This is a genomic window from Staphylococcus gallinarum, from assembly GCF_029774255.1.
In the GTDB taxonomy this organism is placed as follows: Bacteria; Bacillota; Bacilli; order Staphylococcales; family Staphylococcaceae; genus Staphylococcus; species Staphylococcus gallinarum.
In genome coordinates, this window is the sequence record NZ_CP069082.1 from 1 (window position 1) to 57,671 (window position 57,671).

Genomic DNA, 57,671 nt, shown 5'->3' on the forward strand with positions numbered 1-57,671 from the left:
ATGTCAGAACATGAAATTTGGGAAAAAGTCCTTACCTTGGCTCAAGAAAAAGTAAGTTATCCTAGCTATCAAACTTTTCTAAAAGATACCAAACTGCATTCATTAGAAAATGATGAGGCGGTCATTGTTATCGATGATCCATTTGTAGCCAATTGGTTAAAATCGCATTATGTTGAGATTATTCAAACCGCATTATATGAGGCAATTGGTCATGAAATTATGCCAGTATTTTATTCAGAAGACGAATTAGCAAATATGCAATCCGGTTCTTCTGAACAAAATTCAAATCAATCGCATCAACCTAAAGACACATATGAATCTGGTGTTGATGAAGCAAGAATTGGCGATGAACAATTTAATATGCATAATACTTTTGAAACATTTGTCATAGGTCCGGGCAATAGATTTCCACACGCTGCAAGTTTGGCTGTTGCAGAAGCACCAGCACAAGCATACAACCCACTATTTATCTATGGTGGCGTAGGATTAGGAAAGACACATCTAATGCATGCCATTGGTCATTATGTGTTAGCCAATAATCCAGATGCGAAGGTCATTTATACATCTAGTGAAAAATTCACGAACGAATTTATTAAATCGATACGTGATAACAAAACAGAGCAATTTAGAGAGAAATACCGTAATATCGATGTTTTGCTAATTGATGATATTCAATTCATACAAAATAAAGAGCAAACACAAGAAGAATTTTTCCATACATTCAATGAATTACATCAAGCGAATAAGCAGATCGTCATTTCTAGTGATAGACCACCTAAAGAAATTGCTAAATTAGAGGATCGCTTGCGTTCACGCTTTGAATGGGGCTTAATCGTTGATATTACACCACCAGATTATGAAACTCGAATGGCGATTTTGCATAAAAAAATCGAAGAAGAAAACTTAAATATTCCATCAGAAGCATTAACTTATATAGCTAATCAAATTCAATCGAATATTCGTGAATTAGAAGGGGCATTAACGCGTGTACTAGCCTTTTCTAAATTACAGGGACAACCGATTACGACTGAATTAACGGCTGCTGCACTAAAAGATATTATTCAAGCACCAAAATCAAAAAAAATTACAATTCAAGATATACAAAAAATCGTTGGCCAATACTATAGTGTGAAAATCGAAGACTTTAGTGCTAAGAAACGTACCAAGTCAATCGCATACCCACGCCAAATTGCAATGTATTTGTCGCGTGAGTTGACTGATTTCTCACTACCGAAAATTGGAGAGGAATTTGGAGGTCGTGATCATACTACGGTAATTCATGCACATGAAAAGATACTCAAAGATATTAATAATGATCCGACGTTTAAACAAGAAGTAGAAAATCTTGAAAAAGAAATTAGAAATCAATAAAAAAGCTGTAATATAACAGATTAATTATGTGAATTTGAGGAATAACGTTAATAACAGACAATTTTTAAAATGTGGATAATGTGCAAAAGTAATACACACTACACACAAGTTATCCACAATAGCTAAACGATGTCACCATTGAAAAAATTTCGGTTATCCACTAATTCACAAGCCCTACTACTATTACTACGGTTTTAAAACCTATATAATTTATTTATAAACGACTGGAAGGAGTTTAAAAATGATGGAATTCACAATTAGAAGAGATTATTTTATTAATCAATTAAATGACACACTTAAAGCCATCTCACCAAGAACTACATTACCTATCTTAACTGGTATAAAAATTGACGCTAAAGATAACGAAGTAATACTTACTGGATCTGATTCAGAAATTTCAATTGAGATTACAATCCCTAAACAAGTTGACGGAGAAGATATTGTTGAAATTTCAGAAACTGGATCTGTTGTACTTCCTGGTCGTTTCTTCGTAGACATTATAAAAAAATTACCAGGTAAGGAAGTTAAACTTTCTACAAATGAACAATTCCAAACATTAATTACATCTGGTCATTCAGAATTTAATTTAAGTGGATTAGATCCTGACCAATATCCATTACTACCACAAGTATCAAGAGATGATGCAATTCAATTATCAGTAAAAGTGCTTAAAAACGTGATAGCACAAACAAATTTCGCAGTGTCCACGTCAGAAACACGCCCAGTACTTACTGGTGTGAACTGGCTTATACAAGAAAATGAATTAATATGCACAGCTACCGATTCACATCGCTTAGCCGTGAGAAAAGTCGCATTGGAAGATAGTTCAGAAAATAAAAATGTCATTATTCCAGGTAAAGCATTATCAGAACTAAATAAAATTATGACTGATAGTGAAGAAGACATTGATATCTTCTTTGCTTCAAACCAAGTATTATTCAAAGTTGGAAATGTAAACTTTATTTCACGTTTATTAGAGGGGCATTATCCAGATACATCACGTTTATTCCCTGAAAACTATGAATTCAAGTTAGGTATTAATAACGGTGACTTCTATCATGCCATTGATCGTGCTTCGTTATTGGCACGTGAAGGCGGCAATAACGTTATTAAATTAAGCACAGGTAATGAACTTGTAGAACTTTCTTCAACTTCACCTGAAATTGGTACAGTTAAAGAAGAAGTAAGTGCAAACAATGTTGAAGGTGGTAATCTGAAGATTTCATTCAACTCTAAGTACATGATGGATGCATTAAAAGCAATCGATAATGACGATGTTGAAATAGAATTCTTTGGGACAATGAAACCATTTATTCTAAAACCAAAAGAAGACGATTCTGTGACACAATTAATTTTACCAATCAGAACGTATTAAATTTGAGCATAAAATTATAAGTATTATCCAAACAGATCTAGACGGAAAATGTCTAGGTCTGTTTTTTGTGTAAATTAGATTTGAAACTGTGAATGATAAAAGAATAAGTTGTTATTTATTGAGAGGATATATTTTAAAAGCAATTTAAAGGGTATGTGAGTTATTTTCAAAATAAAATGGATAAATCATACCTAATTATTAAAATGAAGCTAAAAACATGCTTAAAATGCCTCTATGAATTGGTGAATTATTACAAGTGAATACTCGCTATAAAAACGAGATAATTTTAAATTAAATAATTAGCATTTTGAAATAAATAGTATTTATAAAGAAAATGAATAAACTGACTTAAAATTTGTTATAATATTAAGTGTAAAACAATCGAGATAAGCACATTTCGAAAGCAGATGCTGAAAATAGTTAAAATATATTGAAAGAAAGCGATTTCCAACTGTATTTTGCATGAAATTTAGCGCTAAAAAATGTATAATATATTAATGAGCTTATAAAGAAATGGAGTGGTTGATTTGGTTGAAGAAGTAATTGTTGATGGTGACATCACATTAGGACAATTTCTAAAGACAGAAGGTATTATCGAATCTGGAGGCCAAGCAAAATGGTTCTTACAAGATTTTGAAGTCATGATAAATGGCGAACGTGAAACACGTCGAGGTAAAAAACTAAATCATCGAGATAGCCTAGAGATACCTGAAGTCGGTTCGTTTTTAATCATTCAACAAGGTGAAGAATGAAATTAAAGACGCTTCAGCTAGAGCATTATCGAAACTATGAGTCCATTTCTATAGAATGTCATCCTGAAGTCAATATCTTAATTGGTGAGAATGCGCAGGGCAAGACGAATCTACTAGAATCTATTTATACACTTGCACTAGCTAAGAGTCACCGTACATCAAATGATAAGGAACTTATACGTTTTGACAATGACTATGCTAAAATAGAGGGTGAACTCAGCTATAGATATGGCGATATGCCATTGACGATGTACATCACCAAAAAAGGCAAACAAGTAAAAATCAATCACTTAGAACAAAGTAGACTAACTCAGTATATTGGTCATTTAAACGTTGTATTATTTGCGCCAGAAGACTTAAATATTGTTAAAGGTTCGCCTCAAGTGAGACGTAGATTTATCGATATGGAATTGGGGCAAATTTCTGCAGTGTATCTCAATGATTTGTCGCAATATCAACGTATCTTAAAGCAAAAGAATAACTATCTTAAGCAGTTGCAATATGGACAAAAGACAGACACTACTATGCTAGAGGTCTTAAATCAACAGTTTGCGGAATATGCGCTGAAAGTAACTGAGCGTCGTAAGCATTTTATACGAGAATTAGAATCATTGGCTAAACCGATTCATTCGGGAATCACAGATGAACGTGAAACGTTGTCTTTAAAGTATTTACCTAGTATAAAGTTGGATGATGACGACAGAAGTGATTCGGAACGTCTAGAGGAAGTCTTAACATTGCTTAACGACAACATGGAACGTGAGAAAGATAGAGGTGTCTGTTTATACGGTCCACATCGTGATGACCTTGGCTTTGATGTCAACGGTATGGATGCACAGACATATGGTTCGCAAGGTCAACAAAGAACGACTGCCTTATCGATTAAATTAGCAGAAATAGAGTTGATGAATATCGAAGTAGGTGAGTATCCAATTCTATTGCTAGACGATGTTTTGAGTGAGTTAGATGATTCGCGTCAAACGCACTTATTAAGCACGATACAACATAAGGTTCAAACATTTGTAACGACAACATCAGTTGATGGAATAGATCATGAAATTATGAAGAACGCTAAACTTTATCGCATAAATCAAGGCGAAATTATAAAGTAACAGAAAGTGAAGGTGGAAGCATTGTCAGATGTGAATAACACGGAAGATTATGGTGCTGGACAGATTCAAGTATTAGAAGGACTCGAAGCGGTCCGTAAACGACCTGGTATGTATATCGGTTCTACTTCTGAAAAGGGCCTACACCATTTAGTGTGGGAAATCGTTGATAATAGTATCGATGAGGCGCTTGCCGGATATGCAGACAAGATTGAGGTTATCATCGAAAAGGATAACTGGATAAGAGTTACCGATAATGGTCGTGGTATCCCCGTAGGTATGCACGAAAAGATGGGGCGTCCAGCGGTTGAAGTTATCTTAACAGTACTTCATGCTGGTGGTAAATTTGGTGGAGGCGGATATAAAGTCTCTGGTGGATTACACGGTGTAGGTTCGTCTGTAGTAAACGCATTGTCTGAAGATCTTGAAGTTTATGTACATAAAGACGAAAAGATTTATCATCAAGCATATAAAAAAGGTGCGCCACAATTCGACTTGAAAGTGATTGGCGAAACAGATGAAAATACAGGTACTGAAATACGCTTTAAAGCAGACCCAGAAATCTTCACTGAAACGACGACTTATAATTACGAAACATTACAACAACGTATTAGAGAGCTTGCTTTCTTAAATAAAGGTATTACGATTGTGCTCAGAGATGAGCGTGAAGAAGAAGTAAGAGAAGATAGTTATCACTATGATGGTGGTATTAAATCTTACGTTGAAATGCTAAATGAAAACAAAGAACCACTTCATGAAGAACCTATCTATGTTCATCAATCAAAGGATGATGTAGAAGTAGAAATCGCATTGCAATATAACAGTGGTTTTGCGACTAATTTATTAACTTATGCAAATAACATTCACACATATGAAGGTGGTACACACGAAGAAGGATTTAAACGTGCGTTATCACGTGTGTTAAATAGTTATGGGCTTAATAGCAAAGTGATGAAAGAAGATAAAGAACGTTTATCTGGTGAGGATACACGTGAAGGGTTGACAGCAATTGTATCAATCAAGCACGGTGATCCACAATTTGAAGGGCAAACTAAGACGAAACTTGGTAACTCTGAAGTACGTCAAATTGTAGATAAGCTATTCTCTGAGTTATTCGAAAGATTCTTATATGAGCATCCACAAGTTGGACGTATCATCGTTGAGAAAGGAATTATGGCGTCTCGTGCACGACTTGCTGCTAAAAAAGCACGTGAAGTGACACGTCGTAAATCGGCATTAGAGGTTTCAAGTTTACCAGGTAAACTTGCAGACTGTTCTAGTAAAGATCCGGAGCGCAGTGAAATCTTTATTGTTGAGGGTGACTCTGCCGGGGGGTCTACGAAATCAGGTCGTGACTCAGAAACTCAAGCAATCTTACCTTTACGAGGAAAGATATTAAATGTTGAGAAGGCACGTTTAGATCGTATCTTAAATAACAATGAAATACGCTCTATGATAACTGCATTTGGTACTGGAATTGGTGGAGAATTTGATTTGAGTAAAGCGCGTTATCATAAGATCATCATCATGACGGATGCAGACGTCGATGGGGCCCATATTAGAACGTTATTATTAACATTCTTCTATCGCTTTATGAGACCGTTATTAGAAGCGGGTTATGTTTATATTGCACAACCACCATTGTTTAAATTAACGCAAGGTAAACAAAAATATTATGTGTTTAATGACCGTGAATTAGAAAAACTTAAAGCAGAGTTAGATCCTAATCCAAAATGGTCTATTGCACGTTACAAAGGTCTTGGTGAGATGAACGCGGATCAATTGTGGGAAACTACAATGAATCCAGAAAACCGAGCGATGTTACAAGTATCATTAGAAGATGCGATTGACGCAGACCAAACATTTGAAATGTTAATGGGTGACGTTGTAGAGAATCGCAGACAGTTTATTGAAGATAACGCAGTTTATGCAAACTTAGATTTCTAAACCGATGAACTGAATTTTTGAAGGAGGATATCTTGATGGCTGAATTACCTGAATCAAGAATTAATGAACGGAATATTACGAATGAGATGCGCGAATCGTTTTTAGATTATGCGATGAGTGTTATCGTCTCACGTGCTTTACCAGATGTTAGAGATGGTTTAAAACCAGTACATCGTCGTATTTTATATGGATTGAATGAACAAGGTATGACACCTGACAAGTCATATAAGAAATCAGCACGTATTGTCGGAGATGTAATGGGTAAATATCACCCACATGGTGACTCATCTATTTACGAAGCAATGGTAAGAATGGCACAAGATTTCAGCTATCGATATCCTTTAGTTGATGGTCAAGGTAACTTTGGTTCGATGGATGGTGATGGCGCAGCGGCCATGCGTTATACGGAAGCACGTATGACGAAAATCACGTTAGAATTACTGAAAGATTTGAATAAGGATACAATCGACTTTATCGATAACTATGATGGTAACGAAAGAGAGCCGTCAGTCTTACCTGCTAGATTCCCTAACCTATTGGTCAATGGGGCATCAGGTATTGCGGTTGGTATGGCTACAAATATTCCACCACACAACCTTACAGAGGTTATCAATGGTATTTTAAGTTTAAGTTATAACTCAGATATCACAATTGCAGAATTAATGGAAGATATCCAAGGTCCTGATTTCCCTACTGCCGGTTTAATTATGGGTAAAAGTGGTATCCGCCGTGCATATGAAACAGGTCGTGGTTCAATACAAATGCGTGCACGTGCTGAAATTGAAGAGCGCGGTGGCGGTCGCCAACGCATCGTTGTTACAGAAATTCCTTATCAAGTAAACAAGGCAAGAATGATTGAAAAAATTGCTGAATTAGCACGTGATAAGAAAGTCGAAGGTATAACAGACTTACGTGATGAAACGAGTTTACGTACAGGCGTAAGAGTCGTTATTGATATTCGAAAAGATGCGAATGCGAGTGTTATTTTAAATAACTTATATAAACAAACGCCATTACAAACATCATTTGGTGTAAATATGATTGCGCTTGTAAAGGGTAGACCAAAGCTGATTAATTTGAAAGAAGCTTTAGTAGAGTACTTAGAGCATCAAAAAATCGTCGTTAGAAGACGTACAGAATATAATTTGAAAAAAGCACAAGACCGTGCCCATATCTTAGAAGGCTTACGAATTGCGTTAGATCATATCGACGAAATTATCACGACAATTCGTGAATCTGATACTGATAAAGTAGCTATGGCTAGCTTGCAAGAACGCTTTAAATTAACTGAAAGACAAGCGCAAGCAATACTTGATATGCGTTTGAGACGTTTAACTGGTTTAGAGCGAGACAAGATTGAAGAAGAGTATAATAACTTAATTGCATATATTAAAGAATTGGAAGAAATTCTTGCTGATGAAGAAAAGTTATTACAAATCGTTCGTGATGAACTTATTGAAGTACGTGAGAAATTCGGTGATGATCGTCGTACTGAAATACAATTAGGTGGTTTAGACAATATTGAGGATGAGGATTTAATTCCTGAAGAGCAAATTGTTATCACTTTAAGTCACAATAACTATATTAAACGTTTACCAGTTTCTACGTATAGAGCACAACATCGTGGAGGTAGAGGCGTCCAAGGTATGAATACGTTAGAAGAAGACTTCGTGAGTCAACTTGTGACATTAAGTACACATGATAACGTGTTATTCTTTACCAATAAAGGTCGCGTATACAAACTTAAAGGTTACGAGGTACCAGAGTTATCACGTCAATCTAAAGGTATCCCTGTTGTTAATGCGATAGAATTAGATAACGATGAGGCCATTAGTACAATGATTGCCGTTAAAGATTTAGAAAGTGAAGAAGATTACTTAGTATTTGCGACACGTAAAGGTATCGTTAAACGTTCAGCATTGAGTAATTTCTCTCATATTAACAAAAACGGTAAGATAGCTATCGGCTTCAAAGATGACGATGAACTGATTGCAGTTCGTTTAACTGATGGTGAAGATGATATTCTTATCGGTACATCACATGCGTCATTGATTCGCTTCCCAGAAAGCGCATTGCGTCCATTAGGTCGTACTGCAGCTGGTGTTAAAGGTATTACTTTAAGAGAAGGCGATCGCGTAGTAGGTTTAGATGTAGCGAAATCGGATAGTAATGATGAAATTTTAGTTGTTACGGAAAATGGTTACGGTAAACGTACACCAGTAAATGACTATCGTCTATCCAACCGTGGTGGTAAAGGTATCAAGACTGCAACAATCACAGAACGAAATGGTAATATCGTTTGTATTACAACAGTCAACGGTGAAGAAGACTTGATGGTTGTGACTAATTCAGGTGTAATCATCCGTATTGATGTTCAAGATATTTCTCAAAATGGTCGTGCTGCTCAAGGTGTAAGATTGATTAAATTGAGCGACGAACAATATGTATCAACAGTAGCTAAAGTCAGTGAAGATGACGAAGAACCTGCAGATACAGAAGCAACGACAGCTGAAGGTTCTGATGAAGCAACTGATGTAAGCTCAGAAGCAATGATTGAAGGAGACGCACCAGGTAATACAATTCATACAGAAGTAACAGACAATAGTGATGAATCCGTAGATGGTGAAGATGGCGAGCGTCAAGAATTAAGACAAGACTTTATGGATCGTGTCAATGAAGATATAGAGAACGCTGACAACGACAATAATGACGATACAGAATAACTAATTAAATAAAATAAAGATAGAAGGCAGTTTCCAGATTTGGGAACTGCCTTTTCTGTTGTTTGATGTAACAATAACAATAGCTGGAATATGTGATTAACCAGGTAGCAGATTATATTGGTTACACGAACAGTTTATACATATCTTAGATAAGAATAATTATGTGGAGCTAGGAAAAACATATAATACAATTAACTAATTAGAATGTGAATATGAAATAGCATGATACTGATTAAGTATAGAAAGTGGATTATGATTATAACGTTTTGTTTACAGTAGACAACAGTGTGAAAGGTTGACGACAAAGGTATTAAAAGGCTTTTTATCAACGTTTTTAGAGGTGTTGGATTGTTTGGGTTTACATGTGTAAATATAAAGTGGTAGCACTGATATTAATAAAAAGACCCATCATCATATGTTAGATGATAGGTCCTTGTATGTGGATTATATTAATTTTCTAATGATTTCATAACGCAAGGTATTTCACTGATTAGTCTTGAAGGTGGAACAACATACATCTTTTCTGATAATTGTTCTCCAATTAAACTATGCACATATGCAGCACTTGTTACCGCTTCTTCAATATCATTGAATTGTCCAACAAAGCTAGTAATCATACCTGCTAATGTATCACCCATACCACCAGTTGCCATAGCTGGTGTACCGATTGGTAATTTGTATTCATTTTGTTTAAAGTAAACTTCAGTGCCATGTTTCTTTAAGACGATTGTTGCTCCAATGCGATCAGCCGCTTCTCGATTACGCTCATAAGTTTGTTCTTCAATTGGAATGCCACTTAGACGTTCCCATTCCTTTTGATGCGGCGTGAAAATGACTCTACATGTTGGAATTTCTGGTTTCAATTTACTGAAGATTGTAATGGCATCTCCATCTACAATAAGCGTTTGGTGTGGTTGAATATTTTGTAATAGGAATGTGATAGCATTGTTTCCTTTGAAATCACAACCTAAACCAGGACCGATTAAGATACAATCCGTATTTTCGATCATTTTAGTTAACATCTTAGTATCATTGATATCAATAACCATTGCTTCTGGACAACGAGAATGTAATGCAGCATGATTGGTAGGATGTGTTGCTACCGTGATTAAACCACTGCCGCTATATACACAGGCACGTGCAGCTAACATGATTGCACCACCTAAATTCACATTACCACCTATTAAAAGAATCTTACCATAATCACCTTTATGTGTTTCATCTTTTCTTTTAGGAATGTTTACTGATGATAAAGTTTCCAAATTGAAACCTCCTTTTTGAGTTATATAGTCATTCAGATTATTTAATATAGATAACCCAATTAATTCACTAATTGGAAGGTTGTCATGTAGTTATTTTTTATATTCTTGCTACCCCACTTGTTCTTATAAAAAATATCGTCTAAGACCTAATTTTTAATTCCTTTTTATAAATACAATAGAGTATATTATACCTGCTTTGCCCTTTAGTCAATAGTTAAAATGATAAGAAAATGTTTGTTTACGATAAATTAATATTAAGTAAAACTTTACCCTATTAAATCAGTAATTTAATACCATATTACGGATATTTCAAAAGCTATTGTTTATAGAAAATTGTAAGCGTATACTCGTGTTAATTGTTATAGCACTTAAAATAAAGGAGATGGGAAAATGACATTACAATTAACAGGGGATACATTGACGATTTCGGATATTAAACAATTCTTAAGTGATGAAGATAAAGTTGAAGTGACAGCTGCAGCATATGAACGTGTTAAACAAAGCCGTGCAACTGTTGAAGATATAATCGCTAATAAAGAAACAATATATGGAATTACAACAGGTTTTGGATTGTTTAGTGATGTACGTATCGATGAAGGTGAATACAATCAACTTCAAGTAAATCTCATTCGTTCTCATGCTTGTGGTATTGGTAAACCATTTTCTGAAGAAGTTGCATTAGTGATGATGTTGTTGAGATTAAATACCTTATTAAAGGGGCATTCTGGAGCGACGGTCGATTTAATTGAACAACTCATATTTTATATCAATAATCGAATTATACCTGTCATTCCGCAACAAGGCTCACTTGGTGCTTCAGGAGATTTAGCACCACTATCTCATTTAGCTTTAGCACTTATCGGTGAAGGTAGTGTTTATTTCAATGGAGAGGAAGTAGACAGTCGGTACGTCTTAAATAAATTGAATCATCAATCGTTACAATTACAAGCTAAAGAAGGTTTAGCATTGATTAATGGGACTCAAGCGATGACTGCGCAAGGTGTAATCAGTTATATTGAAGCGGAAAGTTTAGCCTATCAATCTGAATGGATTGCTGCGTTTACACATCAGGCTTTAAACGGCATAGTAGATGCCTATAATGAGCATGTACATAAAGTTAGAAACTTCCAAGAACAAATGGAAGTAGCAGAGCGTATGTTAGACTGGCTAGAAGGCTCTGAATTGACAACACGTCAAGGTGAAATACGCGTGCAGGATGCCTATACTTTACGCTGTATTCCACAAATTCACGGAGCAAGTTTCCAAGTATTGAATTATGTTAAGGAAAAATTAGAATTTGAAATGAATGCTGCTAATGACAACCCACTTATCTTCGATGAAGGTGATGAAACACTTGTGATATCTGGGGGTAATTTTCATGGTCAGCCCGTAGCCTTCGCATTAGACTTCTTAAAGCTCGGAGTGAGCGAATTAGCTAATGTTTCAGAACGTCGTTTAGAACGCCTAGTCAATCCACAATTAAATAACGGATTGCCTGCTTTCTTAAGCCCTAAACCAGGATTGCAAAGTGGTGCTATGATTATGCAATATGCCGCTGCTAGTTTAGTCTCAGAAAATAAAACACTTGCCCATCCTGCTAGTGTTGACTCAATTCCCTCTTCTGCCAATCAAGAAGATCATGTATCTATGGGGACAATTGCTTCACGTCACGGATATCAAATTATTGAAAACGCAAGACGTGTCTTAGCAATTGAAGCAATTATAGGCTTGCAAGCAGTTGAGTATAAAGACATCGATAAACTGTCGCCTAAAACGTATGATAAATATCAAACTTTACGTCATATTTGTCCATCAATTACAGAAGATCGACAATTTCATAAAGATATTGAAGCAGTTGCACAATATTTACGTGATGCTGCATATAATGAATAAAATAAGTTGTTATAAATAAGCTCTCTCTTGAAAATAATAATGTTATTTGCTATATTTAAAACAACTTAATAAGATATTGTTCGTGGGACAAGTAGTATTAATATCGTGATTTCAGAGAGCTTGTGGTTAGTGAGAACAAGTAATCATGTTTAATATGAATCTACCTACTTATATGTGAACAATCGGTTTTAGCCGTTATTTTAGTGAGAGCGCAGTCTATAATGACTGTTAAATAGGGTGGCAACGCGTCAAGACCACGTCCCTTGTAATTAGGGGATGTGGTCTTTTTTTGTTACTATCCAATAGATATAAATTTGATGAGAGGATGAAATCATATGTTAGATATAAAATTATTCCGTAGTGAACCTGATTTTGTTAAAGAAAAAGTTGTAAAACGTGGTATGGAAGAAAGTGTTGTGGATGATGTTTTAGAATTGGATGACAAACGTCGTCAACTTATTGCACAAGCTGAGGAAATGAAAGCTGAGCGTAATAAAGTCAGTGGTGAAATCGCGCAAAAGAAGCGTAATAAAGAAGATGCAGATGATGCCATTGCTGCAATGCGTAAATTAGGTGATGAAATTAAGGTATTGGATGATACTTTAAACCAAGTTGATCAAGAATTAAATGATAAATTGTCACGCATTCCAAATGTAATTCAAGATGATGTACCTGAAGGTGCTTCAGATGAGGATAATGTTGAACTTAAACGTTGGGGAACACCTCGTGAATTTGACTTTGATGCAAAAGCACATTGGGATTTAGTAGAAGATTTAAAAATGGTTAACTTTGAACGCGCTGCAAAAGTTTCAGGTGCACGTTTCGTATTTTTAACAGGTGAAGGTGCGCAACTAGAACGTGCGTTAATGAACTATATGGTCACAAAGCATACAACACAACATGGTTATACTGAAATGATGGTACCACAATTAGTAAATGCTGATTCAATGTATGGTACAGGTCAATTGCCTAAATTTGAAGAAGATTTATTTAAAGTTGAAAAGGAAGGTCTATACACAATTCCAACTGCGGAAGTACCATTGACGAACTACTACCGTAATGAAATTATTGGTCCAGATGAATTACCAGCGAAATTTACTGCACAGTCAGCATGTTACCGTAGTGAAGCAGGATCAGCAGGTAGAGACACACGTGGTTTAATTCGTTTGCATCAATTTGATAAAGTTGAAATGGTTCGCTTTGAAAAGCCAGAAGATTCATTTGATGCATTAGAGGAAATGACAACACATGCTGAAGCAATTCTCGAAGAATTAGGCTTACCATATCGTCGTGTAATCTTATGTACTGGAGACATTGGCTTTGGTTCAAGTAAGACATTTGATTTAGAAGTATGGTTACCAAGCTATAATGATTATAAAGAAATCAGTTCTTGTTCAAACATTACTGACTTCCAAGCAAGACGTGCGAATATTAGATTTAAACGAGATAAAAATGCTAAGCCAGAATTAGTACACACGTTAAATGGTAGTGGTTTAGCAGTAGGTAGAACCTTTGCTGCTATTGTCGAAAACTATCAAAATGAAGATGGTTCAGTAACTGTTCCAGAAGCTCTTGTTCCTTATATGGGTGGCAAGACTGTAATTAGACCAGTTAAATAATTAAAATGAAATAATAAATGAAGCGTCGGAGATGTACAGTTCTCTGACAAATGAAAAGGCAATTTCTTTTGAGATTGCCTTTTTATTTATAACGATTTATACAAATTGTGTTTTTTCAGTATGGTGATTTAGCAATAAGACATATCGACCTAACTATTAATTAGGTGAACCATATTAATACAAAATATTGAACAAATTTTTAGTCTAGTTAATTTTTAAAATACAGGAAGCAAGTAACTATCAAATTATCATAAGAGGGTAGGGGAGGTGTAACGATATAAAAAAGGTTAAAAATCAAATTAATAGTAGAGTTGTTAAACCTTTTTCTGCCAGGTGGTCTAAATTAATCTGAGTCTATAAAATAATTTAAAATCGCTGTAATAGCAACGTTTTTAGACTGTAGTTTGTCTTACGTAACACATACCAAAGTCTAAAAGATATGGTTGTTTTTAAATGTTTGTAATAGAATGTGAATATCAAAATACATCAACAAGGGGTGAGATGATGAAAGAACATATCACATTTAAACAAGGCGTTAAAGAATGTATCCCCACTTTGTTAGGCTATGCTGGTGTTGGATTATCATTTGGAATTGTCGCTGTAGCCTCTGGCTTTAGTATTCTTGAAATTATATTATTGTGCTTAGTGATTTACGCTGGTGCTGCTCAATTTATAATTTGTACATTAGTCATCTCAGGGACACCCATAACGGCTATTGTGCTTACAGCATTCATAGTTAACTCGAGAATGTTTTTATTAAGCATGACATTAGCCCCGAATTATAAAGATTATGGATTGTTAAATCGGTTAGGGCTTTCTTCGCTTATAACTGATGAGACATTTGGTGTAGCTATCACGCCACATTTAAAAGGTGAGAAGATAAATGATCGTTGGCTACACGGTTTAAATATTACAGCGTATTTATTTTGGACAGTGTCATCTGTTGCAGGTGCTATATTTGGCAAATACATACAACATCCGGATGCTTTAGGATTAGATTTTGCAATCACAGCAATGTTTATCTTTCTAGCGGTTTCTCAATTTGAAGCGGTAAAGCGCTCGCATATTAGAATTTACTTTGTCTTAATTATCTGTGTTGTGGCTATGATGTTGTTGTTCAGTTTATTTATGCCGTCATACTTGGCGATTATTTTAGCTTCAGTTGTTGCGGCAATGCTTGGGGTGGTGATGGATAAATGACGATTTCTCTACATATGCTTATTATTATTTTGTTGTGTGGGTTAGTTACATGGTTAACAAGGGTTATCCCTTTTATATTAATCACGAAAATACAGTTGTCTGAAAAGGTCGTCAAATGGCTCTCATTTATTCCAATTACACTATTCACGGCATTAATTATAGATGGCGTTATAGAGCAACATGACAATGGACTTGGCTACACATTAAATTTCCCGTTTATTATAACGATGGTACCTACAATCTTAATTGCAGTTATCACACGTAGTCTAACCTTTACAATTATTGGAGGCATTTTAATAATGGCACTCTTAAGATGGCTATTTTAAATAATTCATTGATGTAAGAGTTAATATCCGTTAGAATGACAATAATTAGAAAATTATGACATCTTTTATATGAGATGCATATAAATAAAATAAAATCTTATTTCGAGAAGCAGAGGGACTTGGCCCGTTGAAGCTTCAGCAACCGGCTATATAAGATGTAGTACGGTGCTAATACCAACGAGATACTCGAATGATAAGTATAGTTAAACTTCTTACTTATTTTTAGAGTGAGAAGTTTTTTTATTTAAGTAGGAGGTAAAAAATGACAAATTATACGGTTGATACATTAGAATTGGGACCATTTACGACTGAATCTGGTGAAACGATAGCAAATTTGAAGTTACGCTATGAGCATGTGGGTTTTCAAGGGCAACCGCTTGTAGTAGTTTGCCATGCATTAACAGGCAATCATCTGACATATGGTACGAATGAAGATCCTGGATGGTGGCGTGAAATTATAGATGGTGGATACATGCCAATTCATGATTATCAGTTCTTAACATTTAATGTTATTGGTAGTCCATATGGTTCAAGTTCTGCACTCAATGATGTAGATTTTCCTAAACAATTAACGTTGAGAGATATTGTCAAAGCCATTGAACTAGGTATCGAAACACTAGGGTATCGAAAGATTAATATATTAATCGGTGGCTCTTTAGGTGGCATGCAGGCGATGGAACTTTTGTATAACCGTAAATTTGAAGTAGAGAAAGCAGTAATCTTAGCTGCTACTGATCGAACGTCATCTTATAGTCGTGCATTCAATGAAATCGCAAGACAGGCTATTCTGCTTGATAACAAAGAAGGAATGAGTATCGCAAGACAGTTAGGATTCTTAACCTATCGTTCATCAAAAAGTTATGACAAACGTTTCACACCTGATCAAGTAGTTGCGTATCAGAAATACCAAGGCGATAAATTTAAACAACATTTCGCGTCTGAGTGTTACTTAACACTGCTCGACGTCTTAGATAGCCATGATTTAGATAGAGGAAGAGATGACGTGGATGCTGTGTTTGGCTCACTTGATACAAAGGTCATGACAATGGGTTTCACCGATGATTTACTCTACCCAGACGATTTAGTTAAGGCAGTAGGAGAACGCTTTAAATACCATAAACATTTCTTTGTTCCTGATAATGTTGGGCACGATGGTTTCTTGCTTAATTTTAATGATTGGGCACCTAATTTATATCATTTCTTAAACTTATCTAAATTTAAACGTAAATAATATTGAGGTTATTGAATATTTATTGAAATATGGGCAGTGCATAATGACATCTGACGCGTTGTGAGTTGTTATTAGGCATTGCCCTTTTTGATTTTAAAAAAGTTGAAATAATAGATTCGAGAAGTATGGAATTTAGAAGGCAAAAAGCAATGATGGAATAATCATTAATCCATGTAATCAGTAATCTAGTTTGATAGAGACGATTTCTGAATTTGCAGTAAATCAAAGGGGATGTTAAACGATGTTATCAGATCATTAATTCTTCTATATAAAATGGGTCGGTAAAATTGTGTAAAAGATTTAAATTGGTTAAAATGGTAGTTATAGTCAAAAATAGTATAGGAGTGGCGAACTTGTTTTCAAAAATATATCCTAAAGCAACTATTCTTAGCATAATTGCTTTCATAGTAGTAGCTTTAGCTTTACATATATTACCACCGCTAGGACTGGTACTCGCATTATTTGCTACGATACCAGGTATCATCTTATGGCACAAATCAAACGAGTCGTTTGGCTTAGCAGCGGTTATATCGGTTGTCTTAACAACATTATTAGGTAATATATTTGTACTAAGTATATTGGTCCTCGTTATTTTCTTGAGCTTTATCGTAGGCCAATTGTTAAAAGAACGTACGTCAAAAGAACGTATTTTATATGTTACAACTACATTTATGAGTATCGTTTCACTTATCGCGATTATGTTATTACAGACTTTTGATAAATTACCAAAAGCCTCTGCAATCATCAATCCAGTGAAACAACAAATGCATCAACTTATAACAGAGTCGGCAGTCTCCGGAGATTCTAAAATGATTCTTGAAGAAGGTTTCCGCCAATTTGCAGTACAATTACCAAGTTATATTGTGATTGCAGTTTTTCTACTTATATTGATTAATCTTATTATTACATTTCCAATCTTACGTAAATTCAAAGTTGCTACACCAATATTCAAACCATTATATGCATGGCAGATGAAACGCTCGATATTAGTCATCTATATTATTGTGCTGTTTTGTGTTATGTTTGCTACCCAATCGGGTACTTTTCAAAGTGTCGTATTAAACTTTGAAATTGTGTTATCATTATGTATGTATATTCAAGGGTTGAGTGTTATTCACTTTTTTGGAAAAGCAAAATCAATGCCGCTTGCACTTACGATTATTTTAATGGTGATTGGGACAATATTAACGCCATTTACACATATCGTGGGACTCATTGGATTGGTAGATTTATGCTTTAACCTGAAAAGCATCATTAAAAAATGATTTGGGGTGGAAAAATGAACCGTCAATCCACTAAAAAAGCGTTGATTTTACCATTTATTATTTTGGCACTAACAGCAATCGCACTCGTTGTTGTTTGGTTTATCTTTAACCAATTAGTCGCAGGAATTGCGACCGTTGTTTTAGTGTTTGTCATCATAGCAACAGCCTGGATGGTAAGACAAGCTTTTCGGAAATTAGACTATTACGTCAATAATCTCAGTGGACATATTTCTGCAGGTAACAATATTGCTATTAAGACGTTACCTATCGGTATGATTATCTTAGATGAAAATGAAAACATAGAGTGGATGAACCAGTTTATGTCGGATCGTTTGAGTCGTAATGTGATTTCGGATCCAGTTAATGAAGTATATCCAAATATTTTAAAGCAATTAGAAAAAACACAAGAAGTAGAAATTGAAGAGAATGAATATCACTATCGTGTGCGTTATTCAGAAAGTGAACATGTATTGTATTTCTTCGATATAACTGAAGAAGTACAGACAAATGATTTATATGAAGAATCTAAACCAATTATTGCGACATTGTTCTTAGATAACTACGATGAAATTACACAGAACATGAATGATACACAGCGTTCTGAAATCAACTCGATGGTGACACGTGTAATCAGTAGATGGGCAGAGGAACATGATGTTTACTTTAAACGTTATAGTTCAGACCAATTTGTCGCTTATTTAAATCAACGTATTTTAAAGGAAATTGAAGATGCTAACTTTAGCATTTTAGGACAGCTCCGTGAGAAGAGTGTGGGTTATCGTGCTCAACTGACATTGAGTATTGGTGTCGGTGAAGGCTCTGAAAATCTTATCGACTTAGGTGAACTATCGCAATCCGGCTTAGATTTAGCACTTGGCCGTGGTGGTGACCAAGTTGCAATTAAAAACATGAACGGTAATGTACGTTTCTACGGTGGTAAGACTGACCCAATGGAAAAACGTACGCGTGTTAGAGCTCGAGTTATCTCACATGCCTTGAAAGATATCTTAATGGAAGGTGACAAAGTAATTATCATGGGTCATACACGACCTGATTTAGATGCAATCGGTGGTGCAATTGGTGTGTCACGCTTTGCAATGATGAATAACTTAGATGCCTACATAGTATTGAATGAATCAGATATCGATCCAACCTTACGACGTGTAATGGAAGCGGTCAATGAAAAGCCTGAACTTAAAGAGCGATTTATTACTTCTGATGAAGCATGGGATATCATGACCTCTAAGACAACGCTTGTTGTAGTCGATACACATAAACCAGAGATGGTACTCGATGAAAACATTCTAAACAAGGCCAATCGTAAAGTGGTTATTGATCACCATAGACGTGGTGAAAGCTTTATCTCTAGCCCGTTACTAGTGTATATGGAACCATATGCAAGTTCTACAGCAGAGTTAGTGACAGAATTATTAGAATATCAACCAACTGAGCAACGTTTAACACGTCTCGAATCGACAATTATGTTTGCCGGTATCATCGTTGACACACGTAACTTTACGTTGCGTACAGGTTCTAGAACCTTTGATGCAGCAAGTTATTTAAGAGCGCATGGTGCGGATACAATTCTGACACAGCATTTCTTGAAAGATGATATCGACACATATATTAATAGAACTGAATTGATTCAAACAGTTAAGTTACAAGACAATGGTGTTGCCATCGCACATGGTTCGGAAGATAAAATTTATCATCCCGTCACGGTTGCACAAGCTGCCGATGAGCTGTTAAGTTTAGATGGCGTAGATGCTTCTTATGTAGTAGCCAAACGTGAAGATGACGTCGTCGGTATGTCTGCCCGTTCTTTAGGCGCAGTTAACGTTCAATTAACGATGGAAGCCTTAGGTGGTGGCGGTCACTTAACAAACGCTGCAACACAAATTAAAGGTGTAACTGTAGAAGAAGCAATCGATCAACTTCAAGAAGCAATAACAGAACAAATGAGTAGGAGTGAGAATACATGAAAGTAATATTCACACAAGACGTTAAAGGTAAAGGTAAAAAAGGCGAAGTTAAAGAAGTACCAGTAGGCTACGCAAATAACTTCTTATTGAAGAAAAATTACGCAATTGAAGCAACACCAGGAAACTTAAAACAATTAGAACAAAAGAATAAAGCAGCAGAAGCTGAACGCCAACAAGAAATTGAAGACGCTAAAAAGCTAAAAGAACAATTAACTGAACTCGAAGTTAAAGTATCAGCTAAAACAGGTGAAGGTGGTAAATTGTTCGGTTCTGTAAGTACAAAGCAAATCGCACAAGCCTTACTAGACCAACACAATATCAAAATTGATAAACGTAAAATGGATCTACCAAGCGGTATCCACGCATTAGGTTATACCAACGTACCTGTGAAGCTAGACAAAGAAGTAGAAGGTACAATTCGTGTGCACACAGTTGAACAATAATAACGAATTGAAATATGAGGTGTAATCGTAATGGATGGAATGTATGAACAAAATCAAATGCCGCACAGCAATGAGGCTGAACAGTCTGTATTAGGTGCCATTATCATAGATCCAGAATTGATTAACACAACTCAGGAAGTCTTACTTCCTGAGTCATTTTATAGAGGCGCACATCAACACATCTTTAGAGCGATGATGAACCTCAACGAAGATAATAAAGATATAGATGTCGTAACAATCATGGATCAATTGTCACAAGAAGGGCGATTGAATGAAGCGGGTGGTCCGCAGTATCTTGCCGAGCTATCCAATAGCGTTCCGACCACTCGAAACATACAATACTATACAGAAATTGTGTTTAAGCATGCTACCAAACGAAAGTTAATACAAACTGCAGATAGTATTGCGAATGATGGTTATAATGACGAACTTGAATTAGATGCAATTTTAAATGATGCAGAAAGAAGAATCTTAGAACTATCATCTTCACGTGAAAGTGATGGCTTTAAAGATATACGTGACGTACTTGGTGAAGTATATGAAAATGCTGAAGTATTAGATCAAAACAGTGGTCAAACACCTGGTGTCCCGACAGGTTATCGTGACCTAGACCAGATGACTGCAGGGTTTAATCGCAGTGATTTAATTATTTTAGCGGCACGTCCATCAGTAGGTAAGACTGCCTTCGCTCTGAATATCGCGCAGAAAGTTGCGACACATGAAGATCATTATTCAGTTGGAATCTTTTCACTCGAGATGGGCGCCGATCAATTGGCCACACGTATGATTTGTAGCTCAGGTAACGTAGACTCGAACCGCTTAAGAACAGGTTCAATGACCGAAGAGGACTGGAATCGATTTACGATTGCCGTTGGTAAACTATCAAGAACGAAGATATTTATCGATGATACACCAGGGATTCGTATTACCGATATACGTTCAAAATGTCGCCGTCTCAAACAAGAACACGGCTTAGATATGATTGTAATTGACTATTTACAATTAATTTCCGGTAGTGGTTCACGATTTTCAGATAATCGTCAACAAGAAGTATCTGAAATATCACGTACATTAAAGGCGATTGCCAGAGAACTTGAATGTCCAGTTATTGCGTTGAGTCAGTTATCACGTGGTGTTGAACAACGACAAGATAAACGTCCAATGATGAGTGATATTCGTGAATCTGGTTCGATAGAGCAAGATGCCGATATCGTAGCCTTTTTATATCGTGATGATTACTATAATCGTGGCGAGGATGAAGACGACGATGACGATGCAAACTTTGAACCACAGACAAATGATGAAAACGGTGAAATAGAAATTATAATTGCCAAGCAACGTAATGGCCCAACGGGTACCGTGAAATTACACTTTATGAAGCAATATAATAAATTTACCGACATCGATTACGCCCATGCAGAAATGGGCTAACAAAATTTTATAAAAAATATTTTCCGTACGATAAATTGGTTTTGTGCTTAATCGTACGGTTTTTGTTTGTATTTACTTATATTAAAGTTATGGAAGTATGTGTCGTAAAATATTAAAAATGATAGTTAAAACCTTGGTATTAATATGATTAAGCTATATAGAAATAAAATCACTTGCAACAAAGAATTTTGAAAATTACAAAAAATCAATGTTCGATTTTTGTTTGCATTATAACTATGCTATTGGTAGAATACTTAGTGGTTAATTGAGAAAAACTTGGAGGTGCTCATATGTCATCAATCGTAGTCGTTGGGACACAATGGGGAGACGAAGGTAAAGGTAAAATCACAGATTTCTTAGCAGAACAAGCAGACGTTATTGCACGTTTTTCAGGCGGTAATAACGCAGGCCACACAATTAAATTTGGTGGAGAAACGTACAAATTGCACTTAGTACCATCTGGTATTTTCTATAAAGAAAAACTTGCAGTCATCGGTAACGGTGTTGTAGTAGATCCAGTTGCTTTATTAAAAGAGTTAGACGGTTTAAATGAAAGAGGTATTTCTACAGATAATTTACGTATTTCTAATCGTGCTCAAGTTATTTTACCTTATCACTTAAAACAAGATGAATATGAAGAAGAACGCCGCGGAGATAATAAAATCGGCACAACTAAAAAAGGTATCGGTCCTGCTTATGTAGACAAAGCACAACGTATCGGTATTCGTGTTGCTGATTTATTAGATAAAGAAACATTTGAAAAATTATTAAAAGAGAATATTGAATACAAAGATGCATATTTCAAAGGTATGTTTGGTAAATCATGTCCTTCATTTGATGAAATTTTCGAAGCATATTATGCTGCGGGACAACGTTTAGCACCATTCGTAACAGATACAGCAAAAGTATTAGATGATGCATTTGTCGCAGACGAAAAGGTATTATTCGAAGGCGCACAAGGCGTTATGTTAGATATCGACCATGGTACATACCCATTTGTTACTTCTAGTAATCCAGTTGCAGGTAACGTAACTGTAGGTGGCGGTGTTGGTCCAACATTCGTATCAAAAGTAATTGGCGTATGTAAAGCCTATACATCACGTGTTGGTGACGGCCCATTCCCAACTGAATTATTTGATGAAGATGGACATCATATCCGTGAAGTTGGCCGCGAATATGGTACAACAACAGGACGTCCACGTCGTGTGGGTTGGTTTGACTCTGTTGTATTACGTCATTCACGCCGTGCAAGTGGTATCACAGATTTATCTATCAACTCTATTGACGTATTAACAGGTCTTGAAAATGTTAAGATTTGTACTGCTTACGAATTAGATGGAGAAGAAATCACTGAATACCCAGCAAACTTAAAGGACTTACAACGTTGTAAACCAATCTTTGAAACATTACCAGGTTGGACAGAAGATGTCACAAGCTGTCGTTCACTAGATGAATTACCAGATAATGCACGCAGATATTTAGAGCGCATTTCTGAACTATGTAACGTGAAGATTTCAATCTTCTCAGTAGGTCCAGACCGTAATCAAACAAACTTATTAGAAGATTTATGGGAAGCATAAATCATTAAATAATAAAGAAAACACCTTGTAGTATCCAGTCACTTGATAAAGTAAAGTGCCTATGGAAATTACAAGGTGTTTTTAGTTTTTAATAATTAAACTTGGGGACAAAACTCATTGCGAAATTCAAAAATACGATCAGCAGCCAAGACATAACCTGGTTTATCACTGTGTTGATCATCCTTAATGTTAGCGATATTTGCTTTATATTGTTCTAGGTGTTCTAACATGGCTTGTACCGTTTGCTGTAATTCAGCAGGTGTCATTGTTTCAGCATCTAAACGTTGTCCTAATCCTAAATCTTCAATTTGCTTAGAAACGACGGGTTGGTCAGCACTTTGAGGAAATGCTAACATCGGCACACCCATTTTCATGGCTTCATTTGTACTATTCATACCCGCATGTGTTAAGAATAATGAGGTATGCTGTAAGAGCTCTACTTGAGGCACTGTTGGCTTGATAATAAAATTGGATGGTACTTCATTGAAATCATCCAAACTGTTCTCATTCCCTATTGAAACGACTACAGTAGCGTCAATATCCTTTAAAGCTGTAAAACATTTATTAAAGAATGGAATATTTTGATTAAAAATTGTACCTAATGAAATATAAATGACTGGACGACTTGTATCAAGTTCATCCATAAATCCTGAATCTGTAGGTTCTAAGACAGAAGGACCAGCAAAGTAAAATTGAGAATTATCAAATGATTGATAGTCGAGTTGGAATTTTTTCATAATATAAGATAAGTGTAAATCTCCTGGATTATACATGACTTCAAAACGATTCGGTACAGAAACATCATATTTAGCTTCAATTTGCTTTCTTAAAGTTTCAAAGTGTGCATCAGATTTCGCGATATCTTCTGAATCGATTGTAGCTGCAATTGCATTTAAAAATTGGTCGAAACTTTCTTTATTATGTGCGAATGATGTCACTGATGAAATTGCAGGAATATTTAACTTCTGAGCTAATAATCTACCACAACCAAACATCGAGTCATAAATCATATAATCATAATGCTCATCTTTAGTTTCTTCAATAAGGCGAGGTAACATCATATCAACAGTATTTAATAAACCATTCACTACTTGGTATAAATTATCCTTGCCAAATTCTCTAAACGCTTCAATCATTTCATCCGTATTAAATGTACGTATCTCTACACCAGTGTCATTCAATTTATCTTGAAATTGATCACTCGCATAATATACAATTTCTTCACCACGTGTCACCAATTCCTTACATAACGCAGCAGTTGGATTAATATGTCCAGAAGGACCAGGATTAATAAATAATACTCGTGCCATTTAATTTCCTCCTAAAAAGCTTTAATTTGTTACCGTATTAATTCTAGATGAAATAAATTTTATTTTCTAATAATTTATATTCATTTAGTAATTTTAATTTTAAAAAATAAATTATTAAGCATCGTATATGCATTGATGATAGATGACGGCACAATTTGATGTATTGTATGTTATATCATATGTAAGAGATATGTAATCAGTACATACTTGATTGTTAATAAGTTAGAAAATGCTTGTTAAAAAAGCTTGGAAGTCGTTGAATTAAAGACGATAACCAGTAAAAAATATGTTTTGCACACTTTATACAATTAAGTTAGAAAATTATACTTAAAAAAGTTTAAAAAAGAGCTTGTCTTTCATGATGAGAGTTGCTATAATTTATTTTGTGCTTAAGACAGGCTCCTTGGTCAAGCGGTTAAGACACCGCCCTTTCACGGCGGTAACACGGGTTCGAGTCCCGTAGGAGTCACCATTTTTTTAGGTCTCGTAGTGTAGCGGTTAACACGCCTGCCTGTCACGCAGGAGATCGCGGGTTCGATTCCCGTCGAGACCGTATTGCCCATCCAATAGGATGGGCATTTTTTTATGTGTAAATATCACGCTGCATTAACATTAAGTTAATTCGAGCGTATATGGATGATTAAACGTGAATGTATAGCGAACAAAATCATACAATCAAACAACTCAAATCTATAAGGTGATTTCTGCATTAATATCTGTAGGAATCATCTTTTGTTTATATGTTAAAGTAATCTGCTACTACTAAAAAATATAACAAGATAATAACTTTTATTTACAAGTTGGCAATTTAACGATCCGATTTTAAAGTTATTGAGAAAGAAACACCTACCTTAAGGCGAATTACAGTCCCTTTTCCTAAGAATGTAGTATGCTTGAGCATAAGTAGTGTAGTTAAATTGATCTATAATAGCAAAATGTATATAAATTGAGAAATAGCACTTTAGTTACTATGTGTAGTCATACATGCTATTATAATACAATCTACAAATATAACTTTTTATTTACAACAATAGAATTAGACCTTTATAAATGGTAAATTATATAATAAGGAACTGTGTAGATTCTGAAATAAAAAGTACTACAATTTAGAAATGAGGTTTATAAATATGGCTAGAAAAGTTGTTGTAGTCGATGATGAAAAACCAATTGCAGATATTCTTGAATTTAATTTAAAAAAAGAAGGCTACGAAGTATTTTGCGCCTACGACGGAAATGATGCGGTAGACCTAATATATGATGAAGAACCAGATATCGTATTACTCGACATTATGTTACCAGGTCGAGATGGTATGGAAGTATGCCGTGAAGTGCGTAAGAAATACGAAATGCCAATCATTATGTTAACAGCAAAAGATTCAGAAATAGATAAAGTGTTAGGTCTTGAACTTGGCGCAGATGATTATGTGACGAAACCATTTAGTACACGTGAATTAATCGCTCGTGTTAAAGCCAATTTACGCCGACACTATTCACAACCAGCACAAGAGGTGAATGATACATCAAACGAAATCGTCATCAAAGACATCGTCATATACCCAGATGCTTATTCTATTAAAAAACGTGGCGATGATATTGAATTAACACATCGTGAATTTGAATTATTCCATTATTTGTCTAAACACATGGGACAAGTTATGACACGTGAGCACCTTTTACAAACCGTATGGGGCTATGACTATTTTGGTGATGTACGTACAGTGGATGTAACGATTAGACGTTTACGTGAGAAGATTGAAGACGATCCATCTCATCCTGAATATATCGTGACACGTCGTGGTGTCGGATATTTCTTACAACAACATGATTAGAGGACGTCATCGATGAATTGGCTCAAACATTTTCAATCCTTACACACGAAGCTTGTTATCGTCTATGTATTGCTGATAATTATCGGTATGCAAATTATCGGTCTATACTTTACCAATAGTCTAGAAAAAGAATTAACACAAACATTTAAAAACAATATCTCGCAATATGCGAAACAAATTGAGATTAATATAGAAAAAGTATATGACACAGACAGTGGTAACGGCGTCAATGCGCAAAAAGAAGTTCAAAACTTATTAAACGAGTACGCTAATAGACAAGAAATAGAAGAAATCCGTTTTATTGATAAAGATCAAATTATTATGGCCACTTCAAAGCAGTCTACCCACAGTCTAATTAATCAAAAAGCGAACGATAGCTCCATCCAAAAAGCACTTTCTTTAGGAGAAATCAATAGCCACCAAGTATTAAAGGATTACGGTAATGGTAAACAACGTGTATGGGTTTATAACTTACCTGTTAAGACATCCAATCATGGTACGATAGGTGACGTCTATATAGAAGCAGATATTAACGACGTATTTAATCAACTGAGTAACATTACGCAAATCTTTATTGTCGGTACAGGTATTTCGTTGTTAATCACAGTTATTCTTGGATTCTTTATCGCGAGAACGATTACCAAGCCAATTACTGATATGAGAAACCAAACGGTAGAAATGTCGAAAGGTAATTACACGCAACGTGTGAAGATTTACGGTAATGATGAAATCGGTGAATTAGCACTCGCATTTAACAATTTGTCAAAACGAGTACAAGAAGCACAAGCCAATACCGAAAGTGAAAAACGTCGTCTAGATTCAGTCATTACTCACATGAGTGATGGTATTATTGCGACCGACCGTCGTGGACGTGTACGTATCGTTAATGATATGGCACTGACAATGATGGGCACCGTTAAAGAAGATATTATCGGACATTATATGTTAAATGTCTTAAAATTAGAGGAAGACTTTTCACTAGATGAAATTCATGAAAATAACGACAGCTTCTTATTAGATATTAATGAGGCTGAAGGTATTATTGCGCGTGTTAACTTCAGCACAATCGTGCAAGAGACTGGCTTTGTAACGGGGTATATCGCCGTGCTACATGATGTTACTGAACAACAACAAGTAGAACGCGAACGTCGAGAATTCGTAGCCAATGTTTCACACGAATTACGTACACCATTGACATCTATGAATAGTTACATTGAAGCATTAGAAGAAGGCGCGTGGAAAGACGATAACTTAGCACCACAATTCCTCTCAGTTACTAGAGAAGAAACAGAACGTATGATTCGTTTAGTAAATGATTTACTACAATTGTCTAAAATGGATAATGAATCAGATCAAATTACTAAAGAAATTGTCGACTTTAACATGTTTATTAATAAGATTATTAATAGACATGAAATGGCAGCTAAAGATACGACATTCATTAGAGAAATTCCAAATCAAACAATCTTCACAGAAATTGATCCAGATAAGATGACCCAAGTGTTCGACAACGTCATTACTAACGCCATGAAATACTCACGTGGCGAAAAACGTGTAGAGTTTCACGTGAAACAGAATGCCTTGTATAACCGTATGACTATTCGAGTTAAGGATAACGGTATTGGTATTCCAATCAATAAGGTAGATAAGATTTTTGATCGCTTCTACCGAGTGGATAAAGCACGTACACGTAAGATGGGTGGTACAGGTCTAGGACTAGCTATTTCCAAGGAAATAGTAGAAGCGCATCATGGACGTATTTGGGCTAACAGTGTAGAAGGACAAGGTACATCTATCTTTATTACACTGCCATGTGAAGTATTAGAAGATGGTGATTGGGATGCGGAGTAAAGAGTTCATTAAATCCATTATCCTACTAATCCTTGTTCTTATGAGTGCCGTGCTCACTTATATGACCTGGAACTTCTCACCTGATTTGACGAATGTCGATAAACAAGAAGACAGTAGCGAAGATAGACCACATACAATTGGGAAACCAATGAAAGATGGTATGGAACAAGTAGTCACACCTTACCAAGTGATTCATTCACAAGGTGAAAAGACCAAAGGCATGGAAGCAACAAGACAAAATATCAAAGACATTATTAAACCATTAAAGAATCAACGCGTGACACAATCAGAACAAATGCATAGTAATCACAATCTGATTATTCCAGATTTAAGCGATGATTTTCTCGTGTTAGATTTCACATACGACATGCCATTAGCGACCTACTTAGGTCAAGTACTAAACGTGAACGCTAAAGTACCAAATAATTTCAAATTTAACCGTTTACTAATCGATAAGAGTATAGATGGTAAAGTGAAACTATATGCGATAAGCAAAGATAGACACAACGTCGTACGTATGGCTACGACTGCTAAGCAAAGCAAATTCACTAAACAATTGAAAGCAATGCAGTCGAGTCTACAACCTTATACAGAAATCATCACCAACAAAGACACGATAGATAAGGCAACACATATCTTTGCGCCAAGTTCACCGAAAAAGATGAAATCATATCATACAATCTATAATCATATTAGTGTAGATACAATGAATGCCATCCTATTTAATGATTCCGTTGTCGTGCGCAGTTCGAAAAGCGGTACTACGACTTACAATAATAATACCGGTGTGGCTAATTATAACGATGAAACTGAAAAATATCGCTATACTAACTTGTCAGAAGATGAAAATCGTTCAACAAACATGAAAGACAGCATTCCAAGTACATTTGATTACCTCAACAATCACGGAGGTTTCACCGACGACTTTAGACTATTTAGTACAGATAACAAGAAAGGTGACCTAACATATCAAATGTTCCTCAATGGACGTCCAACATTTAACGATGATGACCTGAACAATATCAAGATTGCATGGGGCGACAAAGGTGTCTTTAGTTATGCACGTGCATTGCTTAAGACCAATGTAACCATTGATAGTGGTGAGTCTGAGAAGCGGTTACCTGGTGCTGAAACCGTACGTTCAGAATTAGCTAACAATCCTAGTATTGATTTTGAAAAGGTAACCGATATGACGATTGGTTACAAAATGGAAAATCAACCAGATAAAAGCAATATTGAAATTCAACGTAATAGTGAGTTCAAACCACAATGGTACATCGAATACGAAGGAAAATGGCGACCATATACAGATGGGAGGCTAGAATAAATGAACTGGAAACGCGCAAAAACACTCTTTATTTTCGTCTTTATTCTAGTTAACATTAGCCTCGTGATTATCTATGTTGATAAAGTTAATAAATCACATATTAATGATAGTGATGACGAAAATGCAGTAAACTTTAAACAAGAAGAAATTCAAATCCCAGAACACTTACCTAGCGTTAAAGACTTGAAAATGCAGTTACTCACTGCGCGCTCATACGATTTCAGTTCATACGTTAAATCACATTCTGACGTTTCTAGCGCTAAATCTGGCGGTACACTTAAAGGCGAGATTAGTGATGCAATAGACGTTAGTAATGATCAATATACAGGATTAAAGACCTACGCTAAAGATCATATATATAAAGGCGAAGATTATGAAATGAGTAAGATTGATGACGATAGCGTAACCTTTGAACAAACGTATGATAATTATCCTATTATGAACAATAATCGAGCACGCTTGAAATTTAACGTGAATGATAGTGGCAAAGCGTCTAGTTATACACAAACAGCTATGAAATCAATTGAGCCATCGAAAGGTGCAAATAACGATAAGAAACAAGTTATTACAGCTAGAAGCGCAATAGAAGCCTTGTACTATAATCGTTACTTGAAACGAAATGACGAAGTAACCAATGCAAGATTAGGCTACTATACCGTTGTTAAAGAACCGAACGTTCAAGTATTAGAAGCCAACTGGGAAATTAAAGTAAAACATAAAGACGAAATTAAGACCTACTACGTCGAGGCAGTCTCAGATAGTCCAAAAATTATTGAAGAATAAGCTTTGTGATAGTGTCGTGAGAGATAAATTGCAAAGTTTAGAATTTTCGTAGTAGACATATAATGAAATTGACAGTAACATTTGGGATATAAATCCTGGATCATTACCAGTAAATGAATTTTGATATGCTCCCTTTAAAGTAGACATTTGTAAAATGAATACTTTGAAGGGAGTATTTTTATTAATATAACTTCGTATAGTTTGCTCACTTTCTCAGTATGCCTTTTTATTTTTTGTACTGTTGAGTTAGGTGGATTTGTTGAAAATAGTTAAAAGCATTCTATAAAATATGATAAAATATTTATATAAAATAGATTGAATGAACGGATTAAAAATGATATAAAATCATTAACATAATTGCGAATAAAATTATGGGTAATCGAGATTGAGATAACATACACATACAAATAGTCATATTGCCAGAGCAACTGGTGCTATGTAAGAAGTAGATATAAAAAAGGAGTTTATAAGATGCGAATAAGTCAGTTCAAACCAAGAACATGGTTTATGATCAGTAGATGGATATTATTTTTAATATTTACGCTATTATTATTTTTCGCAGATTGGTTTAAACCACAATATAGTATTGGATTTTTACTTATTATTTTTATGCTGGATATTGTTATGTGGTTATTTTTCCCTAAAACAAAGCAAACTAATACCAATCAAAATGAACAAGAATAATGTTAAATAGGTAATAAGCATTAGTTTTAATTGAAATAAATTGATAATTGTAAATATAAGCAGATACTTCTTTGAATTTCTGAGTTAGATAGCCATCTATAACTTCAAAAATATGTTAGAATTATATACTGTTAAACAAAATGATTGAAGCATACAACAAATCTTCGATAACGTATAACTATATGTAATCAATAACGGATTTATTATAGTTGGTTTTGATGAATGAGATAAAATAATTATTGTGTGTAGCTATTTTAAAAGAATGAATTAATGGCAGAAATCATAGCACAATAAAGCAAAAACAAGAGGTCAGGCATATTGAGGGCACATAACCCGAAGTCTGTCCTTATAACTAAAAATGAAAAAGTGTTTATAGATTAGAAAGGGTGAATCGCTTGATACGAATGAGTGTATTAGCGAGTGGTAGTACAGGAAACGCCACTTATGTAGAAAGTGATAAAGGCAGCATACTTGTCGACGCAGGTCTGACAGGCAAGAAAATGGAAGAGTTATTTGGACAAATAGATAAAGAAATAAAAAATTTAAACGGTATTCTAGTGACACACGAACATTCTGATCACATCAAAGGATTAGGTGTACTTGCACGTAAATACAATTTACCAGTTTATGCGAATGAAAAAACGTGGTCAGCCATCGAAAAGAAAGATAATAAAATACCAATGGATCAGAAATTCATTTTTAATCCATACGAAACGAAATCCATTGCAGGTTTCGATATTGAGTCATTCAACGTATCACACGATGCAATAGATCCACAGTTTTATATTTTCCATAATAACTATAAGAAATTTACGATTATAACAGATACAGGCTACGTTTCAGATCGTATGAAAGGTATGATTCAAGGCAGTGATGCATTTATCTTCGAGAGCAACCACGACGTAGATATGTTACGCATGTGCCGCTATCCATGGAAGACCAAGCAACGTATCCTAAGCGACGTTGGTCATGTATCAAACGAAGATGCAGGTCATGCCATGACAGACGTTATTACAGGTAATACGAAACGCATTTATCTATCGCATCTGTCACAAGACAACAATATGAAAGACCTAGCTCGCATGAGTGTAGGACAAGTACTTAACGAACACGACATCGATACAGAACGTGACGTCATGCTGTGTGATACTGACAAAGCACAAGCAACACCAATATATACACTATAAGTCAGAGAGCCCCAACCATTAATGTTAGGGGCTCTTATTTATATCTATGGAAGTTAGTAAGAGCATGTTTTAGTGGAGTTTAGATATGGAGAAGGTTTGGAAAAGGTATCTAATTAGCGTTGAAGAGGATTTTTGAGAAATTAAGACATTGCGTGATGGGGAAGTCATAAGAAGCTCAGATTTAGTTATTTAAAAGATTAGAATACAGTTTTTTATAATGGTATGAAAAAGTGAGGGTTTCACTTACTATGCAGAAAATTAGAAATAGATACTTATGACTATAAATTATCAACAGAAACAGAAAATTGAATATTGTAATATTCAGTTAACTAATAAATATAAATTAAAAATAGTAGTAGAAATACTTTTAAATAAGGATTTGTGTTAAGAAATTGTAAATAATGTGAATAACTATGTAAGACAACCACCAACTTATCCACTATTTTATTCAAGGTTATCCATAGATGTGCACAATTCACATGTGGATACCCACATTATACACAGAGTTATCCACAAATATACAGGTTATCCACGCTTTTTGTGTGTATAAATTGTAAAAAGCATTAATTTTCAATATACATTCTTGTTATAATAAGAGGGAACAGTGTGAATAAGTTAATAACTTGTGGATAAGTCTAATAACTTTTAATGCTATACACATATTTGGAGGATAAAAATGAAAATCACAATACTCACAGTAGGTAAATTAAAAGAAAAATACTGGAAACAAGCAATAGCAGAATATGAAAAGAGATTAGGAGCGTACTCCAAAATAGAAATAATTGAAGTACCAGATGAAAAAGCCCCTGAGAACATGAGCGATAAAGAAGTGGAACAAGTAAAAGAAAAAGAAGGGCAACGTCTTTTAGCTAAAGTAAAACCACAATCCACAGTCATTACATTAGAAATTAAAGGCAACATGCTAACATCAGAAGGCTTAGCCAAAGAACTAGAAGGACGCATGACCCGTGGACAAAGCGACTTTACATTTGTTATAGGCGGATCAAACGGCCTACACCAAGACGTGTTAAATCGCAGTGACTATGCACTATCATTCAGCAAAATGACCTTCCCACACCAAATGATGCGCGTAGTCTTAATAGAACAAATATACCGCGCATTTAAGATCATGCGAGGAGAAGCGTATCATAAGTGATGCGGTTTTTTAAGCCGGACTATTATATTTAGTTGAGGTTTTTATTATAAAGAGTTTAATAAATAGTACATTCTCTGTGTATTTATATTAAAAAGTCTATTATCATAAAGATATATACTAAAATTCGATGTATGGAGAGGTAACATGAGTACAAACATATTAGATGAAATCAGTAAGATACTAAATGAAATTGAAAGATATTGGATAAATGAAAAATTGGCAAAACAACTAATAATAGAAGATTTAAGAAATAACGATACTAAGCTGATTTCTAAACTTTTATCTAATCAAGCTATCAATGAAACATATGTTCAAGACATAGATGGGTATAAAATATTTGATAAAGAAGCATTGATTTCGATGTTACGTTATAAAAATTATTGGCAAGATAGCTATACTAAATATGCTAACAAAATCGGTTTAACGACTGAAGGTAAATACTTAAATTATAATTCTGATGTAGTATTAGACTTTCCATTTAAGGATTGCATACTTGAGGGTGGAATGACAAAAGAAGATAGTGTTTTAAAGAATGATGAAAAATTTTACAATGAAGTAATTGCAAAAGAAGAAATTGATACTTTACTGATACCTAAAGTTTTCACAAATATAAAAAAATACAATAAAGATGGCTCTCATAATATCAAAGAAATTAATGATAAGGATAATTTAATTATAAAGGGTAATAACTTAACTGTGTTACATAGTTTTAAAAAAAAATACGCTAGTAAAGTGAAGCTGATCTACATTGATCCACCATATAATACTGGAAATGATGAGTTTAAATATAATGATAGGTTTAATAAGGCTACTTGGTTAACATTTATGAAAAACAGACTTGAGATTGCAAGAGAGCTTTTAAGTGAAAATGGTATTTTATTTGTTAGTTTAGATGATAATGAAGCACACTATGCTAAGGTTCTTATTGATTCCATATTTGGAAGTGAGAACTTTATTGCGGATATTTGTCATAAAGCAAGGGCTTCGGTTTCTAATGATAAAATCATATCTTCAAATCATAATCATATTTTATTTTTTGCAAAAAATGAACGGAAACTTTATAGTCAAAGACATCGTTTAGGCATTCAAAATAAACTAGAAGGATTTAATCTTGAAGATGAAAAAGGATTTTATAAAATTATTCCAGTAGATGGACCTGGAGGGGCAGCAAAAGGGAACCCGTACTACGAGTTTCTAGGTGTGTCAGGTTATTGGCGATATTCTTTTGAAACTATGAATAAGTTATATAAAGAAGGACAAATTATAAAAAGAAAAAATACGCTTGGGAAAAAATATTATAAAAAGGAAGCTGAAAATAAAAAAAGGAAAATAACTACATGGTGGGATGAATCACTATTAACATCAACCGCAACGAAACAACTTAGTGATTTATTTGGCGAAAAAAAGTTTAATAATCCTAAAAATGAAAGTTTATTACAACTAATATTAGAATATTGTACCGAAGAAAATGATTTAGTATTAGATTTTTTTATGGGGTCAGGTACAACTCAAGCGGTTGCTCATAAGATGAATAGACAATATATAGGCATAGAACAAATGGACTATATTAATAGTGTATCTATCCCAAGATTACAAAAAGTTATTGAAGGTGAGCAAGGTGGTATATCAACTGATGTAGATTGGCAAGGAGGAGGTTCTTTTATATATGCGGAATTAGCAAAGGAAAATCAAGAAATTATTGAAAATATTATACGTTGCAATAATAAAGAAAAACTTAGTCAAGAAATTGATAATTTATTAAATAATGGTGTGGTTAACTATGAAGTAGACTTTGATAAGTTTACAAATACTAAAAAGGAATTTAGTGAATTAGAACTTGAAGACCAAAAAGAAGTATTGATTAGAATTTTAGACAATAATCAATTATATGTTAATTACTCTGATATGGAAGACTCTGCATATAATTTCACTGAAGGTGAAATAGCATTTAACCATAGTTTCTATGGAGGTGAGTAATAATGTCAGAAATGCTACATGATCGTATTGAAAACCAATTATTTAAACAATATCCGGATATACCTAACTATATTATCGATAATTTGAACCATCGTTTAAGACCGTACCAAGAAGAAGCTGTACAAAGATTAATGTTTCTTGAGGAAAAAGATGAAGATAATTTATATAACAAATTGATGTTTAATATGGCAACTGGTTCTGGTAAAACACTTGTTTTAGCTGCATCAGTATTATATTTATTTAAAGAAAAAGGTTATCAAAATTTCTTGTTTTTTGTTAATAGTACTGCGATTGTCAATAAAACGTATGACAATCTAACTAACACTTCATCTAGTAAGTATTTGTTTAATCCAGAAGGTATTGTCATTGATGGTAAATTGATTAATATTCAAGTAGTAGATAATTATCCCGTCTTACCTGATGAAAATACGATTTACCTTAAATTAACAACGATTAATGCACTGCATGATAAATTAAATTACCCAAGAGAAAATGAAATTACTTATGAAGATTTAGCTCAATTCCCTATTGTGTTATTAGCTGATGAAGCTCATCATCTAAATGTCAGCACAAAGAAAAAAAGCAAAAAAACTACTCAGCAAATTGAAGAGACTAACTGGGAAGTAACTGTTGATAGGCTTATGAAGCAGAATAATAAGAATGAATTGTTAGAATTTACAGCTACGGTACAGTTAGAAGATGATATTTATGAAAAATACAAGGATAGAATTCTTTATCGGTATGACTTAAAGGAATTTATGCAACAAGGTTATTCAAAAAATGTTACACTTTTGTATGCGAGTGAGGAAAATAAAGATAAAATACTACATGCTTTATTAATGAGTGAATATAAAAAGTATATAGCTGATAAAAACCATATAACGCTTAAACCAGTTATCATGTTTCAATCCACTTCTATTAAAGGCTCACAAGAAATACATCAATTGATGCTAGACCGTTTAGAACAGTTAACTTATGAGCAATTAGAAACAATTATTGATAATGGTTTTAAATTTTACAGTGGTCAAAATAGTATTTGGAGTAAGGTCTTCAGTTTTTATAAACAAGCAAATTTAATAAAAGTGTTAGATGACTTGAAGTGGGATTTTAATGAACAAACCACATTAAATGTTAATAATGATAAAGAAAAAGAGAAAAATGCTCAATTATTGAATAATTTAGAAAATCTTGATAACCCTATAAGAGCGATCTTTGCAGTGTACAAACTTAATGAAGGTTGGGACGTCTTAAATCTTTTCGATATTGTGAAAGTAGATGAGAAGAAAAAGGTCAACAAAAACGCGACGAATGCAGAAGCACAGCTCATCGGTCGAGGGGCTAGATATTATCCATTTATTTATGAAGAAGAAAAATCTTATAAGCGTAGATTTGATAATGAATTTAGTGATTTAAAAGCAATCGAAACTTTACATTATCATACGATTAACGATTCTTCTTACATTAAAAATTTACACCAATCTTTAACAGAAGCAAAAGTTCAAACAAATACTGACATAAGTGAGATACATGAAGGAAAAGTGAAAAATAAATTTAAAAAAACTGACCTTTTCAAATTTGGGAAAATATATATTAATAAAACAGTACCTACTACTGCTGAAGATTATAAGAATTTAGAAAATTACAGTGCATCTAGGGAATATCAGAAAGATTTATTCAAAGTAAGTGAGTCTAATTTGACTCAAGGTATCAAAGATATAGCAGAAAACCGTAAAGAAGTAAGATTAAATATTAATAAACCATTATTACAAAAAGCTTTAAGAAGTAACCCATTCTTTAGATATTCTAATTTAAAAGAGTATGTGCCTAGTATTACGAGTATGCAGACATTTATAGAGTCAAAGAATTTTTTAGGAGATTTAGATATCAGCGTAACTATACCTAAAGAGATGGATATTAGTGATATCAGACCAAAAATAAAGCTGTCTGTATTGAATGATTATTTAAGTAAATTAGAAGCAAAAATTAAAAATAATTATCTAAAAGTTAAAGGTACACCTATTTTTGAAGGGGTAAAACTGTCAGAATTAATCGATGATTATGTTGTTGAAGTCAATAATGTAAATAGAGATGTAACAGATTTAGACGATCAAAAGAGACCTAAAAACATGGGACAACATGATTGGTACATTTATGATAAAGCTATTGTAAATGGTCTTGAGAGTGATTTGATTGATTTAATCAATAATATGATGGAAGATTTACAAAATAAATATGAAGAAGTTTATTTAATACGTAACGAACGTAAAATTAAGTTTAGGGAAATCTATGGTGTCAGAGGTTTCATGCCTGATTTCTTGCTGTACTTAAAGGATGATGAATACACGTATCAAGTATTTGTAGAACCTAAAGGTCAACATTTATTATTGAATGATAAATGGAAAGAACAATTCATGCTATCACTGAATGAAAGAGATGATATTGAAATACTTGCAGAAAATGATGATGTAAGATTAGTAGGGTTATTCTTTTATTCTGATGATCCAACAAAAAGAAAAGAATTTAAAGAAATGTTTAATAATCAATTATTAAATTAAGGATTTACCATTGTTAAAAATACAGGTTCTGTTGCAAAGTTGAATTTATAGTATAATTTTAATAAAAAGGAGTCTTCTGTATGAACTATTTCAGATATAAACAATTCAGTAAAGATGTTATCACTGTAGCCGTTGGCTACTATCTAAGATATGCATTGAGTTATCGTGATATATCTGAAATATTAAGGGAACGTGGTGTAAACGTTCATCATTCAACGGTCTACCGTTGGGTTCAAGAATATGCCCCAATTTTGTATCAGATTTGGAAGAAAAAGCATAAAAAAGCCTATTATAAGTGGCGTATTGATGAGACATACATCAAAATAAAAGGAAAATGGAGCTATTTATATCGTGCCATTGATGCAGAGGGACATACATTAGATATTTGGTTGCGTAAGCAACGAGATAATCATGCAGCATATGCGTTTATCAAACGTCTCATTAAACAATTTGGTAAACCTCAAAAGGTGATTACAGATCAGGCACCTTCAACGAAGGTAGCAATGGCTAAAGTAATTAAAGCGTTTAAACTGAATCCCGACTGTCATTGTACATCGAAATATCTGAATAACCTCATTGAGCAAGATCACCGTCATATTAAAGTAAGAAAGACAAGATATCAAAGTATCAATACGGCAAAGAATACTTTAAAAGGTATTGAATGTATATACGGTCTATATAAAAAGAACCGCAGGTCTCTTCAGATCTACGGATTTTCGCCATGCCATGAAATTAGCATCATGCTAACAAGTTAACACAAAGTATTATTTTAAAATTGAGATTAGACATTTATTTTTCAACTTTGCAACAGAACCTTTATTAACCTATAATTTTCAAGAAATAGTACGCGTAGAGGTTTTATCATGAAGAATTAATGATTATACTTAGACAACAAAATAATTTTTAAAAAAATAAAGGTAACAATTAAAAAGGAGTCCTAGAAGGAGAGGAGTTAAATATTGTTAAACGTAATAATAATAGCATTTTTAATCATTGTTTTAATAGTGAATAGATATAGAATTAAAAATACATTTTATTTATATCTTTCACGAATAAAAAACAATTACAGTTTGAGAAATATAAAAACTGACGTAGGCAAGTTAATTAGGGATATTAAACCAAGAGTTTTGACAAAAATGATTTTAGATAAAATTTTCACTATAAATTCATGGAGAAAATTAGGATTCTTAATTGTAATTATTTTAGTTTTAATATTAATTAACTTTAAATTAAATGATTTAATTAAGTTTATTTTTTTAGAATATATCATGATTTTTTTAGCGATACTTTTATTGAGCTTTTTGAAAAAAGAACACCAATCTATAAAGATATTTTTTGGTCAATTATATATTCCATTTTTAGGAGTTTTTGGGGCTTTAGAAATTTTCCTTATAGATTTAGATCGTCAAGAAATCAGTTTCCATATTTTTTATATATTTATGACTACATTAATGCTTTCTTTGTATATATCCATTTCCTTGTATTACAGTGTTGATAATAAAAATTTCAAATTGATTCATATGCTTTTCTGTTATTTAAACATGGGTTTAGTATGTGTAATCATGTTTACTTATATAGGATATGGGTTTATGGTTTATGATATTAAAAACCAAAACTTGAAGCCAAATGAAGGAATATTGAATATAAAAGGACCTGAAAATTTATTGAATTATACAGCGGTATTTATATCTTATGGATTAGATAATTTATCTCAGGGAAGTGGGATAGTAATATCCAAAACCAAAGAAGTTAAATTTATAAATACAAATGAAATTCTTTTCGGATTGGTAAGTAAAGTGTTTGTTTCTACATACATAGCACTAGTATTAGCATTTTTAGGTAATACGCTATTTAATAAAAGCAAAAGTAGCAAAGATATAAAATAAGGAAAATTTTTAGCAAAATCATTGATAAGGGGAAGCGTATCATAAGTGAAGCGGTTTTTTAGGCCTTTTGTAAAGGGATTTTGAACGTATCATACTGCATGAAATTTCAATTAATAATAAATAATAGATAAAAGGACGGGTAAACAAACTAGACCCTATCAAGATTCACTATAAATTGATGAAAATCTTGATAGGGTCTAGTATTTTTAATTCTCTTAATAATTAAATTTTACTTGTTTTATTAATCAGGTAATATTTGATATTGATTTAATATAAGTGATTTATCATTTTTGTTTTCCACTAATAGAAAGAATAGAAATGTTACCAAGGTTGTGAAGTAGGTCCAACAGTAAATTCATTGATATTAACGTCTTCTGGTTGGTCAATAGCAAAGGCAACAATATTAGCTATACTTGTAGGTGAAATCTGATATTGATTGTACATTTGTTCTGTACCTTTAGCTGTGGTTTCATCTGAGATGTTATTAATTAGTTCTGTTTCTATTGCTGCTGGATAGATTGTCGCTGTACGTATATTGGTACCTTCTTGTGCCGATTCCATACGTAATACTTCCATAAGATCACGTACAGCCCATTTTGTAGCGCCATAAACGGCACCTCCCGGATAAGCTTTTAAACCTGCAACAGATGATGTTGTAATTACATGACCCGATTTCTGTTTTGTAAATATAGGTAATACCGCTTCAATGCCATTTAGTACACCTTTAATATTCACATCAATCATCTGGTTCCATTCATCTGATTTAAGTTTTGATAATGGGGAATTAGGCATTAAACCAGCATTTAAGAAAATAGCATCAATTCTACCATAAGTAGAAAGGGCATGATCAACTAATTTATAATTATCTTCTTGTTTAGTCACATCCGTTACTAAATAGGTTGCATCTCCATTGTTATTGATTATAGACTCAACTAATTGTTGTAACTTATTTTCTCTGCGAGCGCCTAAAACAACTTTAGCGCCTTTTTGGGCTAACAGTTTTGCTGTAGCTTCTCCAATTCCTGAAGAAGCACCTGTTATAATTATTACTTTATTTTCAATAGTCATAGTACATCCTCCTACTAAATTTAAATTAAGCGTTTCTAAATGGAAAAATTGGGTCTTGTAACTTAAAATGATACGTATTTTCATCTACAAGTCCTAAAATTTTATCGCTATCATAAAGTTGAAGCATCAATTCAGCCATTTCTTTTGATGTATTGAATTGCGGTATATTACTTTCATATTCAAACAATTCTAGTCCTAGAGAATTTTGTTCGAACTCTGTTTCTGTGACAGCTGGTGCTAATAATTTTACTTTTAACATTGCGTTTTTAGTTTTTAGTTCTTGAGCAAGACCTTCAGTAAATGCACTTACGTAAAACTTAGTTGCAGAATAAGTAACTAAGTTACCAATGGTAATATAGCCACCTGCTGAAGAAACATTTATTAGTTGAGTGTTTTCAACGTCTGCGTAATCTTTAATGAATAGTGTTGAAAAAATTGTTAGAGCTTGAATATTTAGATTAAGCATGGCTTCAATTTTGTTTAATGACTGTTCTTTTAAAGGAGAAAAATTACCTAATCCAGCATTATTAATCCAGGTCTCTATTTCATAATTATTTAATGATTCATATGTTTGATAAACATTGCTTAATATTGATAAATCTATGGATTTAATGACTACATCTAAATTTGAATTAATATTTTTAATTTCTTGTTTTAGTTGCTCCATCTTATCTTCTCTTCTTGCAATTAATATTAAATTTTTATCTCTTTTAGCAAATGCTAAAGCTGTATCATATCCAATACCTGAAGAAGCACCTGTTATTACAGTATATTTCATCCTTAACAACTCCTACTTTTAATAAATATTATGGAGTCATCATAATCTAGAGTTATAAGTATTACAAATACTTATTTCACATACTTAGCTATACATATATAGCATAGTTACTTTCAAATTTTTACAAATTTAAGTCTTCCCTTAATTGCTTTAAAAATGCTTTAGAAGCTTTAGAAAAAGTTTGATGTTTTTTCCAAATTAAATTTAGGCCAGATTCTAAAGTTGGGCTTAATGGTCTAAAGCAAAGTTCGCTGTTTTCTGAAGTATCAATAAGTTTATCAATACAAATTGCATAGCCAATACCTTCTTGAACCATTATAGAAGCATTATATAGTAAGTTATAAGTACCAATAATATTTAAATCTTCTATATCTTTACCAAACCATCCAGCTATTTCATTACTATCAGATGTTTGGTGGGAAATTATCAAAGGATGATTGATTAAGTCCTCTGGTTTTATAGTTTCTTTGTTTGCTAATGGACTAGTTTTGGGCATTAAAACACCTGAAATCTCAGATTCAGGTAATTTTATATAATTATATTTTTGTTTATCAGCTGGTTCTATAATTACTCCAAAATCTAATAGTCCATTATCTAATTTGTTTGTAACATCATCAAAATTACCACTATAAGTGTGAAATTGGATATTTGGAGATTGTTCTATTACCTTTTTTAAGGATTTAGCAATGATACGCATGGCTTCAGTTTCTCCAGCGCCAATATAAATTTCTCCACTTATTATATCCTCTGATTGATTAAAGTTAGCCTCTGTTTTATCAACTAAATTAACAATTTCCTTGGCTTTTTCTAATAAAAATCTTCCTTCTTCAGTTAATTGAATTTTTCTATTTCCTCTATGAAATAACTTAGTGTTTAGATTATCTTCAAGATCATTCAACTGTCTCGATAAAGTGGGTTGAGAAAGATGCAATTGATTAGCTGCACCTGAAATACTTTCCTGATTTGCTACTGCAATAAAATAGCGTAAAACTCTTATATCCATAATAGATCTCCTTGTTATAACTTTTAGGTATATGTAAGTATTTGAAATAGGTATTTGTTATCTGAATGATACCATTTTACACTGTAATAAACAAAGAAATTTTAAATATAGGAGTTTATGTTATGAAAGATTCAAAAGGATTATTACTTTTTATATTAGCTGTTGGTGTATTTGGTATTTTAAATACTGAAATGGGGGTTATTGGTATACTTCCACATTTAGCGAAATATTTTAATGTAAGTATTTCCGAAGCTGGGTGGTTAGTTAGTGGATTTGCATTAGCTATAGCCTTTGCGGGACCAACTTTACCACTAATATTTTCTGGTATTGATAGAAAGAAAATTATGATTATGGTACTTATTATTTTCGTTATCAGTAACATCACGCTTATTTTTACAACGAATTTTACAGTAGCCTTAGTTGCGAGAATACTACCAGCATTTTTCCACCCTGTATATGTGTCTATGGCATTGTCGGTTGCAGCAGTTTCGGTAGATCCTAAAGAAGCAAACAAAGCTGTTTCAAAAGTATTTATAGGCGTTTCTGCAGGTATGGTTTTAGGTGTACCAGTAGCAAGCTTTTTAGCTAATGAATTCACACTTCAACTAGCAATGTCTTTCTTTGCTATTGTTAATATTTTTACGCTAATAGCAACATTATTGTTTGTACCAACTATGCCAGTTAAAGAAAGATTATCTTATGGATCACAGTTAAAAATTTTGACTAAAAGTGTTACATGGCTTTCGATATTTGCAGTCATATGCTTTAACGGAGCTGTATTTGGTATCTATAGCTATTTAGCCGAATATCTTGATGTTATAACAAAACTATCAGCTAATGTTATTAGCATTATGTTATTCGTTTATGGATTAGCTAATATTATAGGCAATGTGATTGCTGGTAATTTATTAACACACTCACCAAAGATTACTGTGATTGTGTATCCAATCGTATTAACTGTAATATATTTTATTTTTCTATCTATAGCAGAATTAACGATACCTACAATGATCATTATTTTAATTTGGGGGGTGATTGCTGGCATTGGTAATAATGTAAATCAATATTGGATTATGTCTTCAGCCCCTCAAGCACCTGACTTCGCCAATGGGTTATTTTTAACTGCGACAAACTTAGGAACTACAATTGGAACAGCGTTTGCTGGATTGATAATTACTCAAGTTGGTACAAAATACATTCTTATTGTTGGTGTTTTAGGTTTAATCCTAGGTTTAATTTGTGTTTTATGGAGAGTACGTATATCTAATACAGCTCAAATTTAATATTTAAATAAGAATTTTTTACAAAGGAGAGATATTATGAAATATACAAATTTAGGACGAACAGGTTTGAAAGTAAGTAAATTAGCATTAGGAACATTGAATTTTGGAGAATTAACTGATGAAAAAACTGCATTTGAAATTATGGATAAAGCTTTTGAAGCAGGTATAAACTTCTTTGATACAGCTGATGTATATGGAGGACCTCAAAGTCCAGATATGGAAAAAGGTTATGGAAAATCAGAGGAGATTGTTGGAAAGTGGTTGAAACAAAGAGGTCATAGAGATCAAATTGTATTATCTACTAAAGTGTATCAACCGATGGGCTTAGGACCTAATGATCGTGGACTTTCTGCCTATCATATAAAACGTGCATGTGAAGCAAGCTTAAAACGACTTCAAACAGATCATATTGATTTATATCAAATGCATCACGTTGATAGAACAACACCTTGGGAAGAGATTTGGCAAGGCATGGAAAAACTGATCAACGAAGATAAAGTTAGTTATGTAGGAAGTAGTAATTTTGCTGGATGGGATATTGCGACAGCCCAAAATAAAGCCAATAACCGTAATTTATTAGGCATAGCATCTGAGCAAAGCTTATATAATTTAAGTAACCGTGCAATTGAAAGCGAAGTAATACCTGCCCTAAAATATTATAATATTGGCTTAATACCATGGAGCCCAATTGGTATGGGGTTATTAGGTGGGGACTTCGATCAATCACACGAAGGGCGTCGTTTATCTGGTCAATTAGAAAGTGAATTTGAAAAACATCAAGAGCAATTAAAACGATATAAAGCATTGTGTGAAAAAATTAACGAGGAACCGTCAGTCATAGCTCTAGCATGGTTGTTACACAATCCTATTGTAACAGCTCCTATTATTGGACCTAGAACAGTTAAACAACTAGAAACAAGTTTACGTGCAATAGAAATAGAATTATCAGAAGAGACTTTACGTGAATTAGATGAAATTTGGCCTGGTCCTGGTGAAGCGCCATATTCATATGCATGGTAAAAATGAAAGGAGAAATTAATTATGACTGTTAAAACTAATTATATTTTTAATTTATCAGAAAGTATTACAAGAAAAAATATTAAATTTAAAAATCGTTTTGGTATTATATTATCTGCTGATATATACTTACCTGCAGAGTTTGATGAAAATAAACACTATCCAGGTATTATAATTGGACCACCATACAGCGGTGTGAAAGAGCAAGGCCCTGGTATATATGCTCAAGAGTTAGCAAAAAAAGGGTATGTAACTCTTGCATTTGATCCTTCATTTAATGGTAATAGTGGAGGTGATCCTAGACATGTATCTTCACCAGATATATTTGTTGAAGATTTCAGTGCTGCCGTGGATTATATTGGTACAAGAAAATATATAGATAAAAGTAAAATTGCAGCTATAGGTATTTGTGGAAGTGGAGGATTTGCTTTAAGTGCTGCACAAATAGATCCAAGAATTAAAGCAGTTATAACAACGAGTATGGTAGATATTTCAGAAGCTAGCAAAATGAGTCCATTAGAACAAAGAAAAAAAGAAATGGAAGAAATTGCTGAATTAAGATATAACGATTTTTTAAGTGAAGATCCAATACTTGGACCTAGAGGTTCAGCATTACAAATTAAACAAACAAATGACCCAGCTTACAATGAATTTGGTGAATTTTATTCTACGGAAAGAGGTTATCATCCAAGATCAATCACACAATTTACTTTGTCTAGCACCCTTTCTTTCATGAATTTTTCATTATTAGACCATATAAATACAATATCTCCGAGACCAATAATGTTAATTGTTGGTAAAGAAGCATTTTCTAAACAATTTTCGAAAAATGCTTATAATGAAGCAAATGAACCTAAATATTTAATTGAAGTTGAGAATGCTAATCATATTGATTTATATGATGACATTACAAAAATACCATTTGATGAAATAAATGAATTTTTAATTAATGTCTTTAAATAATATGAAATATCTGTTTTCTTTCAAATTCAGATAAAAAATAGTATTTAATGGGAGTCCTTCATAGAATAGTGAAGGACTCCCATTAAATATATTATGGTGTAAAGAAATCACAACTCAATATATAATACTTAAACCATATTTTAACTAATACTATTATAAAGTACGACATCAGTATTATGTATTACTTTAAATACATGGATTCCATTATCACTTTTATTATTCGCAAAATTTTCCATTCATCAGTTGCTACATTATGTGCATACAGGTTGCTAGAAATTAATAAAGGGTATTTGTATTTGCTAGAAGCGTATCATAAGTGATGCGGTTTTTTAGAGACATTGTGAAGGAATTTTGAATATATCGTACTGACTAAATATGATTCAATAAGAGTTTTGTAATGTATATTTACTAGAAACTAATAAATAAAAAAGTGATTGCAGTTAAATTAACTACAACCACTTTCTTAATTTAGAAATCGTATTTTAATAAATTATACTTTTTTATTTTTCTATGAGTTTATCAATCAATTCGTTTATTTTGTTAATATTATTACTTTGTTGAGTAAGTAAATTGATTAAATTATTTTTATCAATATTGTTTTCATTTTCATTTGTCTTATTATAATGAAAATGAGTGTGCTCTGTTTCTGTAGATTGAGTATCTTGTTGAATTTTATAATTTAATAAAGCTTTGTATAGTAGATTATTATCATTATTTGATAATTCTTTGAAAAGGTGTTTAGTTTGATTATCTACATAAATGGTATTATTCAAAGTTTTATTATTATTCTTATCTATATTAAAGGTACGATTATATGTTTGATTATGATGGCTTGATTTATCAGTTGTTATAAATTTATTAAGTTCTGTACCTTCAACATCAATTTTCGGTAAAATTCGATCTAACCATTTAGGAATATACCAAGAAGTATCACCGAATAATTTTGTTAAAGCTGGAATTAATAGTAATCGGACAATAAGTGCATCAAATATTACCCCGAAGCCAAGTGTGATACCAATAGATTTAACCATTGCATCATCTTGGAATACAAATGCGATAAATACACTAAACATGATAATCGCTGCAGATACTATAACTGGACCACTCTCTTTAATTCCTATTCTAATAGAATGATCATTATTTTGTGTTTTTGTATATTCTTCATGGATTCGTGACATTAAAAATACTTCGTAATCCATAGCAAGTCCAAATAAGATTCCTATAGCTATCACTGGTAAAAATGAAAGCATTGGGCCTGTAGTATCTATACCAAATAGATTACTTAGAAAACCATCTTGAATAATAAAAGTTGTAAAACCTAAGGTAGCCATTAGAGACAATACAAACCCTAATACCGCCTTTAATGGAATAATAATAGATCGGAATACAATCAATAATAATATAAAGGCAAGTACTACTATTACACTTGTGAATAAGGGTATGGCATCACTTAGTTTTTTTGACATATCAATATTTACAACACTTTGGCCTGCTAATTCAGTATGGAAATTATATTTATTTTTAGCATCATCATTGTAATTTCTTAATTTTTCTACCAAACTAGTTGTGGATTTAGCGTTTGGTCCATTTGAGGGTATGATAGATACAATTGCATACTTATTATTTTTACTAAGTTGAGGTGGTGAAACCATATCAACATTTTTCATGTTTTTAATATCTTTATAAACTTTATTTAAATTATTCTGTAAGTCTGTATTATTATCATTATGATTTTTAACATCTATTAGCATTGCTATTTGACCGTTAAACCCTTTACCAAACTTGTCTGATATTATATCGTATGCTTGTTTTTGTGTGGTTGATTCTGGCTTTACACCATCATCAGGAATACCCAATCGCATATGAAGAACTGGTATAGCTGAAAATACTAAAATTATCAATGCAATTATAGTTGCTAATATAGGTTTGCCAATGACGATTTTTGACCAAAAATTATCATTATGATTTTTATGCTTAGTTCTTGATTTTTTAGGTTTTATCTGTTTATGAAATAAACTTATTAAAGAAGGTAATAAAGTTAATGATGTTAAAACTGAAAATATAACACTTATTGCAGCTCCAAATCCCATTATACTTAGGAAATTGATACCAACTAGAGATAGTCCACATACTGCAATGATAACAGTTACCCCAGCAAATACGATTGCACTTCCTGCTGTTCCGATTGCTAAACCAATTGCGGTAATATAATGTGTCCCTTGATTAATATGTTGTTTATATCTGAATAAAATGAATAGAGCATAATCAATACCAACTGCTAAACCTATCATTACAGATAAAGTTAAAGCGATATTAGGAATATTGAAAAAGTAAGTCAAAATTGATATTACGCCCATGCTACTTCCTAATCCAATGAGTGCTGACACTATTGGCATACCTGCCACCACTATAGATCCGAAAGTGATTAATAGAATAATAAAAGCAACAGCAATTCCCATAACTTCGTTTGAGCCACCGCCACTATCTTGTACACCATTTCCTGTTAATTCTGTTTGAATATTATCTTTTTTACGTAATTTGGTCAATTCGTCATTAATATTATCTCTAGAATGTTTTTTCAAAGAAATTGCATTTACATCATAATTAATATCTACTAAAGCCGTTGTTTTATCTTTACTAATTTGTTTAGTTTCATATGGGTTAGAAATGCTTTTAATATCTTTATCATTTTTTTTAATTTGTTTTAAAGTATCTTGTATATCTTTTGAAGTATGTTTTTTAATAATCCCATTAGATTTTTCTGATTTTAAGACAACTCTAATTTGTGCTTTCTCACTATCTTGGCCAAATTCATCTGATATCTTTTTATTTGTATCAAGTGATTTAATTCCATTCATAGTAATGTCATTATCAAATTTTGGTGTATTTAATAATAGTGGAATAAAAATAGATAATAAAAGAATTAACCAAATACCCACACCCCACCATTTATATTTGGCCATAAATGTTCCTATTTTATATAAAATTTTTGCCAAAACTTTTGCCTCCTTTATCGTTACGTGATAAGTTTTATCCATATAATGAATTTTCATAATGTGAATAATAAATGGGATTTTAGATGTATAAAAGTAGCAATAATATTTACTAGTATGTATAAGCTACAAATAAGGAGAATTATATGCATAAAAGTGATGATTTGAGAGTGGTAAAAACAAAAAAAGCATTAAAAACTGGGTTATTTAATTTATTACAAAAAAAAGAATTTAAAAAATTGAGCATTCACGATATTTGTGATGAATCGATTGTACATAGAACAACTTTCTATAGACATTATAATGATAAATATGATTTATTATTTGATTTAATTGATGAACTTACTCAAGATTATGTTTTTAAGGACATCAAAAATTTAATTTATAGTCCATTTCAATCAGTTTATGAATCCTTTGAAGAGAATAGAAAAAATATTGAAAAAATAGGTAAAAAACAAAGACATGATAGTGCTTTTGACAAACTTATATTGCAATTCGTAATAAATAAATTAACTGAGAATTTTAATGCAAATATAGAAAATATAGAAATGATAAGTAGTGTGCCTAAAGGTGCGTATATACATATTTATGTTTCTGTTATTGATGGTCTAAGTAAATGGGCAGAGACTATTGATAGAGAAGTACCAATAGAAGAACTGGACAATATTTATAATGATATTATTAAAATAGAGTATAAAGAATAACATTACTTGAAACAATGATAAGCACATCAATTTCATAAGTACCAGACCTTACTATTTACATAATTTTGTTTTAAGTTTTCTGTTTTCATTGTGTTACCAAATTGATGTTTCTGTGGCCAAGTTGATTCTGTAGTTTTACTTTAACAAAAGGGTATTTTCTATGAACTATTTCAGATACTTTTACAGTTTCTAAGTAGTATTACTAATGATTAGGTTAGATAAATTCAGTTAGATCTATGAAGGGCTAATTTTTTAAAGTGTTTTAATATAAAATTACATATTTAGATGACGTGTTTTAGCAGTATTCCTGAGAGAATAGGTCGTTCTAAAGACTAAAGGCGAAAGTTGTCCCTTAGTATAGCAAGCCAATAATACTATAAATAAAAAGAAGCACCGAGATAAATGAAATTTATCTGAGTGCTATTTTTCTGGGGATTTTGTCCCAAGTTCTATTATTCATATGCTGTTATCACAAATTGACAATTACGTACAGGTTTCACTTTTCACCCATATGATTGTGAAATTTGACTGTGCCCTTGGGTGTTAAGTTTAATTCATAACTCCCATTACCATTTTTATTATTTGTTGTATCGCCCAGTGATTGAATTTAGTTCATATCTTTTAGTTGTTTCAAAATAATTTTTCTTTGCTTTTCTAAAGAGAGAGGGTCATTATACTGTGTATCTTGTAAATCTAAATTAATGACATGCCCTTTTTTAACAGCATCTAAATTTTTCCAATTTGCTTTTTGTGTAAATGGAGGTTTTTCACCCATTGTGGCTAATATAATATAATCTCCTGTGTAATCTGCAAGTTGTTCTTCAGATGGTGTAGCCATATAAGCGTTTTTCGTTTCTTTTTCTAATAACTTAGGTTGTTTCATACCATATCCGTCATAAACTATTTCAGTACCACGACCGTAGTTTTGACCGAATGCACTTATACCTTTTGGTGTTGATTGTAAAACGGTAATTGTTTTTCCTTTAACTTTATCACCAAGCGCTTTTTTATCTTTTTGTAATTTATTGTCCCATTCTTTTAACCATTTATCAGCTTTATCTTGCTCATTTACAATTTCGCTGAGTTCTTTAGTCGTTTCTTTATAATTCGATTTCATTGCATCCATCTGTATTGTTGGTGCAATTTTTTTAAGCTTATTAGCATTTTTATCTTCTTGAGTTGTAATGATCAGATCTGGTTTTGCTTTTGTAATTTGTTCAATATTGCCTTGGCCTATTCTTTTAATGCCTTTAGTTGCATCGTCGAGCGTTTTATTTTGCTTAACAAAATCTATAACACCAACCGGTTTATGTCCAAATTTTACTAAAGTACCAATATATGTAGGATGTAAAACAACAATTCTTTTTGGATTTTTAGGTATTTTAACTTTAGTGCCATCATCTTGTTTAAATGTTTTTGTTGAAGCATTATCACTTTTGGTGTCGTTTGATTTATCTTTACTGTCATTATTACCACAGGCTGATAAAAGTAAAATCATGCATAGCATTACAAACACTATTCTTTTCATAAAATGAACACTCCCCAAAATATTTTTAATTGAAATTGATAATCTTTATCAATTATAGCATGGTAGAAAAGTATAGCAATACATAGTTTTAAAAATTTAAATTGTATATGATTCAAAATTTAGCGGTAAAGCTATGTCAGGGGATTTACATATTTTTATATAGCATTTAGAGTTGTGAATAGTTAAAGCAACGCTGCACAAGAGCAAATAGGGGGTAATATAAACTTAGAATTTATAGCCTGTATGTAGAATTAATATTGAAACTTTTGTAGCAACTAAGTGCTGAATTATTATTTTTAGAAGTCGATAAAAAATGAGAGAAGTATATTTGTAAGCAATTACAATAGGATGATGTTGCAAAGAAAACCACCCGTGATATGGGTGGTTTTAATTATTTATTCCTCACTATAAAAGTCATTTAAGATAGGTTCATAAAATGACTTTAAATCATTTATTATTGTCGTGGAGCCACTAACAATATCGATAACATCGCTACTATTACATAGTAGATTATGTTCATTATAAATACACATGTAAGGATCTTTTAACGCGTGTTTTAAATATAAAAGGTAATTAATCAATTCAGATTTTCTAATTGATTTAATAGTTACAATTGCATAAATTTCTTTCTCATCAAATTCATTTTCTATTTCAATTAATTCTTCTGTCCAGTTGTTTATTGAAATATACTTACCTATTCGTGTAGGCTCTTTAAATATTTTTGGAAAAACAGTTCCATAATAATACAAAAGATTAATACTATCATCATCTTTAAAGAGTATATTAACTATTCGAGTAAGGTTGTCTCGGTTAATATAGTCTATATCTAGTCTTAATCTGTTATTATTTTCTACTTGAAAATAAGGAGCAGAACCTTCATTTATAAAGTTTATCTTTAAATTTTCTAACTGAATATTCAATATTATCCCCCTATTCTTTTTAAGTTTGCCTCATATTATCCACTTTTATTTAGGGTATTCAAAATTTTGTTCGGAACAGAGTTGTGTACCACCTTAAGTTAATTATATATAATAATTATAATATATAAAGCGTGAACATGTATGTTGGAAATGGGTTAGCTGATATCTGATGAAAGGGAGAGTTAAAAAATTTCAGTATTTGAAAATTATGGCAATATTAAATAATGTAAAGAACTACTATTATTCAATATGAGTAGAGATTTCAATGTATTTTTCAGTGGAATACTTAATAAAGGGGGCATATTTCAAAAATAATAATCATAAGTTCCTTACTGATAAATAGCATAACTATTTGGAGTGTTAGTTATCACCCATATAATCAATAAAATCTCCCTTGTTATCAAGGGAGATAATTTTTATAGTTTCAAAAATTATGCTTCTACTTCTTCCATTTGTGCCTCAAAATCATCGATTAATGCGATTGCTTCGTCTGTCGTTTGTGTTTGCATCAATTGGTGTCGTAGTTCGCTAGCGCCTCTCATGCCACGTACGTAGATTTTAAAGAATCTGCGTAAGGGTTTGTATTGACGCGGTTCGTCTTTAGAATATTTGTTGAATAATGCGAGATGTAATCGTAATAATCCTAATAGTTCTTTACTTGTATGTTCGCGCGGTTCCTTTTCAAATGCGTATGGATTATGGAAGATGCCTCTACCAATCATCACGCCATCAATGCCATATTTTTCAGCAAGTTCAAGGCCAGTTTTTCTGTCTGGGATATCACCGTTAATAGTTAGTAATGTATTTGGTGCGATTTCGTCACGCAGTTTTTTAATTTCTGCTATTAATTCCCAGTGTGCATCTACTTTACTCATCTCTTTACGGGTGCGTAGGTGAATCGATAAATTTGCGATATCTTGTTCAAAGACGTGCTTTAACCAATCTCTCCATTCATCGATATCATAATAGCCGAGACGTGTTTTTACACTTACCGGTAGACCTCCCGCTTTCGCTGCTTGAATAATTTCAGCAGCAGTTTCAGGACGTAGTATCAGACCCGATCCCTTACCCTTGCTCGCAACATTAGCTACTGGGCAACCCATGTTTAAATCGATACCTTTAAAGCCCATCTCTGCCATACCGATACTCATTTCACGGAAATGCTCTGGCTTGTCACCCCATATATGAGCGACCATTGGTTGTTCATCTTCACTAAATGTTAAGCGACCACGTACACTGTGGACACCTTCTGGATGACAAAAGCTTTCAGTATTGGTAAATTCTGTGAAAAATACATCAGGTCTAGCAGCTTCACTAACCACGTGGCGAAAGACGATATCCGTCACGTCTTCCATTGGCGCCAAAATAAAAAATGGACGTGGTAATTCACGCCAAAAATTTTCTTTCATAATATATATAAACCTTCTTTTCTCTTAATATCTCTACTTTTTACACATGATGATATTACCATAAAATAACTGGATATTGAACAGTAATAACTTTAATAAAGAAGTGGATTTCAACTGTATAAAATACGTATTATAACTATGATAATTTTATCAATGAAGAGCGTAACAAACAATCAAATTTTAAATTATTAATAGTAAGTATCACTTTATGTGGAATTGCAGTTAATTTATACAACACTATCATCATTAAATTGGTTTGAAATTTTAATATTATAGAAGTAAAGCGGGGTGCTCATAGACCTCCGCTTAACAAACTATGATTGAGTTGAATCTGTGATTCTCAAAATCGCGTCTTTATTGTTTGAAACATCAATCTGTTGGCGTATCTGAGACTCAACTTGGTTGATCTTACCTCGTTTTAACACACTACTTGAAAAGTTCTTAGCTTGATATTGCTTCCAATAATCTAATTCTGCATATAGTTCACGACATGATTTCATGATATAACCACCTTTACAATTATATACAATAAAATAGCTCTTCCAATTAAGAAGAGCATGACACATCTTCTCATCTTTCAGTCTAAATACTGTTGGAATTAGCACATCGCAAATAAGCTGTTGCTGGAGCTTCCAAGGGCCAAATCCCTCCACTCACTCTTAATAAGAGAACTATTTTATTAAGGTAATTATAGAATAATATATATTGCTATAGAGTTCATTTGCGTGATGGTTGAAAATATAGACCTGCATATATTAAAAATTATTAGCTTATTTCTTTAATAGAAAAAGTGCTATTACGATTATATGAATGAATCAAATATGTCTTGGATTAAAGAGTTGTTTTATAATAATTCAATTGTTATTGGTAAACTTTATATTGTTCGAATGGTAAAGCGTGCGCTTAGTACGTCTAAGATTAATCAAATGCATACTTTTGATAATATTTTTAAAATAAACACAAAAATTACTATTAATTTCTTTCAGAAAACTAATGAATATGAAGCTAATATATGTATACTAAGTATGATTATCCATTTACATTAATAATACTTGCATCATTATTTGCATATTTATTTAGTACTTCACAAAAGGACATAATAGTTGTAGCATCTATACAAGTGCGAACTTTATTCTGAGTTATCTTGTGCAGAAGAGTTTCTTTTAACTCAGTTTTAGAAGAGGGAGTAGCAACAAATTTAGGTGTATTACCTACATAAAGTTGTCCATTTCCCTTATGATTGAAATATATAATCATTTCAATAAACTGAGCACCAATTATTTCATTAGCAAATTTACGCGTTTTATTAACTTGGTCAAATGGGTGACCAAATTTTTTGAAAGCAAATTCATTATTTTCGTTACTTAGGATAAAAGTAATGTAATTATCATCGTTTATAGTAAATAAATATTTTTTTAAGCCCTCTAAATGATAATCTTTTAAATTGTCTTTATTGAAGTTGAAATAAATATCACCTTTCCAATGCTTAGTTTCAATAATAAATATGCCATTATTACATATCACAAAATGATCAATTTGACGAATTTTATCTTCATCCTCAATCAATATATTATTATAAATGGCATAATGTTCAATAATTTTATCATTTTTAAATTCACAAAAGATTTCCTGTAAATGATTACTTGTTATTTGCTCTCCTATATTTAAAGAGGATTGTACAAGTCTTTGTAAATAATTAATTTTATCATTCAATTTCTTCGTATTGTGTTCTACCATGAAAACCCCTTATTATACACGATATTAATTTATGAAACATAAACTTTGAATTAATCATAAATGTTATAATTGTTTTGCTCTTTAATTATTTTAAAAATTTAGAACATTCACTAATAATTATGAATGGAAGTGTTAGAAAATGTCAATACCGACATTAAAAGGACATCAAACTGAAATTCTTTATGTAGCAGATAATCAAAGTATGGTTATTACAGGAAGTGCTGGTTGTGGTAAGTCGTTGTTAGCTATTTATAGAATTTATTGGCTCTCAAAAGTATATCCTAATGATAAGATTGTATTACTGACGTTTAATAGAGCAGTCAATCAAGATATGTATTTAAAAATTAAAAATATAGCAAATAATAGAAATGAACAAATTCCAGATAACTTAATAATAGATACATATAATGGTTTTATGAAAGAAATTTTGAAAAAAATTTGTGATAATTTTAAAAATGAAGAATTACAATTAGATAAGTATAGAAAGAATCATAATGAAGTTAAGAGCTATAATATATTCAAGAATAAGGTAAAACAAGTAAAAAGTGCTGTAGATGAGATAAGTGAAAATTATCCAAATGAATCTACTTTTAATAGACCTTATCAAACTTTTATAGATGAAATTTCTTGGATGCAACAAATGTCAGTAACTTCCTTAGAAAATTATGAAAGAATAGAAAGAATTGGTCGTAGAAGCACTAGAATAGAAAGAAATAAAAGAAAGTACTTTTATGAGGTATATGAACAGTATAAAAAGATAAGAGAAAATGAAGATAGATACTATGACTATGAGGATATTGGTACTATTATTCGTAAATTATTCTATAAAATTAAAGATCAAAATAAGAAGGAACAACTGTTATCATTTAAATATATTTTAATTGATGAATTTCAAGATTTCACTTCTGATATGCTGATGACTGTAAATGAATTAAGTGATCCAAATGGAGCGATGGTTTTGTTAGGGGATATTAATCAAGGCGTATTTGGAAAGCGCATTTCTTTTAAGTCCTTAGGTATAAATATGAAGAATTACAAAAAGTATCAATTAATACATAATTATAGAAATAGTCGACCAATTAGTGAATTTGCTGAAAAAATTGCTCTATCACCTTATTTTGATAAAAATAATGAATTTTACACAGAAGGCAAATTAGGAATAAGAAAGGGTCAAGACCCGCAAATCATTAGGTACAGAGATGAAAGGGAAGAGATGAAGAAAGTTTATCAATATATCATTGCAGTGCGTGAGAATCGAAAAGAAGAAAAAGTAGGAGTTATTCTTCCTAGTCATAAATATTATGAGTTCAAAAAATTTATGGAAGAAAATGGTCTCAGTTATAAAGAATTTAATTTGTACAGTGACACAAATAAAATCCAATTCGGAACTTATAAACAAATTAAAGGGTTGGAATTTGATACTGTAATAATGCCGTTTTTAAGTGAAAATAATCTAAAAAAATGTATTGAGATAGATAATAATGAAATTGATTTAAAAGATGATAACTTTGATCTTTCTAATTTAGATTTTGAAATGCTAGAAAAAATTATTGCACAATATTATGTAGGTGTGACGAGGGCAAGAGAAAAATTGATTATTTTATATTCTGGGAAACTAACATCACTATTATCTTCCCTTCCCTTAAATAAATATATTTGCAGAGGTGAAGATACATGATTCAATCAATAATCAAAGAGCGAAATATCACACGATTATGTCATTTTACTAAGTCTAAGAATTTACCGTTTATTTTAGGAGAAGGTATGGATAGTGAAAATGGTATATTAGCAAATAGCTTTATTTCTGATTTGTCCTATCTAAATAAAACAGATGAAAATAGATTTGATAAACATGAAGAGTATATCTGTACCTCTATTCAATATCCCAACTGTTATTATTTTTCAACTGTGGTCAAAAAAAGCCAAGAAGAAATATTTAACGAATGGATAATATTAGGAATAAACCCTAATATTATTTCTGATACTACAAAATTTTGTCAAGTCAATGCAGCTACAAAAGGTGGAAGAATGGTTAGAAAAGGAAATGATGCGTTCGAAAGTATTTTTAATAAAAAGGTTACGGGTAAAAAAACTTTAGATAGAAACAATTTATATCCTAAGAATGTCCCCACCGATATTCAAGCAGAAGTTTTGATATATGGAAAAATACCTAAACAACAAATTACCTCGTTGATCTTTCCTACAGAAGAACAT

At 32.6% G+C, this 57,671-nt stretch carries 44 protein-coding genes, 2 tRNA genes, 2 riboswitches and 1 other annotated feature (1 of these 49 running past the window's edge); of the genes, 35 read left to right on the plus strand and 11 right to left on the minus strand.

The genetic code is table 11. The features are described from left to right. From dnaA to gyrA, 6 genes are all read left to right on the plus strand, one after another. Positions 1-1,371: a chromosomal replication initiator protein DnaA gene (gene dnaA / locus JN168_RS00005; RefSeq protein WP_042737791.1), complete on the plus strand. Its 1,371-nt coding sequence runs from the start codon at positions 1-3 to the stop codon at positions 1,369-1,371. Between the two features lie 241 nt (positions 1,372-1,612). Further along, positions 1,613-2,746 (plus strand): DNA polymerase III subunit beta, encoded by a 1,134-nt coding sequence (gene dnaN / locus JN168_RS00010; protein WP_082039157.1) that lies wholly within the window; start codon positions 1,613-1,615, stop codon positions 2,744-2,746. Positions 2,747-3,264: 518 nt separating this feature from the next. Next, positions 3,265-3,498, plus strand: a complete 234-nt coding sequence (gene yaaA, locus JN168_RS00015; RefSeq protein WP_182475075.1) for a S4 domain-containing protein YaaA — start codon at positions 3,265-3,267, stop codon at positions 3,496-3,498. Then, positions 3,495-4,610: a DNA replication/repair protein RecF gene (recF, locus tag JN168_RS00020; RefSeq protein ID WP_279526002.1), complete on the plus strand. Its 1,116-nt coding sequence runs from the start codon at positions 3,495-3,497 to the stop codon at positions 4,608-4,610. The genes yaaA and recF overlap by 4 nt, the downstream gene beginning before the upstream one ends. Positions 4,611-4,622: 12 nt before the next feature. After that, a complete protein-coding gene (gyrB, locus tag JN168_RS00025) occupies positions 4,623-6,554 on the plus strand; it encodes a DNA topoisomerase (ATP-hydrolyzing) subunit B (RefSeq protein ID WP_182475074.1) in 1,932 nt (643 codons plus the stop codon). 35 nt (positions 6,555-6,589) lie between these two features. Next, positions 6,590-9,277 (plus strand): DNA gyrase subunit A, encoded by a 2,688-nt coding sequence (gyrA, locus tag JN168_RS00030; protein WP_232153372.1) that lies wholly within the window; start codon positions 6,590-6,592, stop codon positions 9,275-9,277. A 449-nt stretch (positions 9,278-9,726) separates the two neighbouring features. On the opposite strand, the gene JN168_RS00035 is transcribed toward gyrA, so the two are convergent. Next, positions 9,727-10,539 carry an NAD(P)H-hydrate dehydratase gene (locus JN168_RS00035; RefSeq protein ID WP_042737796.1) on the minus strand — a complete coding sequence of 271 codons (813 nt, stop codon included), beginning with the start codon at positions 10,537-10,539 and terminating at the stop codon, positions 9,727-9,729. A 390-nt stretch (positions 10,540-10,929) separates the two neighbouring features. On the opposite strand from JN168_RS00035, the gene hutH reads away from it, so the two are divergent. From hutH to JN168_RS00085, 10 genes are all read left to right on the plus strand, one after another. Next, entirely contained in the window at positions 10,930-12,432 is a 1,503-nt protein-coding gene (hutH, locus tag JN168_RS00040; RefSeq protein ID WP_279526003.1) for a histidine ammonia-lyase, read from the plus strand. A gap of 69 nt (positions 12,433-12,501) precedes the next feature. Then, positions 12,502-12,699 (plus strand) — a binding site (T-box leader). Between the two features lie 68 nt (positions 12,700-12,767). After that, positions 12,768-14,051, plus strand: coding sequence for a serine--tRNA ligase (gene serS / locus JN168_RS00045; RefSeq protein ID WP_107641859.1), 1,284 nt, complete (start codon positions 12,768-12,770; stop codon positions 14,049-14,051). A gap of 504 nt (positions 14,052-14,555) precedes the next feature. After that, complete coding sequence (locus JN168_RS00050; protein WP_042737799.1) at positions 14,556-15,251, plus strand: AzlC family ABC transporter permease; 696 nt, start codon at positions 14,556-14,558, stop codon at positions 15,249-15,251. Then, complete coding sequence (locus JN168_RS00055; protein WP_042737800.1) at positions 15,248-15,577, plus strand: AzlD domain-containing protein; 330 nt, start codon at positions 15,248-15,250, stop codon at positions 15,575-15,577. The genes JN168_RS00050 and JN168_RS00055 overlap by 4 nt, the downstream gene beginning before the upstream one ends. Before the next feature lie 94 nt (positions 15,578-15,671). Beyond that, a riboswitch (SAM riboswitch) is annotated at positions 15,672-15,777 on the plus strand. A gap of 62 nt (positions 15,778-15,839) precedes the next feature. Then, positions 15,840-16,808 carry a homoserine O-acetyltransferase MetX gene (gene metX / locus JN168_RS00060; RefSeq protein ID WP_279526004.1) on the plus strand — a complete coding sequence of 323 codons (969 nt, stop codon included), beginning with the start codon at positions 15,840-15,842 and terminating at the stop codon, positions 16,806-16,808. Between the two features lie 338 nt (positions 16,809-17,146). After that, on the plus strand, positions 17,147-18,073 hold the full coding sequence (locus tag JN168_RS00065; RefSeq protein WP_279526259.1) for a DUF2232 domain-containing protein: 927 nt from the start codon (positions 17,147-17,149) through the stop codon (positions 18,071-18,073). Positions 18,074-18,087: 14 nt separating this feature from the next. Continuing rightward, positions 18,088-20,055, plus strand: coding sequence for a DHH family phosphoesterase (locus JN168_RS00070; RefSeq protein WP_042737803.1), 1,968 nt, complete (start codon positions 18,088-18,090; stop codon positions 20,053-20,055). After that, positions 20,052-20,498, plus strand: a complete 447-nt coding sequence (gene rplI / locus JN168_RS00075) for a 50S ribosomal protein L9 (protein WP_042737804.1) — start codon at positions 20,052-20,054, stop codon at positions 20,496-20,498. The genes JN168_RS00070 and rplI overlap by 4 nt, the downstream gene beginning before the upstream one ends. Before the next feature lie 30 nt (positions 20,499-20,528). After that, positions 20,529-21,929, plus strand: a complete 1,401-nt coding sequence (gene dnaB / locus JN168_RS00080) for a replicative DNA helicase (RefSeq protein ID WP_042737805.1) — start codon at positions 20,529-20,531, stop codon at positions 21,927-21,929. A gap of 290 nt (positions 21,930-22,219) precedes the next feature. Then, positions 22,220-23,509, plus strand: a complete 1,290-nt coding sequence (locus JN168_RS00085; RefSeq protein ID WP_107512268.1) for an adenylosuccinate synthase — start codon at positions 22,220-22,222, stop codon at positions 23,507-23,509. 95 nt (positions 23,510-23,604) lie between these two features. Here JN168_RS00085 and JN168_RS00090 read toward each other — a convergent pair whose 3' ends face one another. Continuing rightward, positions 23,605-24,819, minus strand: a complete 1,215-nt coding sequence (locus JN168_RS00090; protein ID WP_279526005.1) for a macrolide family glycosyltransferase — start codon at positions 24,817-24,819, stop codon at positions 23,605-23,607. Positions 24,820-25,216: 397 nt separating this feature from the next. On the opposite strand from JN168_RS00090, the gene JN168_RS00095 reads away from it, so the two are divergent. The 13 genes from JN168_RS00095 to JN168_RS00155 all read left to right on the plus strand — a co-directional run bounded on the left by JN168_RS00095 (position 25,217) and on the right by JN168_RS00155 (position 40,054). After that, positions 25,217-25,291: transfer RNA gene (locus JN168_RS00095), tRNA-Glu, on the plus strand. A gap of 8 nt (positions 25,292-25,299) precedes the next feature. Beyond that, positions 25,300-25,372, plus strand: a tRNA-Asp gene (locus JN168_RS00100). A 574-nt stretch (positions 25,373-25,946) separates the two neighbouring features. Further along, entirely contained in the window at positions 25,947-26,648 is a 702-nt protein-coding gene (gene yycF, locus JN168_RS00105; RefSeq protein WP_042737808.1) for a response regulator YycF, read from the plus strand. A 12-nt stretch (positions 26,649-26,660) separates the two neighbouring features. Further along, positions 26,661-28,499, plus strand: coding sequence for a cell wall metabolism sensor histidine kinase WalK (walK, locus tag JN168_RS00110; protein ID WP_107512266.1), 1,839 nt, complete (start codon positions 26,661-26,663; stop codon positions 28,497-28,499). After that, on the plus strand, positions 28,489-29,826 hold the full coding sequence (locus JN168_RS00115) for a YycH family regulatory protein (protein ID WP_042737810.1): 1,338 nt from the start codon (positions 28,489-28,491) through the stop codon (positions 29,824-29,826). Before walK ends, JN168_RS00115 begins: the two co-directional genes overlap by 11 nt. Further along, positions 29,827-30,609: a two-component system regulatory protein YycI gene (locus tag JN168_RS00120; RefSeq protein ID WP_042737811.1), complete on the plus strand. Its 783-nt coding sequence runs from the start codon at positions 29,827-29,829 to the stop codon at positions 30,607-30,609. 471 nt (positions 30,610-31,080) lie between these two features. Next, positions 31,081-31,293 carry a hypothetical protein gene (locus JN168_RS00125; RefSeq protein WP_229366751.1) on the plus strand — a complete coding sequence of 71 codons (213 nt, stop codon included), beginning with the start codon at positions 31,081-31,083 and terminating at the stop codon, positions 31,291-31,293. A gap of 386 nt (positions 31,294-31,679) precedes the next feature. Continuing rightward, positions 31,680-32,480, plus strand: coding sequence for an MBL fold metallo-hydrolase (locus JN168_RS00130; protein WP_107589867.1), 801 nt, complete (start codon positions 31,680-31,682; stop codon positions 32,478-32,480). 676 nt (positions 32,481-33,156) lie between these two features. Further along, on the plus strand, positions 33,157-33,636 hold the full coding sequence (rlmH, locus tag JN168_RS00135; RefSeq protein WP_279526006.1) for a 23S rRNA (pseudouridine(1915)-N(3))-methyltransferase RlmH: 480 nt from the start codon (positions 33,157-33,159) through the stop codon (positions 33,634-33,636). A 144-nt stretch (positions 33,637-33,780) separates the two neighbouring features. Next, entirely contained in the window at positions 33,781-35,613 is a 1,833-nt protein-coding gene (locus JN168_RS00140) for a DNA methyltransferase (protein WP_279526007.1), read from the plus strand. Between the two features lie 2 nt (positions 35,614-35,615). Beyond that, positions 35,616-38,168, plus strand: coding sequence for a DEAD/DEAH box helicase family protein (locus JN168_RS00145; protein WP_279526008.1), 2,553 nt, complete (start codon positions 35,616-35,618; stop codon positions 38,166-38,168). An 80-nt stretch (positions 38,169-38,248) separates the two neighbouring features. Further along, positions 38,249-38,923 carry an IS6 family transposase gene (locus JN168_RS00150; RefSeq protein ID WP_002481997.1) on the plus strand — a complete coding sequence of 225 codons (675 nt, stop codon included), beginning with the start codon at positions 38,249-38,251 and terminating at the stop codon, positions 38,921-38,923. A 204-nt stretch (positions 38,924-39,127) separates the two neighbouring features. Beyond that, on the plus strand, positions 39,128-40,054 hold the full coding sequence (locus JN168_RS00155) for a hypothetical protein (RefSeq protein WP_279526009.1): 927 nt from the start codon (positions 39,128-39,130) through the stop codon (positions 40,052-40,054). 321 nt (positions 40,055-40,375) lie between these two features. On the opposite strand, the gene JN168_RS00160 is transcribed toward JN168_RS00155, so the two are convergent. The 3 genes from JN168_RS00160 to JN168_RS00170 form a co-directional block, all read right to left on the minus strand. After that, on the minus strand, positions 40,376-41,122 hold the full coding sequence (locus tag JN168_RS00160) for an SDR family oxidoreductase (RefSeq protein WP_279526010.1): 747 nt from the start codon (positions 41,120-41,122) through the stop codon (positions 40,376-40,378). Positions 41,123-41,147: 25 nt separating this feature from the next. Next, entirely contained in the window at positions 41,148-41,900 is a 753-nt protein-coding gene (locus JN168_RS00165; RefSeq protein WP_279526011.1) for an SDR family NAD(P)-dependent oxidoreductase, read from the minus strand. Positions 41,901-42,021: 121 nt separating this feature from the next. Beyond that, positions 42,022-42,903, minus strand: coding sequence for a LysR family transcriptional regulator (locus tag JN168_RS00170; protein ID WP_279526012.1), 882 nt, complete (start codon positions 42,901-42,903; stop codon positions 42,022-42,024). Positions 42,904-43,025: 122 nt separating this feature from the next. Between JN168_RS00170 and JN168_RS00175 the strand changes: the two genes are divergently transcribed. The 3 genes from JN168_RS00175 to JN168_RS00185 are packed head-to-tail and all read left to right on the plus strand — an operon-like array spanning position 43,026 to position 46,166. Next, positions 43,026-44,186 (plus strand): MFS transporter, encoded by a 1,161-nt coding sequence (locus JN168_RS00175; protein ID WP_279526013.1) that lies wholly within the window; start codon positions 43,026-43,028, stop codon positions 44,184-44,186. A gap of 36 nt (positions 44,187-44,222) precedes the next feature. Next, positions 44,223-45,206 carry an aldo/keto reductase gene (locus JN168_RS00180; RefSeq protein WP_279526014.1) on the plus strand — a complete coding sequence of 328 codons (984 nt, stop codon included), beginning with the start codon at positions 44,223-44,225 and terminating at the stop codon, positions 45,204-45,206. A 21-nt stretch (positions 45,207-45,227) separates the two neighbouring features. After that, entirely contained in the window at positions 45,228-46,166 is a 939-nt protein-coding gene (locus JN168_RS00185) for an alpha/beta hydrolase (protein ID WP_279526015.1), read from the plus strand. Positions 46,167-46,666: 500 nt separating this feature from the next. Here JN168_RS00185 and JN168_RS00190 read toward each other — a convergent pair whose 3' ends face one another. Beyond that, the gene (locus JN168_RS00190; RefSeq protein WP_279526016.1) at positions 46,667-49,162 is read right to left on the minus strand and encodes an MMPL family transporter; all 2,496 of its coding nucleotides are present in this window, start codon (positions 49,160-49,162) and stop codon (positions 46,667-46,669) included. A 143-nt stretch (positions 49,163-49,305) separates the two neighbouring features. On the opposite strand from JN168_RS00190, the gene JN168_RS00195 reads away from it, so the two are divergent. Beyond that, the gene (locus JN168_RS00195; protein WP_279526017.1) at positions 49,306-49,863 is read left to right on the plus strand and encodes a TetR/AcrR family transcriptional regulator; all 558 of its coding nucleotides are present in this window, start codon (positions 49,306-49,308) and stop codon (positions 49,861-49,863) included. Positions 49,864-50,470: 607 nt separating this feature from the next. Here JN168_RS00195 and JN168_RS00200 read toward each other — a convergent pair. The 5 genes from JN168_RS00200 to JN168_RS00220 all read right to left on the minus strand — a co-directional run bounded on the left by JN168_RS00200 (position 50,471) and on the right by JN168_RS00220 (position 55,457). Further along, positions 50,471-51,391, minus strand: coding sequence for an ABC transporter substrate-binding protein (locus tag JN168_RS00200; RefSeq protein WP_279526018.1), 921 nt, complete (start codon positions 51,389-51,391; stop codon positions 50,471-50,473). Positions 51,392-51,786: 395 nt separating this feature from the next. Beyond that, entirely contained in the window at positions 51,787-52,311 is a 525-nt protein-coding gene (locus JN168_RS00205) for a hypothetical protein (RefSeq protein ID WP_279526019.1), read from the minus strand. Positions 52,312-52,742: 431 nt separating this feature from the next. After that, the gene (locus JN168_RS00210; protein ID WP_279526020.1) at positions 52,743-53,720 is read right to left on the minus strand and encodes a tRNA dihydrouridine synthase; all 978 of its coding nucleotides are present in this window, start codon (positions 53,718-53,720) and stop codon (positions 52,743-52,745) included. A 314-nt stretch (positions 53,721-54,034) separates the two neighbouring features. Beyond that, positions 54,035-54,220, minus strand: coding sequence for a hypothetical protein (locus tag JN168_RS00215; RefSeq protein ID WP_279526021.1), 186 nt, complete (start codon positions 54,218-54,220; stop codon positions 54,035-54,037). Positions 54,221-54,287: 67 nt separating this feature from the next. Then, a riboswitch (SAM riboswitch) is annotated at positions 54,288-54,389 on the minus strand. Between the two features lie 360 nt (positions 54,390-54,749). Next, positions 54,750-55,457: a nuclease-related domain-containing protein gene (locus JN168_RS00220; RefSeq protein ID WP_279526022.1), complete on the minus strand. Its 708-nt coding sequence runs from the start codon at positions 55,455-55,457 to the stop codon at positions 54,750-54,752. A gap of 139 nt (positions 55,458-55,596) precedes the next feature. Here JN168_RS00220 and JN168_RS00225 point away from each other — a divergent pair, with 139 nt between their 5' ends. Beyond that, positions 55,597-57,135, plus strand: coding sequence for a UvrD-helicase domain-containing protein (locus JN168_RS00225; RefSeq protein ID WP_279526023.1), 1,539 nt, complete (start codon positions 55,597-55,599; stop codon positions 57,133-57,135). Further along, positions 57,132-57,671 carry the 5' portion of a DarT ssDNA thymidine ADP-ribosyltransferase family protein gene (locus JN168_RS00230; protein WP_279526024.1) on the plus strand. 150 nt of this gene lie beyond the right edge of the window, so 540 of the gene's 690 nt are visible here — the first part of the coding sequence; its start codon is at positions 57,132-57,134; the stop codon falls past the right edge of the window. The genes JN168_RS00225 and JN168_RS00230 overlap by 4 nt, the downstream gene beginning before the upstream one ends.

Excerpts from the sequence above, each read along its gene's own strand:
- dnaA (WP_042737791.1), top strand. The coding sequence starts at position 1 with ATGTCAGAACATGAAATTTGGGAAAAAGTCCTTACCTTGGCTCAAGAA.
- dnaN (WP_082039157.1), top strand. The coding sequence starts at position 1,613 with ATGATGGAATTCACAATTAGAAGAGATTATTTTATTAATCAATTAAAT.
- recF (WP_279526002.1), top strand. The coding sequence starts at position 3,495 with ATGAAATTAAAGACGCTTCAGCTAGAGCATTATCGAAACTATGAGTCC.
- gyrA (WP_232153372.1), top strand. The coding sequence starts at position 6,590 with ATGGCTGAATTACCTGAATCAAGAATTAATGAACGGAATATTACGAAT.
- hutH (WP_279526003.1), top strand. The coding sequence starts at position 10,930 with ATGACATTACAATTAACAGGGGATACATTGACGATTTCGGATATTAAA.
- serS (WP_107641859.1), top strand. The coding sequence starts at position 12,768 with ATGTTAGATATAAAATTATTCCGTAGTGAACCTGATTTTGTTAAAGAA.
- JN168_RS00050 (WP_042737799.1), top strand. The coding sequence starts at position 14,556 with ATGAAAGAACATATCACATTTAAACAAGGCGTTAAAGAATGTATCCCC.
- JN168_RS00055 (WP_042737800.1), top strand. The coding sequence starts at position 15,248 with ATGACGATTTCTCTACATATGCTTATTATTATTTTGTTGTGTGGGTTA.
- metX (WP_279526004.1), top strand. The coding sequence starts at position 15,840 with ATGACAAATTATACGGTTGATACATTAGAATTGGGACCATTTACGACT.
- JN168_RS00070 (WP_042737803.1), top strand. The coding sequence starts at position 18,088 with ATGAACCGTCAATCCACTAAAAAAGCGTTGATTTTACCATTTATTATT.
- rplI (WP_042737804.1), top strand. The coding sequence starts at position 20,052 with ATGAAAGTAATATTCACACAAGACGTTAAAGGTAAAGGTAAAAAAGGC.
- dnaB (WP_042737805.1), top strand. The coding sequence starts at position 20,529 with ATGGATGGAATGTATGAACAAAATCAAATGCCGCACAGCAATGAGGCT.
- JN168_RS00085 (WP_107512268.1), top strand. The coding sequence starts at position 22,220 with ATGTCATCAATCGTAGTCGTTGGGACACAATGGGGAGACGAAGGTAAA.
- JN168_RS00090 (WP_279526005.1), bottom strand. The coding sequence starts at position 24,819 with ATGGCACGAGTATTATTTATTAATCCTGGTCCTTCTGGACATATTAAT.
- yycF (WP_042737808.1), top strand. The coding sequence starts at position 25,947 with ATGGCTAGAAAAGTTGTTGTAGTCGATGATGAAAAACCAATTGCAGAT.
- walK (WP_107512266.1), top strand. The coding sequence starts at position 26,661 with ATGAATTGGCTCAAACATTTTCAATCCTTACACACGAAGCTTGTTATC.
- JN168_RS00115 (WP_042737810.1), top strand. The coding sequence starts at position 28,489 with ATGCGGAGTAAAGAGTTCATTAAATCCATTATCCTACTAATCCTTGTT.
- JN168_RS00120 (WP_042737811.1), top strand. The coding sequence starts at position 29,827 with ATGAACTGGAAACGCGCAAAAACACTCTTTATTTTCGTCTTTATTCTA.
- JN168_RS00125 (WP_229366751.1), top strand. The coding sequence starts at position 31,081 with ATGCGAATAAGTCAGTTCAAACCAAGAACATGGTTTATGATCAGTAGA.
- rlmH (WP_279526006.1), top strand. The coding sequence starts at position 33,157 with ATGAAAATCACAATACTCACAGTAGGTAAATTAAAAGAAAAATACTGG.
- JN168_RS00140 (WP_279526007.1), top strand. The coding sequence starts at position 33,781 with ATGAGTACAAACATATTAGATGAAATCAGTAAGATACTAAATGAAATT.
- JN168_RS00145 (WP_279526008.1), top strand. The coding sequence starts at position 35,616 with ATGTCAGAAATGCTACATGATCGTATTGAAAACCAATTATTTAAACAA.
- JN168_RS00150 (WP_002481997.1), top strand. The coding sequence starts at position 38,249 with ATGAACTATTTCAGATATAAACAATTCAGTAAAGATGTTATCACTGTA.
- JN168_RS00160 (WP_279526010.1), bottom strand. The coding sequence starts at position 41,122 with ATGACTATTGAAAATAAAGTAATAATTATAACAGGTGCTTCTTCAGGA.
- JN168_RS00165 (WP_279526011.1), bottom strand. The coding sequence starts at position 41,900 with ATGAAATATACTGTAATAACAGGTGCTTCTTCAGGTATTGGATATGAT.
- JN168_RS00170 (WP_279526012.1), bottom strand. The coding sequence starts at position 42,903 with ATGGATATAAGAGTTTTACGCTATTTTATTGCAGTAGCAAATCAGGAA.
- JN168_RS00175 (WP_279526013.1), top strand. The coding sequence starts at position 43,026 with ATGAAAGATTCAAAAGGATTATTACTTTTTATATTAGCTGTTGGTGTA.
- JN168_RS00180 (WP_279526014.1), top strand. The coding sequence starts at position 44,223 with ATGAAATATACAAATTTAGGACGAACAGGTTTGAAAGTAAGTAAATTA.
- JN168_RS00185 (WP_279526015.1), top strand. The coding sequence starts at position 45,228 with ATGACTGTTAAAACTAATTATATTTTTAATTTATCAGAAAGTATTACA.
- JN168_RS00195 (WP_279526017.1), top strand. The coding sequence starts at position 49,306 with ATGCATAAAAGTGATGATTTGAGAGTGGTAAAAACAAAAAAAGCATTA.
- JN168_RS00200 (WP_279526018.1), bottom strand. The coding sequence starts at position 51,391 with ATGAAAAGAATAGTGTTTGTAATGCTATGCATGATTTTACTTTTATCA.
- JN168_RS00210 (WP_279526020.1), bottom strand. The coding sequence starts at position 53,720 with ATGAAAGAAAATTTTTGGCGTGAATTACCACGTCCATTTTTTATTTTG.
- JN168_RS00215 (WP_279526021.1), bottom strand. The coding sequence starts at position 54,220 with ATGAAATCATGTCGTGAACTATATGCAGAATTAGATTATTGGAAGCAA.
- JN168_RS00220 (WP_279526022.1), bottom strand. The coding sequence starts at position 55,457 with ATGGTAGAACACAATACGAAGAAATTGAATGATAAAATTAATTATTTA.
- JN168_RS00225 (WP_279526023.1), top strand. The coding sequence starts at position 55,597 with ATGTCAATACCGACATTAAAAGGACATCAAACTGAAATTCTTTATGTA.